Annotated in this window: 51 protein-coding genes and 1 tRNA gene (2 of these 52 only partly in view); 31 read left to right on the forward strand and 21 right to left on the reverse strand. The window is 73.5% G+C overall.

The features are described from left to right. The 4 genes in view from nth to C8E97_RS03050 are tightly spaced (at most 35 nt apart) and all read left to right on the forward strand, a layout consistent with a single transcriptional unit that may run on beyond the window. Window positions 1–472: the 3' portion of an endonuclease III gene (gene nth / locus C8E97_RS03035; protein ID WP_121001426.1), read on the forward strand. The gene continues 299 nt to the left of window position 1, outside the view; 472 of the gene's 771 nt are visible here — the last part of the coding sequence; the start codon falls outside the window, past its left edge; the stop codon is at window positions 470–472. Beyond that, a complete protein-coding gene (locus C8E97_RS03040) occupies window positions 469–1,074 on the forward strand; it encodes a TlpA family protein disulfide reductase (RefSeq protein WP_121001428.1) in 606 nt (201 codons plus the stop codon). Before nth ends, C8E97_RS03040 begins: the two co-directional genes overlap by 4 nt. A 35-nt stretch (window positions 1,075–1,109) precedes the next feature. Then, window positions 1,110–1,733 (forward strand): NUDIX hydrolase, encoded by a 624-nt coding sequence (locus C8E97_RS03045; RefSeq protein WP_121010664.1) that lies wholly within the window; start codon window positions 1,110–1,112, stop codon window positions 1,731–1,733. A gap of 16 nt (window positions 1,734–1,749) precedes the next feature. Then, window positions 1,750–2,937, forward strand: coding sequence for a MarP family serine protease (locus C8E97_RS03050; protein WP_121001430.1), 1,188 nt, complete (start codon window positions 1,750–1,752; stop codon window positions 2,935–2,937). A gap of 69 nt (window positions 2,938–3,006) precedes the next feature. On the opposite strand, the gene C8E97_RS03055 is transcribed toward C8E97_RS03050, so the two are convergent. From C8E97_RS03055 to C8E97_RS03075, 5 genes are all read right to left on the reverse strand, one after another. Further along, on the reverse strand, window positions 3,007–3,951 hold the full coding sequence (locus C8E97_RS03055) for an alpha/beta fold hydrolase (protein WP_121001432.1): 945 nt from the start codon (window positions 3,949–3,951) through the stop codon (window positions 3,007–3,009). A gap of 8 nt (window positions 3,952–3,959) precedes the next feature. Continuing rightward, window positions 3,960–4,430 (reverse strand): phage holin family protein, encoded by a 471-nt coding sequence (locus C8E97_RS03060; RefSeq protein WP_121001434.1) that lies wholly within the window; start codon window positions 4,428–4,430, stop codon window positions 3,960–3,962. A gap of 103 nt (window positions 4,431–4,533) precedes the next feature. Then, on the reverse strand, window positions 4,534–5,730 hold the full coding sequence (nhaA, locus tag C8E97_RS03065) for a Na+/H+ antiporter NhaA (protein WP_281275308.1): 1,197 nt from the start codon (window positions 5,728–5,730) through the stop codon (window positions 4,534–4,536). A 123-nt stretch (window positions 5,731–5,853) separates the two neighbouring features. After that, window positions 5,854–7,839 carry an acetate--CoA ligase gene (acs, locus tag C8E97_RS03070; RefSeq protein ID WP_121001438.1) on the reverse strand — a complete coding sequence of 662 codons (1,986 nt, stop codon included), beginning with the start codon at window positions 7,837–7,839 and terminating at the stop codon, window positions 5,854–5,856. Window positions 7,840–8,042: 203 nt separating this feature from the next. Beyond that, window positions 8,043–8,612 (reverse strand): GNAT family N-acetyltransferase, encoded by a 570-nt coding sequence (locus tag C8E97_RS03075; RefSeq protein WP_121001440.1) that lies wholly within the window; start codon window positions 8,610–8,612, stop codon window positions 8,043–8,045. Between the two features lie 92 nt (window positions 8,613–8,704). Between C8E97_RS03075 and C8E97_RS03080 the strand changes: the two genes are divergently transcribed. After that, window positions 8,705–9,430 carry a Fic family protein gene (locus C8E97_RS03080; RefSeq protein WP_121010667.1) on the forward strand — a complete coding sequence of 242 codons (726 nt, stop codon included), beginning with the start codon at window positions 8,705–8,707 and terminating at the stop codon, window positions 9,428–9,430. On the opposite strand, the gene kynU is transcribed toward C8E97_RS03080, so the two are convergent. Both kynU and C8E97_RS03090 read right to left on the reverse strand, forming a co-directional pair. Continuing rightward, window positions 9,427–10,554 (reverse strand): kynureninase, encoded by a 1,128-nt coding sequence (kynU, locus tag C8E97_RS03085; protein WP_121001442.1) that lies wholly within the window; start codon window positions 10,552–10,554, stop codon window positions 9,427–9,429. The two genes, C8E97_RS03080 and kynU, sit on opposite strands and share 4 nt — an antisense overlap. Beyond that, the gene (locus C8E97_RS03090; RefSeq protein WP_121001444.1) at window positions 10,551–11,366 is read right to left on the reverse strand and encodes a tryptophan 2,3-dioxygenase; all 816 of its coding nucleotides are present in this window, start codon (window positions 11,364–11,366) and stop codon (window positions 10,551–10,553) included. Before C8E97_RS03090 ends, kynU begins: the two co-directional genes overlap by 4 nt. Before the next feature lie 106 nt (window positions 11,367–11,472). Between C8E97_RS03090 and C8E97_RS03095 the strand changes: the two genes are divergently transcribed. After that, window positions 11,473–11,922, forward strand: a complete 450-nt coding sequence (locus C8E97_RS03095) for an Lrp/AsnC family transcriptional regulator (protein WP_211346898.1) — start codon at window positions 11,473–11,475, stop codon at window positions 11,920–11,922. Here C8E97_RS03095 and C8E97_RS03100 read toward each other — a convergent pair. From C8E97_RS03100 to C8E97_RS03125, 6 genes are all read right to left on the reverse strand, one after another. After that, window positions 11,891–12,823: an N-acetylmuramic acid 6-phosphate etherase gene (locus C8E97_RS03100; RefSeq protein WP_121001446.1), complete on the reverse strand. Its 933-nt coding sequence runs from the start codon at window positions 12,821–12,823 to the stop codon at window positions 11,891–11,893. The genes C8E97_RS03095 and C8E97_RS03100 overlap by 32 nt on opposite strands. Continuing rightward, window positions 12,820–13,734: a MurR/RpiR family transcriptional regulator gene (locus C8E97_RS03105; protein WP_121001448.1), complete on the reverse strand. Its 915-nt coding sequence runs from the start codon at window positions 13,732–13,734 to the stop codon at window positions 12,820–12,822. The genes C8E97_RS03100 and C8E97_RS03105 overlap by 4 nt, the downstream gene beginning before the upstream one ends. Before the next feature lie 110 nt (window positions 13,735–13,844). After that, a complete protein-coding gene (locus C8E97_RS03110; RefSeq protein ID WP_246018642.1) occupies window positions 13,845–15,860 on the reverse strand; it encodes a serine hydrolase domain-containing protein in 2,016 nt (671 codons plus the stop codon). A gap of 10 nt (window positions 15,861–15,870) precedes the next feature. Beyond that, on the reverse strand, window positions 15,871–17,148 hold the full coding sequence (locus C8E97_RS03115; protein WP_425470458.1) for an exo-beta-N-acetylmuramidase NamZ family protein: 1,278 nt from the start codon (window positions 17,146–17,148) through the stop codon (window positions 15,871–15,873). Continuing rightward, complete coding sequence (locus C8E97_RS03120) at window positions 17,145–18,878, reverse strand: glycoside hydrolase family 3 protein (protein ID WP_121001453.1); 1,734 nt, start codon at window positions 18,876–18,878, stop codon at window positions 17,145–17,147. Before C8E97_RS03120 ends, C8E97_RS03115 begins: the two co-directional genes overlap by 4 nt. Window positions 18,879–19,453: 575 nt before the next feature. Then, window positions 19,454–20,266: an HAD family hydrolase gene (locus C8E97_RS03125; RefSeq protein ID WP_121001456.1), complete on the reverse strand. Its 813-nt coding sequence runs from the start codon at window positions 20,264–20,266 to the stop codon at window positions 19,454–19,456. Window positions 20,267–20,741: 475 nt separating this feature from the next. Between C8E97_RS03125 and ssd the strand changes: the two genes are divergently transcribed. The 8 genes from ssd to C8E97_RS03165 all read left to right on the forward strand — a co-directional run bounded on the left by ssd (window position 20,742) and on the right by C8E97_RS03165 (window position 26,550). Further along, window positions 20,742–21,845, forward strand: a complete 1,104-nt coding sequence (ssd, locus tag C8E97_RS03130; RefSeq protein WP_121001458.1) for a septum site-determining protein Ssd — start codon at window positions 20,742–20,744, stop codon at window positions 21,843–21,845. Window positions 21,846–22,031: 186 nt separating this feature from the next. Next, on the forward strand, window positions 22,032–23,174 hold the full coding sequence (locus C8E97_RS03135) for a TadA family conjugal transfer-associated ATPase (protein WP_121001460.1): 1,143 nt from the start codon (window positions 22,032–22,034) through the stop codon (window positions 23,172–23,174). Then, a complete protein-coding gene (locus C8E97_RS03140) occupies window positions 23,171–23,932 on the forward strand; it encodes a type II secretion system F family protein (RefSeq protein WP_121001462.1) in 762 nt (253 codons plus the stop codon). Before C8E97_RS03135 ends, C8E97_RS03140 begins: the two co-directional genes overlap by 4 nt. Then, window positions 23,932–24,486 carry a type II secretion system F family protein gene (locus tag C8E97_RS03145; protein ID WP_121001464.1) on the forward strand — a complete coding sequence of 185 codons (555 nt, stop codon included), beginning with the start codon at window positions 23,932–23,934 and terminating at the stop codon, window positions 24,484–24,486. The genes C8E97_RS03140 and C8E97_RS03145 overlap by 1 nt, the downstream gene beginning before the upstream one ends. Window positions 24,487–24,531: 45 nt before the next feature. Next, window positions 24,532–24,684 carry a DUF4244 domain-containing protein gene (locus C8E97_RS03150; RefSeq protein ID WP_121001466.1) on the forward strand — a complete coding sequence of 51 codons (153 nt, stop codon included), beginning with the start codon at window positions 24,532–24,534 and terminating at the stop codon, window positions 24,682–24,684. A gap of 107 nt (window positions 24,685–24,791) precedes the next feature. Continuing rightward, entirely contained in the window at window positions 24,792–25,226 is a 435-nt protein-coding gene (locus C8E97_RS03155) for a TadE family type IV pilus minor pilin (RefSeq protein ID WP_342776176.1), read from the forward strand. 118 nt (window positions 25,227–25,344) lie between these two features. Continuing rightward, entirely contained in the window at window positions 25,345–25,662 is a 318-nt protein-coding gene (locus C8E97_RS03160) for an Rv3654c family TadE-like protein (RefSeq protein ID WP_246018643.1), read from the forward strand. A gap of 273 nt (window positions 25,663–25,935) precedes the next feature. After that, complete coding sequence (locus tag C8E97_RS03165; protein WP_121001470.1) at window positions 25,936–26,550, forward strand: bifunctional DNA primase/polymerase; 615 nt, start codon at window positions 25,936–25,938, stop codon at window positions 26,548–26,550. 370 nt (window positions 26,551–26,920) lie between these two features. Here C8E97_RS03165 and C8E97_RS03170 read toward each other — a convergent pair whose 3' ends face one another. Then, window positions 26,921–29,401: a DEAD/DEAH box helicase gene (locus tag C8E97_RS03170; RefSeq protein ID WP_121010676.1), complete on the reverse strand. Its 2,481-nt coding sequence runs from the start codon at window positions 29,399–29,401 to the stop codon at window positions 26,921–26,923. Window positions 29,402–29,637: 236 nt separating this feature from the next. Here C8E97_RS03170 and C8E97_RS03175 point away from each other — a divergent pair, with 236 nt between their 5' ends. The 8 genes from C8E97_RS03175 to C8E97_RS03215 all read left to right on the forward strand — a co-directional run bounded on the left by C8E97_RS03175 (window position 29,638) and on the right by C8E97_RS03215 (window position 41,278). Continuing rightward, window positions 29,638–31,938: a sodium-translocating pyrophosphatase gene (locus C8E97_RS03175; protein WP_121001472.1), complete on the forward strand. Its 2,301-nt coding sequence runs from the start codon at window positions 29,638–29,640 to the stop codon at window positions 31,936–31,938. 116 nt (window positions 31,939–32,054) lie between these two features. Next, entirely contained in the window at window positions 32,055–32,624 is a 570-nt protein-coding gene (locus tag C8E97_RS03180; protein ID WP_121001474.1) for a hypothetical protein, read from the forward strand. A 44-nt stretch (window positions 32,625–32,668) separates the two neighbouring features. Next, the gene (locus tag C8E97_RS03185; RefSeq protein WP_147454984.1) at window positions 32,669–33,286 is read left to right on the forward strand and encodes a hypothetical protein; all 618 of its coding nucleotides are present in this window, start codon (window positions 32,669–32,671) and stop codon (window positions 33,284–33,286) included. Between the two features lie 190 nt (window positions 33,287–33,476). Continuing rightward, window positions 33,477–34,409, forward strand: coding sequence for a hypothetical protein (locus C8E97_RS35145; RefSeq protein ID WP_211346899.1), 933 nt, complete (start codon window positions 33,477–33,479; stop codon window positions 34,407–34,409). Window positions 34,410–34,535: 126 nt separating this feature from the next. Continuing rightward, on the forward strand, window positions 34,536–37,286 hold the full coding sequence (gene topA, locus C8E97_RS03200) for a type I DNA topoisomerase (RefSeq protein WP_121001478.1): 2,751 nt from the start codon (window positions 34,536–34,538) through the stop codon (window positions 37,284–37,286). Window positions 37,287–37,301: 15 nt separating this feature from the next. Then, window positions 37,302–37,964 carry a hypothetical protein gene (locus tag C8E97_RS03205; protein WP_147454985.1) on the forward strand — a complete coding sequence of 221 codons (663 nt, stop codon included), beginning with the start codon at window positions 37,302–37,304 and terminating at the stop codon, window positions 37,962–37,964. Between the two features lie 79 nt (window positions 37,965–38,043). Continuing rightward, window positions 38,044–40,053, forward strand: coding sequence for a bifunctional MFS transporter/dTMP kinase (locus C8E97_RS03210; protein ID WP_246018644.1), 2,010 nt, complete (start codon window positions 38,044–38,046; stop codon window positions 40,051–40,053). A gap of 22 nt (window positions 40,054–40,075) precedes the next feature. Next, window positions 40,076–41,278 carry a DNA polymerase III subunit delta' gene (locus C8E97_RS03215; RefSeq protein ID WP_425470460.1) on the forward strand — a complete coding sequence of 401 codons (1,203 nt, stop codon included), beginning with the start codon at window positions 40,076–40,078 and terminating at the stop codon, window positions 41,276–41,278. A 4-nt stretch (window positions 41,279–41,282) separates the two neighbouring features. Here C8E97_RS03215 and C8E97_RS03220 read toward each other — a convergent pair whose 3' ends face one another. Further along, on the reverse strand, window positions 41,283–42,866 hold the full coding sequence (locus C8E97_RS03220) for a hypothetical protein (RefSeq protein ID WP_121001486.1): 1,584 nt from the start codon (window positions 42,864–42,866) through the stop codon (window positions 41,283–41,285). Between the two features lie 114 nt (window positions 42,867–42,980). Between C8E97_RS03220 and C8E97_RS03225 the strand changes: the two genes are divergently transcribed. Next, window positions 42,981–43,054, forward strand: a tRNA-Thr gene (locus C8E97_RS03225). 281 nt (window positions 43,055–43,335) lie between these two features. Here C8E97_RS03225 and C8E97_RS03230 read toward each other — a convergent pair. Continuing rightward, complete coding sequence (locus tag C8E97_RS03230; RefSeq protein WP_121001488.1) at window positions 43,336–43,758, reverse strand: NUDIX hydrolase; 423 nt, start codon at window positions 43,756–43,758, stop codon at window positions 43,336–43,338. A gap of 160 nt (window positions 43,759–43,918) precedes the next feature. Here C8E97_RS03230 and C8E97_RS03235 point away from each other — a divergent pair, with 160 nt between their 5' ends. Then, a complete protein-coding gene (locus C8E97_RS03235) occupies window positions 43,919–44,245 on the forward strand; it encodes a hypothetical protein (RefSeq protein ID WP_121001491.1) in 327 nt (108 codons plus the stop codon). A gap of 589 nt (window positions 44,246–44,834) precedes the next feature. On the opposite strand, the gene C8E97_RS03240 is transcribed toward C8E97_RS03235, so the two are convergent. The 3 genes from C8E97_RS03240 to C8E97_RS03250 all read right to left on the reverse strand — a co-directional run bounded on the left by C8E97_RS03240 (window position 44,835) and on the right by C8E97_RS03250 (window position 47,042). Continuing rightward, the gene (locus tag C8E97_RS03240) at window positions 44,835–45,770 is read right to left on the reverse strand and encodes a TIGR03617 family F420-dependent LLM class oxidoreductase (protein WP_121001492.1); all 936 of its coding nucleotides are present in this window, start codon (window positions 45,768–45,770) and stop codon (window positions 44,835–44,837) included. Window positions 45,771–45,781: 11 nt separating this feature from the next. Next, window positions 45,782–46,501 (reverse strand): excalibur calcium-binding domain-containing protein, encoded by a 720-nt coding sequence (locus C8E97_RS03245; protein WP_121001495.1) that lies wholly within the window; start codon window positions 46,499–46,501, stop codon window positions 45,782–45,784. Window positions 46,502–46,586: 85 nt separating this feature from the next. After that, on the reverse strand, window positions 46,587–47,042 hold the full coding sequence (locus tag C8E97_RS03250) for a DUF4442 domain-containing protein (protein ID WP_121010679.1): 456 nt from the start codon (window positions 47,040–47,042) through the stop codon (window positions 46,587–46,589). A 128-nt stretch (window positions 47,043–47,170) separates the two neighbouring features. On the opposite strand from C8E97_RS03250, the gene C8E97_RS03255 reads away from it, so the two are divergent. Both C8E97_RS03255 and C8E97_RS03260 read left to right on the forward strand, forming a co-directional pair. After that, the gene (locus tag C8E97_RS03255; protein ID WP_121001497.1) at window positions 47,171–47,686 is read left to right on the forward strand and encodes a MarR family winged helix-turn-helix transcriptional regulator; all 516 of its coding nucleotides are present in this window, start codon (window positions 47,171–47,173) and stop codon (window positions 47,684–47,686) included. After that, complete coding sequence (locus C8E97_RS03260; protein ID WP_121010682.1) at window positions 47,686–49,353, forward strand: MDR family MFS transporter; 1,668 nt, start codon at window positions 47,686–47,688, stop codon at window positions 49,351–49,353. The genes C8E97_RS03255 and C8E97_RS03260 overlap by 1 nt, the downstream gene beginning before the upstream one ends. A 69-nt stretch (window positions 49,354–49,422) precedes the next feature. Here the strand turns inward: C8E97_RS03260 and C8E97_RS03265 are convergent, their stop codons facing one another. Continuing rightward, a complete protein-coding gene (locus C8E97_RS03265; protein ID WP_121001499.1) occupies window positions 49,423–49,926 on the reverse strand; it encodes an inorganic diphosphatase in 504 nt (167 codons plus the stop codon). Window positions 49,927–50,288: 362 nt separating this feature from the next. Between C8E97_RS03265 and dacB the strand changes: the two genes are divergently transcribed. From dacB to hpt, 4 genes are all read left to right on the forward strand, one after another. After that, a complete protein-coding gene (gene dacB / locus C8E97_RS03270) occupies window positions 50,289–52,253 on the forward strand; it encodes a D-alanyl-D-alanine carboxypeptidase/D-alanyl-D-alanine endopeptidase (protein ID WP_147454986.1) in 1,965 nt (654 codons plus the stop codon). A gap of 62 nt (window positions 52,254–52,315) precedes the next feature. Beyond that, entirely contained in the window at window positions 52,316–53,344 is a 1,029-nt protein-coding gene (locus C8E97_RS03275) for a zinc-dependent metalloprotease (RefSeq protein ID WP_121001503.1), read from the forward strand. Further along, on the forward strand, window positions 53,341–54,255 hold the full coding sequence (gene tilS / locus C8E97_RS03280) for a tRNA lysidine(34) synthetase TilS (protein WP_121001505.1): 915 nt from the start codon (window positions 53,341–53,343) through the stop codon (window positions 54,253–54,255). The genes C8E97_RS03275 and tilS overlap by 4 nt, the downstream gene beginning before the upstream one ends. A 16-nt stretch (window positions 54,256–54,271) precedes the next feature. Continuing rightward, window positions 54,272–54,823 carry a hypoxanthine phosphoribosyltransferase gene (gene hpt, locus C8E97_RS03285; RefSeq protein ID WP_121001507.1) on the forward strand — a complete coding sequence of 184 codons (552 nt, stop codon included), beginning with the start codon at window positions 54,272–54,274 and terminating at the stop codon, window positions 54,821–54,823. A gap of 595 nt (window positions 54,824–55,418) precedes the next feature. Here the strand turns inward: hpt and C8E97_RS03290 are convergent. After that, window positions 55,419–57,119 (reverse strand): substrate-binding and VWA domain-containing protein, encoded by a 1,701-nt coding sequence (locus C8E97_RS03290; protein ID WP_121001510.1) that lies wholly within the window; start codon window positions 57,117–57,119, stop codon window positions 55,419–55,421. Window positions 57,120–57,541: 422 nt separating this feature from the next. On the opposite strand from C8E97_RS03290, the gene ftsH reads away from it, so the two are divergent. Next, a protein-coding gene (gene ftsH, locus C8E97_RS03295) for an ATP-dependent zinc metalloprotease FtsH (protein ID WP_121001512.1) crosses the window boundary here: on the forward strand, window positions 57,542–57,671 show its 5' end (the start). 2,072 nt of this gene lie beyond the right edge of the window; the window shows 130 of its 2,202 coding nt (coding positions 1–130); it begins with the start codon at window positions 57,542–57,544; its stop codon lies off the right edge, out of view.

The following is a 57,671-nucleotide window of genomic DNA, read 5'->3' on the forward strand; positions in this document are numbered from 1 at the left end:
CGCGTCGTTGATCGGGCTGGGCGCGGCGCTGGTCGAGCGGTTCGGCGGCGAGGTGCCGGGGCGGCTCGAAGACCTGGTCACGCTGCCCGGCGTCGGCCGGAAGACGGCGAACGTGGTGCTGGGCGACGCGTTCGGTGTGCCGGGCATCACGGTGGACACCCACTTCGGCCGCCTGGTGCGCCGCTGGGGCTGGACCGAGGAGGAGGACCCGGTCAAGGTCGAGCACGCGGTCGGCGCGCTGGTCGAGCGCAAGGACTGGACGCTCCTCTCGCACCGCACGATCTTCCACGGCAGGCGCGTCTGCCACGCCCGCACGCCTGCCTGCGGCGCGTGCCTGCTGGCGCCGCAGTGCCCGTCCTACGGCATCGGGCAGGTGGACCCCGCGAAGGCCGAGAAGCTGGTCAAGGGCGAGGAGGCGCCGCACCTGATCGCGCTGGCCGAGCGCGTCCGGGCGGGGGAGAAGCTGGCGTGAGCCGGGGACTGCGGTGGGCGGCCGTCGTGGTGGTGCTGGCCGTCGCCGGGGTGGTGGCGCTCTGGCCGCGCACGCCGGACACCGCGCCAGGCACCGCGCCGGACGGCGCGTCGAGCACCCGGACGGCCCCGGCCAGGGACCTGGCGGCGCTGCGCGAGCAGGCGGCGCTGCGGCCGTGCCCGCAGGGCGAGGGCGGGCCGCCGCCCCTGCGCGGCGTGGCCGTGACGTGCCTGGGTGACGGTGGTTCGCTGGACATGGGCTCGGCGCTGCCGGGCCGGGCCCTGGTGAACTTCTGGGCCACCTGGTGCCTCCCCTGCCAGGACGAGCTGCGGGTGCTGGACGCCTACTCCCGGGAGCCGGGCGCGGTGCCGGTCGTGACGGTGCTGGTGCAGAGCAAGGAGGCGGACGGGCTGGAACTGCTGGCGAAGCTCGGTGTGCGCCTGCCGTCCGCGTTCAGCGAGCCGGACGCGGTGCGGAAGGCGGTGGGCACCCCGCCCCGCCTGCCGTTGAGCTACGTGGTGGGCGCGGACGGCTCGCTCGCGGAGGTCGTCGACCCCATCGTGCTGACCAGCGTGGAGCAGGTGCGCGAGGTGGTCGGGTGAGCGCGCTGGTGAGCGCCGACGACGTCCCCGAGTGGATGAGCGGGCTGGTCAAGGCGACCGCCGAGATCGACGCCCGCGCGTTCACCGGGGTGCGCCCGCCCCGGGACGGCTCCGGTCGGCCGGCGGCGGTGCTGATGCTGTTCGGCGAGGGCGTGGACGGGCCGGACGTGCTGCTGCTGAGGCGCTCGGACACCCTCGGGTCGCACCCCGGGCAGGTCGCGTTCCCCGGCGGGGCCGCCGACCCCGGCGACGACGGCCCGGTGGACACGGCGCTGCGCGAGGCGTTCGAGGAGACCGGCGTGCTGCGGTCCGGCGTCCGCCCGGTGGCGACCCTGCCCGAGCTGTACGTCCCGGTGTCCGGGTTCCTCGTCACGCCCGTGCTCGCGCACTGGGCGGAGCCGTCGCCGGTCGCGCCGGTCGACCCGGCGGAGACCGCCGCCGTGGCGCGGGTGCCGATCGCGCACCTCGCGGACCCGGCGAACCGGTTCCGGGTCGCCCACTCGTCGGGATACGTCGGCCCGGCGTTCGCCGCGCCTGGCATGTTGGTGTGGGGCTTCACCGCGGGCCTGCTCGCCGGGTTGCTCAGGCTGGGCGGCTGGGAACGCCCGTGGGATGCCACCGATGTGCGTGATCTTGAGCTAGCGTTGCGCGCTACGTGACGGGGGGTGGGGCGGCGTGAACTGGGTCGACCTGCTGGTGCTGGCGCTGGCCGCCTTCGCCGCGGTCTCGGGCGCCCGGCAGGGCATGGTCATCGCGCTGCCCGCGTTCGTCGGGGTGCTGATCGGGCTGGTGCTGGGCACGCAGCTCGCGCCGCTGGTGGTCGCCCGGTTCGAGAACGTCGTGACCAAGGTCGTGTTCGCGGTCGGGATCGTCGTCCTGCTGGTGGCCCTCGGCGAGACGCTCGGCGTGTACGTCGGCCGGATCGTCAAGGCCCGCGTGAACTCCAGCCCGCTGCGCGGCGCGGACAACGTGCTCGGCGCGATCGTGCAGGGCGCGGTGGTGTTCGTGGTGGCGTGGATGATCGCGCTGCCGCTGACCGCGGTGGCGGGGCTGCCGTCGCTGGCGAAGGCGCTCAACCAGTCGTTGATCCTGTCGACGGTCGACGACACCATGCCGCAGGCCGCGCGGACGCTGTCGCAGGACCTCCAGGACCTGTTCGACGTGTCGGGGTTCCCGGCGGCGATCGACCCGTTCGACCGGACGCCGCTGAAGGAGGTCGGGCCGCCGGACCCGGCGCTGTCGGCGAACCCGGTGGTGCAGGAGCTGCGGCCCAGCGTGCTGAAGGTGCGCGGGCGCGCGCCGTCGTGCTCGCGCGCGCTGGAGGGGACCGGGTTCGTCGTGTCACCGGAACGGGTGATGACGAACGCGCACGTGGTCGCCGGCACCACCGACGTGACGGTCGAGGTCGGGCGCGGGCAGTTCGACGCGACCGTGGTGTACTACGACGCGCAGACCGACATCGCGATCCTGGCCGTGCCGGACCTGCGGGCGACCCCGCTGGAGTTCCGCACGGACGTGGTCGAGCAGGGCGAGGACGGCATCGTGCTCGGGTACCCGCTGGACGGGCCGTACACGGCGTCCGAGGCGCGGGTGCGGGAGCGCATCCCGGTGTTGCGCGGGCCGGACATCTACGACGCGGCGACCGTGACGCGGGACGTCTACACGGTGCGGGCGAAGGTGCGCAGCGGCAACTCCGGTGGTCCGCTGGTCGACACGCAGGGACGGGTGATGGGCGTCGTGTTCGGCGCGGCGGTGGACGACCAGGAGACGGGTTTCGTGCTGACCGCGCGGGAGGTGGCGGACGAGGTGGCCAAGGCGCCCTCGCTCGTGCGGCGGATCTCCACGCAGACCTGCGCGTCCTGACGGGCGGGCGCTCCCGGCGGTGGGGGCGCGGCGTGGCCGCCGGGCGCTCGGGTCGGGGGAGAACGCCGATCAGCGCGCCGAGGGGCCGCCCACGCCCGCCAGGAACCCGGTGATGATGCGGCTCGTGGTGTGCGGCGCTTCCTGGTGCGGGAAGTGGCCCACCTCGGGCAGGCAGTGGTAGTGGGAGTCCGCGCCGACCCAGCGGCCCGAGTCGGCCGCGGTGGCTTCCAGCATCACCGGGTCGAGCGCGCCGTGCACCTGGAGCACCGGCACGCCGAGGCGGCGGTCGACGGCTTCGGCGAACCGGCGGCCGTCGCCGCGCAGCTGCGAGCGCACCGCCCAGCGGTAGTACTCCAGCGCCGAGTGCGCGACGCCCGGCACGAGCATCGCCTCGCGGTTGCGCCGCACCACCTCGTCGAACTCCGGCGCGACGCTCCACTTCGGACCGGACCACGTGCCGAGCAGGCGGCCCACCGCCGCGCCGCCGTCGGCGGTCAGCCACCGCTCGGGGTACACCGGCAGCTGGAAGCGGAACAGGTGCCCGCTGGCCCGGCCCTGGCCGCGCGGGTGCCGCCGGATGGCCCGGCGCAGCGCCAGCGGGTGCGGCGCGGCGACCGCGGTGAGCGAGTCGACCAGCCGGGGGTGCATGGCGGCGACCGTCCACGCGAGCAGCCCGCCCCAGGCGTGGCCGACGACGTGGGCGCGGGCCGCGCCGAGGGCCTTGACCAGGCCGGCGACATCACCCGCCAGCGTGAAGCCGTCGTAGCCGCGCGGTGGCTTGTCCGAGTCGCCGTAGCCGCGCAGGTCGACCGCCACCGCCCGGTAGCCCGCCTCCGCCAGCGCGACGAGCTGGTGCCGCCACGACCACCAGAACTCCGGGAAGCCGTGCAGCAGCAGGACGAGCGGGCCGTCGCCCAGCTCGGCCACGTGCAGGCGGATACCGTTCGCGGACACGTCCCGGTGGGCCCAGGGTCCGGTGACCCTGGCGGTGGACGGGTCCGGCGGCAACCGCACGGTCCGGCTCAGGACCCGTCGCCGCGGTGCCGGAGGGCCGCGACGGTGTCCTTGGCCGAGTCGATGGTCCGCTGGGGCGCGCGGAGCTTCTTCACCTTGCGGTAGCCGAGGAACGCGAACCCGACGGCGGTCAGCAGCATCAGGCCGAAGACGATGAGGAACGCCGCCCAGCGCGGCAGCCACACGTCCAGCAGCTCGGCGCCGAAGAAGAAAAAGAAGAACGAGCTGAACAGCAGCACGGTCAGCGCCACGATGAAGTAGACGCTGCCCTTGACGCCCTTCTTCACCTCGCCCGCGAGCTCCGACTTGGCGAGTTCGACCTCTGCCCTGACCAGCGTGGACAGGTGGGCGGTCGCGTCGCGCACCAAGCCGCCGATGGACGTCTCCTCCGCGATCTTGGCCGCGCTCTCCGCGGTCAACGGGATCGACGGAACAGGAGGCAGCCCGCTGCCGTTGGTGTTCTCCCGAGCGGTGGTCACGCCGTCATCGTGCCATGCGACGGCCGCGTCGGTGGGTCGAGGCTCGCGGCGTGGCGGCCACGCCTTCCCCCGGACGTGGTCCGCCCGCGGGCCGCGCGGTGGGTCAGTCGTCGTCGTCCGCCCGCTGGTGCACGCGGCTCCGCCTGATCAACAGCACCGCCGCGAGCAGCGACGCCGTCATCGACGCCAGCAGCACGGCCGCCTTCGCCTGCTCGGCGGCCTGCCCCTCCAGGGCGAGGTCGGAGATCAGCAGGCTGACGGTGAACCCGACGCCGCCCAGCATCGCGACGGCCACGATGTCCCGCGGCCCCGCGCCGCTCGGCCACACCGCCGCCTTGAGCAGCACGGCCAGCGCCGACGCGCCGACGATGCCGACCAGCTTGCCCACCACCAGCCCGAGGATGATCCCGAGCGCGATCCGGTCCCGGAACAGCGACCCGAGCGCTTCCCCGCTGACCGGGACACCGGCCGCGAACAGCGCGAACACCGGCACCGCCACACCGGCCGACCAGGGCTGCAAGCGGTGCTCCAGGCGCAGCGCGGGCGCTTCCCGCTCGTAGTGGTCCTTGCGCACGCGGGTCAGCAGGGCCAGCGCGACGCCCGCGATGGTGGCGTGGATGCCCGCCGCGTGCACGGCGACCCACGTGCCCACCGCGATCGGCACGTAAAGCCACGGCGTGGTGACGCGCTTGCGCTGGAGGAACGCGTACAGGGCGAGCAGGGCGACGGCCGCGAGCGCCGCGAGCGCGTTGAACTGCGCCGTGAACAGCACCGCGATGACGATGATCGCGCCCAGGTCGTCCACCACGGCCAGGCTCAGCAGGAACACCCGGAGGCTGCTCGGCAGCCCGGACGCCGTGATCGCCAGGACGCCGAGGGCGAACGCGATGTCGGTCGCCACCGGGATGGCCCAGGCCCGCTCGATGCCCGGTTCGCCCCAGCCGACGCCCAGCGCGATCAGCGCGGGCACGACCATCCCACCGATCGCCGCCACCACGGGCAGGGTCGCCGCCTTGACGTTGTTCAGCTCGCCGATGACCAGTTCGCGCTTGAGCTCCAGCCCCGCGACGAAGAAGAAGATCGCGAGCAGGCCGTCCTTGGCCCAGTCGCCGACGCTCAGGCTCAGGTGCAGCGACTCCGGGCCGAGGTGGAAGTCCCGCACCGCCGCGTACACCCCGCCCAGCGGCGAGTTCGCCCAGATCAGGGCGATGGCGGTGGCGCCGAGGAGGATCATGCCGCCGACGGTCTCGGCGCGCAGGTAGCGGGCGAACTCCGCGACGGCCTCGCGTTTGCGGCTCAAGGTGTGGCTCCCGGTGGGTCGGCTACAGGACATCCTCGTGCCGACCAGACTTCCCGGCTCACCGTGGAGCACTCTAACGGATGACGGTGCCGCCCCATGGGGGCGGCACCGGCCGCGACCTGCTCAGTCCTCCGCGGAACCCGACTTCAGACCGCTGGAGATGAGGTCCATGACGGACGAGTCGGCGAGCGTCGTGACGTCGCCGACCTGGCGGTTCTCCGCCACGTCGCGCAGCAGCCGCCGCATGATCTTCCCCGAGCGGGTCTTCGGCAGCTCCGGCACGACCATGATCTGCCGCGGCTTGGCGATCGGCCCGATCTCCCTGGCCACGTGCTCGCGCAGCGCCTTGATCGCCTCCGCGCCGGACGCCTCGTCGGCCACCCCGCCGCGCAGGATGACGAACGCGACGATGCCCTGGCCGGTGGTCGGGTCGGACGCGCCGACGACGGCCGCCTCCGCCACGGTCGGGTGCGAGACCAGCGCCGACTCGACCTCGGTGGTGGAGATGCGGTGGCCGGACACGTTCATCACGTCGTCGACCCGGCCGAGCAGCCAGATGTCGCCGTCGTCGTCGTACTTCGCGCCGTCGCCCGCGAAGTAGAAGCCCTGCTCGCCGAACCGCGACCAGTAGGTGTCGCGGTAGCGGGCCTCGTCGCCCCAGATGCCGCGCAGCATCGAGGGCCACGGCTCGTCCAGCACCAGGTAACCGCCACCGCCGTGGGGCACCTCGACGCCCTGGTCGTCCACGACCTTCGCGCCGATGCCGGGCAGCGGGCGCTGCGCCGAGCCGGGCTTGGTGGCCGTCGCGCCGGGCAGCGGCGAGATCATGATCGCGCCGGTCTCGGTCTGCCACCACGTGTCCACGATGGGCGCCCGGCCGCCGCCGACGTGCTCGCGGTACCAGATCCACGCCTCGGGGTTGATCGGCTCGCCGACGCTGCCGAGGACGCGCAGGCTGGACAGGTCGTACCGGGCCGGGATGTCCGCGCCCCACTTCATGAACGTGCGGATCAGCGTCGGCGCGGTGTAGTAGATCGACACGCCGTACTTCTGCACGATCTCCCAGTGCCGCCCCTCGTGCGGGGTGTTCGGCGTGCCCTCGTAGACGACCTGCGTGACGCGGTTGGACAGCGGCCCGTACACGATGTAGCTGTGGCCGGTGACCCAGCCGATGTCGGCGGTGCACCAGTACACGTCGGTGTCCGGCTTGAGGTCGAACACGTTGTGGTGCGTGTACGACGCCTGGGTCAGGTAGCCGCCGGACGTGTGCAGGATGCCCTTGGGGTTGCCGGTCGTGCCGGACGTGTACAGGATGAACAGCGGGTGCTCGGAGTCGAACGCCTCCGGCGTGTGCTGGTCGGACTGCCGGTCGACCAGGTCGTGCCACCAGATGTCGCGGCCCTCGGTCCACTCGACGTCGGTGGCGGTGCGCCGCACGACCAGGACGTGCTCGACGCTCGGGGTCTTGGCGACGGCCTCGTCCACGGCGGGCTTCAGGGCGGCCGGGTTGCCGCGCCGGTACTGGCCGTCGGTGGTGATCACCAGCTTGGCCTCGGAGTCCTCGATGCGGGTGCGCAGCGCCTCGGCGGAGAAGCCGCCGAACACGACGCTGTGCAGCGCGCCGAGCCGGGCGCAGGCGAGCATGGCGAAGATCGCCTCGGGCACCATCGGCATGTAGATGGCGACCCGGTCCTCGGCGCCGACACCCAGTTCGACCAGCGCGTTGGCCGTCTTGGACACCTCGCGCTTGAGGTCGGCGTAGGTGATGGCGCGGCTGTCGCCGGGCTCGCCCTCCCAGTGGATGGCGACCTGGTCGCCGTGACCGGACTCGACGTGCCGGTCGACGCAGTTGTAGGCGACGTTGAGTTTGCCGCCGACGAACCACTTGGCGAAGGGCGCGTCCGACCAGTCCAGGACCCGCGTCCACCTGGTGTCCCACGACAGCCGCTCGGCCTGCTTCGCCCAGAACGCCTCGCGGTCGGCACTCGCCTCCTCGTACAGCGCGGCGGTCGCGTTGGCCTGGGCGGCGAACTCCGGGCTGGGCGGGAACGTCCGGTTCTCGGTGAGCAGGTTGTCCAGAGCCGGTCCCTGGGCTTGCGGCTGGGTCATGGTGGGCGGACCTCCTGAATCCGTGGGGATGCGCACTGACGGTAGTGCGATTCAGTTCACTGCGCACCCAAAAGGTTCAGACCAATTTCACGCGGATGCGAAACGTGCGGGTAACTGTGTAACCCGCCGCCCGGCCCGCTGACCATGCCGATCCCGCTGGATGACACGAGCCGTGCGACCAACGGCGCGGTTCGTGACCAGGGTCACGCCTTGAGGGCGGCTTTCGCGGCCGGCCACTCGTCGGCGGTCATGGAGTAGACGACCGTGTCGCGCAGCGAGCCGTCCGGTCGGACGCGGTGCACGCGCAGCAGTCCCTCGCGGGTCGCGCCCAACCGTTCGATCGCGCGCTGTGACCGCTCGTTGCGGCCGTCGGTGTGCCAGCCGACGCGGTGCGCGCCCAGGTCCTCGAACGCCCTGGTGAGCAGGAGCAGCTTGGCGTTGCTGTTCAGGGCGGTGCGCTGCCAGCGCGTGCCGATCCACGTGTAGCCGATGTAGAGGCCCCGGTTGACCGGGTCGATCTCGTAGTACGAGGTGGTGCCCGCGACCTCGCCGGTGCGCGGGTCGATCTGGGCCCAGGCGCGGCGGTCCGGGTCGGCGAGGATGCGCTCGACCATCGTGCGCGCCTCGGCGACGGTGCGGGGTTGGCGGACGCTCAGCCACGTCCAGACGTCCGGGTCCTTGCCCGCTTCCAGGAGGCCCTCGGCGTGGTCGAGGGTCAGCGGTTCGAGGCGGACGTGCTCGCCGACGAGGGTGGGACGGTCGTACCAGCTCATGCATCGGACGGTAATACGTCGAGTGGACTTGTGGAATGGCCAGTTTCAACTGGTGCGAAGTGGCCACTTACCGACGCGTAGTGTGCTGCGGCGTGACCGATCCGCTCGCCCCGCTGCTGGACCTGCCCGGTGTGGCCGACGCCGTCCGGTCCGCCCGTGACGCCGTGTTCCAGGTGCACCGGCACCGGGTGAACCTGCGCGGCTGGGCCACGACGGCCGCCGAGGCGTCGGTGCGCGCGGCTCGTGCGTCGGCGGCGCTGGACGGCGGGCCGACCGACATCCCCGACGACGGCGCCGTGACCGACCCCGTGCTGGCGGGTGCGCTGCGGGTCGCCGAGGGGCTGGGCGTGGTGCTCCCGACCTGGCAGCGCGCGCCGTTGCAGGCGTTGGCGCGGCTGCACGTGCTCGCCGGCGCGGACCTGGGCGCGGAACCGGGGCGACCGCGGCTGTCGCCGGGCATCTCCGAGCGGCTGGACCTGCTGGCCGGGTTGGTGACCGGCGGGACGTCCGTGCCCGGACCGCTGCTGGTGGCCGTGGTGCACGGCGAACTCATGTCGCTGGCCCCGTTCCCCACCGCGAACGGCGTGGTGGCACGGGCGGCGTCCCGGCTCGCGTCCATCGCGACCGGCCTCGACCCCAAGTCGCTCGGCGTGCCCGAGGTGTGGTGCCTGCGGCGGCGGGACGACTACGCCGCCGCGCTGCACGGCTTCTCCACCGGCGAGCCCGACGGCGTGGCGAGGTGGGTCGTGTTCTGGTGCCAGGCGCTGGAGGCGGGCGCCCGCGAGGCGCGCGGCATCGCGGACGCCGCGTCCGCCTAGAGCAGCCCCTCCAGGGCCGCCGCCGCGCGCTCCGCGTCCTCGAACGTGTTGTAGAGCGGCGCGAAGCCGAACCGGAGCACGTCCGGTGGCCGGTGGTCGCCGATGACCCGGCGCTCGGCGAGCCGGTCCATCAGCGCCTTCGCGTCCGGGTGGCGCAGCGAGACCTGGTGGCCGCGCCGCTCGTCGGCCGGGGTGATCACCTCGATGCCCGGCAGGCCCTCGACCAGGCCGCGGAAGTGGGCGGTCAGGGCCAGGCCCTTGGCCCGGACGTCGGCGAGGTCGACCTGGTCCCAGACGTCCAGCGCCGCGTCCAGGGCCAGCATCGAGATGATGTCCGGCGTGCCGACGCGGGCGCGCGACACGCCGTCGTCGGGCGTGTAGTCGGTGCTCATCGCGAACGGCTCCCGGTGGCCCGTCCAACCGGTCAGCGGCTGGTGGAAGTCGGCTTGGGCGTCCTTCGGGACGTAGAGGAACGCGGGGGAGCCGGGGCCGCCGTTGAGGAACTTGTACGTGCAGCCCACCGCCAGGTCCACGCCCAGGCGGTCGAGTTCGATCGGCAGCACGCCCACGCTGTGGCAGAGGTCCCAGACGACCTTCGCGCCCACCGCGTGCACCCGCTCGGTCGCCTCGGCCATGTCCAGCAGGCGGCCCGTCCGGTAGTCGACGTGGTTGAGCAGCACCACCGCCGTCGCGTCGGTCGGGTCCAGGTGCTCCGGGTCGACCGGGCGCAGCGCCAGGCCGCTCAGCTCGGCCACCGAGCGGGCGACGTAGCCGTCGGTGGGGAACGTGCCCGCGTCCACGACGATCTCGGCGCGGTCGGTGCCGCGCACCGCCGCCATCAGGGCCTTGAACAGGTTCACGCTGGTCGAGTCGGCCACCACCACCTGGCCGGGCGCGGCGCCGACGAGCCGGCCGACGCGGTCGCCGACCCGTTCCGGGGCGGTCCACCAGCCCTCCGACCAGCCGCGGATCAGCCGCCTGCCCCACTGGTTCGCGATGACGTCCTGGACGCGTTCCGCCACGTTCCTCGGCGGCGCGCCGAGCGAGTTGCCGTCCAGGTAGACGACCTCGTCGTCCAGGTCGAACAGGTCGCGGACGTGCGCCAACGGGTCCGTGTGGCTCACACGTGGCTCCTCGCGGTCCACAGTTCCGGGAAGATCGACCGCTGCGTGCGCTTCTCCAGCCACGCGACGCCCGCCGAGCCGCCCGTGCCCACCTTGGCGCCCATCGAGCGGCGGGTCGCCAGCAGGTGGTCGTAGCGCCAGCGGGCGAACTCCTCCGCGATGTCGGTCAACGCCTCGCCGAGGTCGAGCAGGTCCCGGGGGCCGTCGCGGTAGACGCCCACCCACGCCCGCTCGACGTCGGCGTTCGGCTCGTACGGCGTGCTGACGTCCCGGTCCAGCACGTCGGCCGGGATCGGCAGGCCACGGCGGTGCAGCGCGGCGAGCACGTCGTCGTAGAGGCTCGGCTCGTGCAGCAGCGCCTCCAGCGCGTCGTGCTGCGCGGGCACGGCGCGGTGCGGCACCAGCATGGAGCGCGACTTCTCGCCGAGCAGGAACTCCACCTCGCGGTAGCGGCCGGACTGGAAGCCGGAGCCCTCGCCGAGCGCGTCGCGGAACGAGTTGAACTCGCCCGGGGTCATCCGGGCGATCGGCCGCCAGGCCGCGTTCAGGGCCTGCATGTGCAGCTCGCTCCGGTTGAGCGTGCGGACGGCGGCGGGCAGGTCGTCGGCGCGGAGTTCCCGCTTGGCCTGCCGCCACTCGAAGCACAGCAGGCCGAAGTACAGCTCCATCACCTGGGTGATCACCAGGAACGACATCTCGCGCGGGTCCTGCGACCACTGCTGCTGCAAGGAGTGCAGCACGGAGGCGTGCACGTAGTCCTCGTAGGGTGTCGTGCCACTGAAGTCGATCTTGGGTGCGACCGGGCAGTCCATGCCTTCATCATGTCGGCGATTCCACGCGGGCTGAATGGCCGTTGGGGCAGGATTCGCGGGGGAGTTCTTGTGGTCGTGAACCGGGAGGCGGGTTAGCTTTCGGTTCATGAGCGTGGAGCTGGACCGGGTGGACTGGGCGCTGCTTGAGGCGCTACAGGAGGACGCGCGGCTGTCCTACAACGAGCTGGCGCGGCGCGTGCACGTGTCGCCGCCGACCGTGGCGCAGCGGGTGCGGCGGCTGGAGAATACCGGCGTGATCACCGGCTACCGGGCGACCGTCGACCCGACGGCGGTGGGGCGGTCGGTGATCGCCCTCGTGCGGATGAAGTGCTACGGGCCGCGCTGCATCACCGTCCACCCGGAGCTGCTCGACGACTGCCCGGAGGTGGTGGAGGTGGTGCGGCTGACCGGGGACATCTGCTCGGTGGTCAAGGTCGTGACCACTTCCGTCCGCGAGCTGGAGCGGCTGCTGGTGCGGTTGGGCGGCTACGGCGAGACGTCGTCGGCGATGGTGCTGTCGACGCCTATCCCGTGGCGCCCGGTGCCAGCAGGGTGAGGGCCTGCCGGACGTGGCCGCGGGCGGCGTCCAGCGCCTCGGCGGCCCGCGCGGGCGGCACGTCGGCCAGCAGGTGCACCAGCGCCACCTTCAGGTCGCCGCCCGCGTCGGCCAGGGCGGTCGTGCACTCGGCCTCGGCGAGCCCGGTCGCCTCGCGCAGGATGCGGACCGTGCGCCCGCGCAGCTTGGCGTTGGTGGCGCGCATGGAGACCATGAGGTTCGAGTACGTGCGGCCCAGGCGCACCATCACGGCCGTGGAGAAGGACGTGAGCACGAGCTTCTGGGACGTGCCCGCCTTCATCCGGGTCGAGCCGGCGATCGCCTCGGGGCCGGTGTCGACGGCGATCAGCACGTCCACCTCGACCGGGGGCGCGAGCGGGTTGTTCGAGACCAGGACCGTGCGCGCGCCCAGCGCGCGGGCGGCTTCGAGCGCGGCGACCACGAACGGCGTGCGGCCCGAGGCGGTGACGCCGAGCACGACGTCGCCCGCGACCGCGTGCTCGCGGATGCGGGCGGCGCCGCCGGACGCCTCGTCCTCGACGTCCTCCACGGCCTTGACCAGGGCTTCCGCCCCACCGGCGTGGTGGGCGAGGAACCAGTCCGGCGGCGCGTTGAAGGTCGGCACCAGCTCGGCGGCGTCCAGCGTGGCCAGCCGGCCGGACGTGCCGGCGCCCACGTAGTGGATCCGGTTGCCCGCGCGCAGCGCGCCCACCGCGAGGTCGGCCGCCCGCGCCAGCTCCGGCAGCACGGCCGCGACGGCGTCGGGGACCCGCTGGTCCTCGTCGTTGATCAGCCGCAGCACGTCCAGCGTGGACAGCCGGTCGATGTCCTCGGTGCGGGGGTTGCGGGACTCCGTCGGCGACTCCACCCGGACCGCCACATCGGGCCGGCGCGGCGTCATTTACCGGTCTCCCGCCGCCGCCTGCCGTCCGGTCGGGCGCCGAGGCGGTGCCCGGACACCGCGTCGTAGGTCGCCTCCAGCGCGGTCTTGGCGCTCTCGACGTGGCGCTGGGCGACGCCGATGAACAGGCAGTCGATCACGGTGAGCTGCGCGATCCGGCTCGCCATCGCGCCCGAGCGGAACGTCGTCTCGCGGGCGGCGGTGGTCAGCACGTGGTCGGCGACCTCGCTGATCGGCGAGCGCGGGAAGTTGGTCAGCGCCACGGTGGTCGCGCCGTGGCCCTTGGCGACCCGCAGCGCCTCCACCGTCTCGGCGGTGGAGCCGGTGTGCGAGATGCCCACGGCGACGTCGGCGTCGGTGAGCACGGCGGCCGAGGTGAGCGCGATGTGGGTGTCGTTCCAGGCGAAGCAGGTTCGCCCGATGCGGTGAAGTTTCTGCTGGAGGTCGAAGGCGACGAACGCGCTCGCGCCGAAGCCGTAGACGTCCACGCGGCGGGCGCCCGCGACGGCCTCCACGACCTGCTGGAGCGCTTCGACGTCCAGTTGCTCGGCGGTCTCCTCGACGGCGCGGGCGTCGGCGAAGGCGACCTTGCCGACGACCTGGCGCAGGTCGTCGGCCGGGCCGATGTCGCCGCCGAGGTCGCGGTCGGTGCGGGCGGCCGTGCGTGCGGTGTCGGCGGCCAGCGCGATGCGCAGCTCCGGGTACCCGCCGACGCCGATGGCCTTGCAGAACCGGGTCACGGTGGTCTCGCTGGTGCCGGCGGCCTCGGCGACCTCGGTGATGCTGCGGTGGGCGACGGTCGCCGGGTTGTCGAGCACGACCTTCGCCACGCGCTGCTCCGCACGGGCGAGGCCGGGCAGGAGGGAGCGGATCTTGACGAGCGGGCTGGAGTCGGTGCTGTGGTCGGGCACGTGGGAAACTTACTAACCGCCCAATGCAAAATCAACGCACCGCGTGGTGAACCCACCCCGACCGTGACGAAGTCCCTGCTCGTGGCGGCACGGGTTCCGCCGAAAGCCCACTAACGGGTGGCCGAACGCCACCCGTTCGCGTGCAGCGCCGACGGGTCGTGCTCGGCGTCGACCAGCACGCCCCGCGCGTCCGAGACCCGCACGGCGTCGACGTAGGCGCCCCGGCCGCCGTACCCGTCGCCCCGCACGAACAGCCAGCGGTACCGCGCCGCCGACGCCGTGACGAGGTCGACGCGCCGCCACCTCCGGTCGCCGTGCCCCGTCACGGTCTCCACGTCGCGCCAGGCGACACCGTCGTCACTCGCCTGCACCACCACCCGGTCGCCCGCGTCGAGGTCGGCGAAGACGCTGAACTCCAGGCGCTGGCGCGCCGACCGCCCGCGCAGGTGCCCGGTCGTCAGGGTGCCGCCGTCCGCGGTCGGCGTCCAGGCCGTCGGACCGCGCCTCGGCCGCACACCCAGCGCGTGGGCCAAGCCGTTCGCGACGGCCCGCCGCGCGGGGTTGATCGAGCCCCGGTCCCGGTTCGGGTGCACCCGGTTGGTCAGCAGGACGGCGATCGAGCCGGACAGCGGGTCGAGCACCAGGGCGGTGCCCGTGAACCCGGTGTGGCCCGCGGTCCTGGGCGAGGACAGCGCGCCCATGTACCAGCGCTGGTCGAGTTCGAACCCGAGGCCGTGGGCGTTGCCGGGGAAGTCCTGGTTGAAGTCGGTCAGCATCGCCTCGACGGTCTCCGGCCGCAGGACGCGCCGGTGGCCGTGCGCGCCGCCGTTGAGGATGGCCTGGCCGAGCGTGGCGAGGTCGCGGGCGGTGGAGAAGACGCCGGCGTGGCCCGCGACCCCGCCCAGCGACCAGGCGTTCTCGTCATGGACCTCGCCCCGGACCAGGCCGCGGGCGGCCTGGAACTCGGTGGCCGCGATCCGGTCGAGCTTGGACCTCGGCGGGCGGTAGCCGGTGTCGGTCAGGCCGAGCGGTTCGGTGATGCCCTCCCGGACCAGGACGTCCAGCGGCTTGCCGGTGATCCGCTCGACGAGGACGCCGAGCGTGATCAGGTTCAGGTCGGAGTAGGCGTAGGCGGTGCCGGGCGAGGTCTTCGGCGCGACGTCCATGACGGCCTTGATCCGCGCCGGGACGTCCGGGTGGTCCGACCACAGCGGCAGCCACGGTTCGAGGCCGGAGGTGTGGGTGAGGAGCTGCTCGACGGTGATCGCGGCCTTGCCGTTGACGCCGAACTCCGGCAGGTACCGGGCGACGCGTGCGTCGAGGTCGAGCCGGCCGCGCTCCTGCTCGCGCATGACGACGATGGACGTGAACAGCTTCGAGATCGAGGCCAGGTCGAAGATCGTGTCCGGGGTCATCGCGACGCGCCGGTCCCCGGGCAGCTCGGTGCCGGCGGCGTCGGCGTAGCGGACCGCCCAGCCGGCCGCGGTGTGGTGCGTGATCACGCCGTCGTGGGCCAGCAGCGCCACCGCGCCGGCGTACAGCGGGTGGCCGGTCTCGCCCGGCTCGGTGTGGCGCCGCACCTGCTCCAGCGCGGCGTCGACCGGTCCGGGGTCCAGTCCCACGCTCCCCGGTGTACCCGTCCGCAGCACGTCGTTCGACCAGCCTCGGCGCGGCACGTCGAACCGCCCGCGCTCGTCGCGGTCGGCCGCGCCCGGTGCTTCGGGTGGGGTGTGCCCGTCGGTCGCGTCCCGCGCGTCGGAGGGGGTTCGTTCGTCCACTGTGTCCTGCTGGTCCGTCGCGGTTCGTTCGTCGAGTGGGACTTGCTCTTCGGGCGGCGCTTGCGCGGACGAGTCACCCCGCTCGTGCGGTGCGGCCGGACCTGCCGGGGCGGTGGGTGCCGGGTCGGTGAGCGTGCCGGCGCCGCCCGGCCGGGCGGCGCCGGGTGTCGCGGCCGACGCGGCGCCCGGCGGGGCGAGCGTCGTGCCGGCGACCAGGGCGGCGACGAGCAGGGCCGTCGTGAGCACGCGCGTCGCGGGCAGGCGCGTGGCGAACCGGGCGGTGGCGGGTGCGCGCGAGGCGAGCGGTGCGGTGGCGGGCGGGCGCGTGGTGGCCGGTGGGGTGCGCACGGTCGCTCCTTCAGCGGTACCGCAGGTAGGGGCGGCGGAGGCGCTCGAAATCGGCGAGTTCCCCGCGCCACGCGCCGACCACCTCGGCCACGCCCGCACCCGCGTCGACCATGCGGCGCAGCCGGTCCGAGCCGCTGAGCTTGTCGATCCAGGAGTCCGGCCGCCACCCGAACACCCGCGGGTAGCGGTCGCGGGCCGTCACCATCATCGTCACCGCCGCCGTGATCGCGTCGAATTCACCGGGACGGGTGACATGCAGGGCCACCCCGCCGCAGGTCTGGCCGGTGAACTTGCCGAACGTCGGCGTGAAGTGCGCCTCCCGGAACCGCACGCCCGGCAGGCCCGCGGCGTTCAGGTCCTCCGCCCAGCGCCAGTCGACACCGGGCGCGCCCACCGTCTCGAACGGCCGGGTGGTGCCCCGCCCCTCGGAGAGCACCGTCCCCTCGAACAGGCCCGTGCCGGGGTACACCAGCGCGGTGTCCCGCGTCGGCATGTTCGGGCTCGGCGGCACCCACGGCAGCCCGGTGTCCAGGTCGTCCCGCCGCCAGCCCCGCGCCCACACCACCCGCAGCGCGACCCGCCCGCCGTCGTCCGGCAGGAACTCGCCGTCGAACAGCGCGGCCAACTCGCCGACCGTCATGCCGTGCTGCTGCACGATCGGCTTGCGCCCGACACCGGTCGCGTAAGCCGGGTCGAGCTGCGGGCCCCGCGCGCTCCCGCCGACCGGGTTCGGCCGGTCCAGCACCACGAACTCCGCACCGGTCGCGGCGGCGGCCCGCATCGCCGTGTACATCGTCCAGATGTAGGTGTAGAACCGCGCTCCCACGTCGGCGATGTCGAACACCACGGTGTCCACGCCCGCCTTGGCGAACAGGGCCGCGAGCTTCCCGGCGTCCGCGCCGTACGCGTCGTAGACGGGGACGCCCGTGCGCGGGTCCGCGTAGTCGCCCTCCGAACCACCCGCCTGGGCCGTGCCCCGGAACCCGTGCTCGGGACCGAACGCGGCCCTCGGCACGCGCCCGGCCGCCACCATCGAGTCGACGACGTGCGTCTGGTCGCGCAACACCCCGGTCGGGTTCGTGACCACGGCGACCCGCCGACCGTCGAGCAGCCGCCAGCCGTCGGCGGCGGCGATCTCCGCCCCGGTGGCGACTCCCCGGTCGGCCCCGGCCGGCGGCGCGGCGAGGGCGGGCGCGACGAGGGCGGGTCCGGTGAGGCCAGGCGCGGCGAGGGCGCCCCCGGCGAGCGCGCCGCCGACGAGGAGGCGCCTGCGCCGCAGGCCGCTCACCAGCTCACCCCGTGGCCGAGCGGGTACGGCGTCGGGCCGGGCACCGCGACCGGCAGCGTGCCGCGCGGCCGCACCTCACCGGTGATCACCTTGGCCACCGACTCCATCGAGCCCGCCCCGTAGGAGTAGCTGGCCAGCCAGTTCGGCGCGGCGGTGTGCGCCACGTCGTAGGGGTTCTGCACCGCCACCGCCACCACCGGTCTGCCGGTCTCCAGCAGCCTGGTCAGCAACGCCTGCTGCGCCGGCTGCTTCGACAGCCCGTTGGTCAGCACGACCACCAGGTCGGCGGCCCCCGCGGCCCGGACGGCCTCCGCGATCCGCGCCTCGTCCGGCGCGCTGCCGGTGGGCAGGGCGGTACCGCCGAGCAGGCCCGCGAGCGTCCGCGTCGTCGTCTCACCCCACCCGGTGACCAGCGCCGCGCTCGGCCTGGTCCGCAGCGGCAGCGCCTCGTTCCGCACCGCGGTGACCGTGCGGTCGGTGATCGCCCTGGCGGCGGCCAGGTGCTCCGGCGTGCCGACGCGGGAGTCGACCGCGCCCTCGTCCACGTACCGGTCGGTCAGCATGCCGCGCAGGGCCTTCATCCGCAGCACGCGGAGCACGCTCTGGTCGATGCGCTGCTCGGTCAGCTCGCCGCCGCGCACCGCGGCCACCACGCTGTCGATCGCCAGCCGCAGGTCGACCGGCATCAGCAGCTGGTCGACGCCCGCCTTCAGCGCCAGCACGGGGATCTCGGCGTCCGGGTGCAGCTTGCGGACGCCGTCCATCGCCAGCGAGTCGGTGATCACCACGCCGTCGTGGCCCAGCTCCCGGCGGAGCAGGTCGATCACCGGCTTCGACAGCGTGGCCGGCTCACCGGACGGGTCGATCCTCGGCATCCGGATGTGCGCCGTCATGACGGAGTCGACGCCCGCCGCGACGGCGGCCCGGAACGGCGGCGCGTCGAGTTCGCGCCACTGCTCCACCGTGCGGTCGACGAGCGGCAGGGTGCTGTGGCTGTCCTCGTCGGTGTCGCCGTGGCCGGGGAAGTGCTTGGCGGCCGCCGAGACGGCGGTGCGCGACAGGGGGTGCTGCTGGTAGCCGCGCACCTGGGCGGCGGCCAGCTCCGCGGCCAGGCGCGGGTCGCTGGAGTAGGAGCGGACGCCGATCACCGGGTTCGCCGGGTTGGAGTTGACGTCGGCGTCCGGCGCGAAGTTCTGGTTGACGCCCAGGGCGCGCAGCTCGCGCGCGGTGATCGCCGCCGCCCGCTCGGCGTCGCGGGTGCTGCGGCCCGCGCCGAGCGCCATGTTGCCGGGGAACTGCGTGACGGGCGCGCCGATGCGGGTCACCAGGCCCATCTCCTGGTCGGTGGAGATGGCCAGCGGGATGCGGCTCGCGCGCTGGAGGCCGTTGGAGAGGCGGGCGACCTGGCGCGGGGTGTCGATGTTGTCGTGGCTGGGGTTGTTGAAGTATACGACGCCACCGGGCTGGTACTCGGCGACCACCTCGGCCGGGGTGCCGACGCCGAAGTCGCGCACGTTGTCGGGGTGTACCTCGTCGGGGGCCTGGCCGTTCACGAAGGTGACGAACAGCTGGCCCACCTTCTGCTCCAGGGAGAGGCCGCGGAGCAGCGCCGCGGCGGTCTGCCGGGCGTGCGCCACCGCGGCCTCGGGCGCGGGTGCCGCGGGCGCGACCGCGCCCGGCACGGCGAAGGACGCCGCGACCACGGCTGCGGCGACGAGCGGACGGAGCACGGTGTCCTCCCTGCTTGGCAATCTCCCACCACAAGGTGGCCCATTCGGCAAGTTACCCACGTCACAGGGACGGGTCAACGGGTTGCGTCGTGGGGAGATTCTGCGGAGGGGCACCGACAATCCGGGGTTCCGGCGGGTCACCCGATCGGGCGGTTCTGCGGGAGGCTGCCGCCGGGCAGGCACAAAAACAGGCCGTGCCCCCAGCGAGTGGGGGCACGGCCAGCAGCGCGGGCTTTCGAGTTACCAAGCGTGCAACTCGTGTCGTACCAACCTGGACTCGGCGTCCGGCGTCCCGGTACGCAGTCCCTAGACGACAAGCCTCCCGCGGCGTGCTGCGCGTGGGTGCTCGAAGTCCGCGCACGGAGCTCTGTCGGGGTGAACGGTGCTTCTCTTCCGCTCCGTCCCTGGCCAACCCGAGGTCCGCAACTTCCTTTGTAGTGCGGTTTCGGCCGTACGGCAAGGGCTCGATGGTGTGCACCGGTCAAGCGACCGTCAGTAGCGGAAGTCCTTGTGTGACAGCGTTTTCCCGCTGACCGCCGGTCCGGTACCGCTGTCCGGGCCCCGCGCCGGGTGAATCAGCTCCGGCGTCGGCGGCGCAGCCCGTACCAAGCGACACCGGCCGCTGTCGCGGCGCCCAACCCGATCGCGGTGACCGCCACCGCCGTGCCCGACGGGCGGGGGATACGGGCGCGCAGCGACACGGGGTCCGAGAACGTCAGCACCGGCCAACCGCGCTGGGTGGCGACCTTGCGCAGCGCGCGGTCCGGGTTGACGGCCGTGGGGTGCCCGACGGCCTCCAGCAGCGGCAGGTCGGTGATGGAGTCGGAGTAGGCGTAGCAGCGCGCGAGGTCGTACTCGTGCTCCTCCGCGAGCTGTTTGACCGCGACGGCCTTGTTCTCGCCCGCGCAGTAGAAGTCCACGTCGCCCGAATAGCGACCGTCGGAGACGACCATCCGGGTGCCCACGCTGTGCGTCGCGCCGACCATGTCGGAGATGGGCGCGACCAGTTCCTCGCCCGAGGCGGACACGACGACCACGTCGTGGCCCTCGGTCTTGTGGTCGGTGATGAGCTGCGTGGCTTCCTTGTAGACCAAGGGATCGACGATGTCGTGCAGGGTCTCGTCGACGATCGAGCGCACCTGCTCGACGTCCCAGCCCTCGCAAAGGGCGGTGATGTGCGAGCGCATCCGGTCCATCTGGTCGGCGTCCGCGCCGGCCAGCATGAAGACGAACTGCGCGTAGGCGCTCTTGAGCACCGCACGCCGGTTGATCAGGCCCTCCTGGAAGAAGGGCCGGCTGAACGCCAGCGTGCTCGACTTGGCGATGACCGTCTTGTCCAGGTCGAAGAACGCGGCGACTCTGCTGCCTTCGATGGCGTGCTCGGTCACTGCTCCAGCTTAAGGGCGGGTCGGACGGGCCGTGGGGCAGCCGTCTTTCGGCGTTTTACGAACTGCCAGTGATGCGGTCTACCGAATTTTCCGTGTCCCTCTAACGGAAGACACGCATGACCCTGTCCCGTGGGGATACAGTAGACGGGTCCGGCTCGACCGGACGGGTTCAGTCCGACCCCCCGGGACTGAACCAATGACGACCCCCGTCCCTCCCCCCTGGCGGGGGTCGTCCCATGTCCGGGGTCGGTCGCGGAAACCTCCGGCGATACCCTTCCCCGCCTCCGAGCCCCCGCGCGGCCTTCTCCGGTGCCCTTCGACGCGGGCCCTCGGCCGGGCGCTCGCCACCGGCGAAACCGCCGATTCGCGGTTCCAAGTTGTCCACAGCCCTCAAGTTGTCCACAACTTGATCAAGCTCGGTTGTGGCGTTCCTCACCACTCGGGAATGTGGCCTCACCCGATGTGAGGAGGACCGGTGAACCGACTGCTGGCCATGCTGACCGAGGCCCGGCTGCTGGACGAGGTGCTGTGCGCCGCGGCCGTGGCCGGCTGCGAAGTGGAGCGCGTGCCCGACGTGCCCGCCCTGCGCGCACGCTGGCAGGCGGCGCCTGCCGTGGTGCTGGACGCCGAGGCGGCGGCGTCGTGCGTCCGTGCCGCCCTGCCCCGCCGGCCGGGCGTGCTCCTGGTCGCCGGCGGCCCGCCGGGGCCGGGCACCTGGTCGTCGGCGGTGGAGCTGGGCGTCGAGCAGGTGGTCGAGGTGCCCGCCGAGCCGGCCCGGCTCCAGGAGGTGCTGTCCGACCTGGTCGAGTCCCCGTCGGGGGACGGGCGGGTGCTGTCGGTGGTGGGCGGCTGCGGCGGCGCGGGAGCGTCCGTGCTCGCGGCGGCCGTGGGCCAGGCGGTCCTGAGCGCCGGCGGGCGCGGCCTGCTGGTCGACTGCGATCCGCTGGGCGGCGGCCTGGACCTGGCGCTGGGCGCGGAGCACGTGGAGGGCAAGCGGTGGCCGGACCTGCGCCTGACGGGTGGTCGGGTGCCGGTCGCGGAACTGCGGGCGGCCCTGCCGTCCCGCGCTCGCGGCCGGGGCCGCCTCTCCTTCCTGTCGTGCGCGCGGGACGGGCCGGACCCGACGCCGCAGGCCGTGGGCGCGGTGGTGGACGCCGGTCGGCGCGCGGGCGACACCGTGATCTGCGACGTACCGCGCCAGCTGTCGCCCGCCGCCGGCGCGGCCCTGGACCGCACCGACCTGGCGGTCCTGGTCGTGCCCGCGCGGCTGCGGGCGTGCGCGGCCGCCCGGCGCGTCGCCGACCAGGTGGCGGGGCGGGGCGTCGCGGTGCAGGCCGTGGTGCGCGGTCCGTCCCCGAGCGGCCTCCGCGCCCGGCAGGTGGCCAGGGCGGTCGGCGTGCCCCTGCTCACCACCATGCGCCCGGAGCGCCACCTGGAGGCCGCCCTGGACCGGGGCCGCTTCCCGAACCACCGCCAGGGGCCGCTGGCCACCGCCGCGCGGGACGTGCTGGCCGCCCTCCGCTCGCACCAGCGCTCGTCCGCGGAGGAGCCCCGGCTCGTGGAGGCCGGTCGTGGGTGAGGTGGTCCGCACCGGCCCTGCGGGGATGAACGGCCGGGCGATGTGCGTGTGGTTGCCCCGGTGGTCCTGGGTTCCCGCGGCTCGCGCGGCCGGTGCGGGTTTCGACGCGCCCACGGCCCCCGGAGCCGCCACGGGCTCGGCGGCGTTCGCGGCACGAGGTGGTCCGGGGTCGGGAGGTGCGCCGTGATGGAGTTCGCGGACCGCGTGCGGCAGCGCTTGGCCGACGGGAGCGTCGCCCTCACCTCGGCGTCCATCGCGGCCGTGGTGCGGAGCGAGGCGGGCGGGGTGGTCGGCCAGGAGGACCTCCAGCGGACGTTGGTGCTCATGCAGCAGGAGTTCGGGGGCGCCGGCCTGCTCGAACCCCTGCTGCGCGACGAGGCCAACACCGATGTCCTGGTCACCGGCCCGGACCAGGTCTGGGTCGACGGCGTCGGCGGTCTGCGGCGCACGGAGGTCGTGTTCCCCGGCGAGCAGGCCGTCCGCCGGCTGGCCCAACGCCTCGCCGTCGAGGCGGGCAGGCGGCTGGACGACGCGGTGCCGTACGTCGACGGCTGGCTGCCGGGCTCGGTGCGGCTGCACGCCGTCCTGCCGCCGATCACCCCGTCGACCTGCCTGTCCCTGCGCATCCTCCGGCCCACCGTCCACGACCTGGCGGCGTTGGAGGGGAGCGGGACCTTCGACCGGGCGACCGCCGGGCTGCTGCGCGCCCTGGTGCGGGCGAGGCTCGCGTTCCTGGTGGTCGGCGGCACGGGGTCGGGCAAGACGACGCTGCTCGCGGCCCTGCTCGGCTGCGTGCCGCACGACCAGCGGGTCGTGTGCGTGGAAGACGCCGGCGAACTCCAGCCCGACCACCCGCAGTTCGTCCGCCTGCTGGCGCGGGGCGCGAACGTCGAGGGAGCGGGCCGGGTCACGGTCCGCGACCTGGTGCGGCAGGCGCTCCGGATGCGGCCGGACCGGATCGTCGTCGGCGAGGTGCGCGGTGCGGAGGTGGTCGACCTGCTCACGGCGTTCAACACCGGCCACGACGGCGGCGCGGGCACGCTGCACGCCAATTCGCCTGCCGAGGTCCCGGCCCGGCTGGAGGCGTTGGCGGCCTTGGGCGGGCTCGACCGGCGTGCGCTGCACAGCCAGTTGGCCGCGGCGGTCAAGGTGGTGCTGCACATGCGTCGCACGGCGAGCGGGGCTCGTCAGCTCGCCGAGATCGGGGTGTTCGAACGGCGGCACGACACCCTGGTGGTTCGGCCGGCGTGGCGGCGCGACGGCGGCTGGCAGCCGGCGGGCGCGGCTCTGCGCGGCCTGATCGAGGCGGTGTCGGCGGGTGCGTCGTGAGCCTGTTGTTGCTGGCGGCTGCCCTGCTCGTCCTGCCGCCCTCGGCGGGTAGGCGGCTGACGGCGTTGCGGGGCAGGCGGCAGCGCCGGTGGCGGCTGCCCCGTCCGAACCTCCCGATCGTGCTCGGGCTGGGCGCGGTGCCGGGTCTGGTGCTGGGTGTCGGCGGCTCGGTCGCGGGCGCACTCGTCGCGCTGACGGTGTGGCGTGCCCGCGCGGACCGGAAGGAGGAGCGGGAACGCCTTGCCGCCACGGCGTCGATCGCCGAGGGGTTGGCCGCGTTCGTCGCCGAGCTGCGGTCCGGCGCCCACCCGGCGCGGGCGGCGGCCGGTGCGGCCGAGGACGCCTCGCCGCCGGCGGTGGACGTGTTCCGGACCATCGCGTCGACGGCGGCGCGCGGTGGCAACGTCGAGGCGGCGTTGGCCCATCCCGACGCGCGTCGGCTCGCGCGGGCCTGGCGGTTGTCCAGCGAGCACGGCGTGCCGTTGGCCGACGTGCTGGAGGCGGTGCGCCAGGACCTCAGGCAGCGCATCGGGTTCGCCCACCGGTTCCACGCCCGCATGGCCGGTCCGCGAGCCAGTGCGGCCGTGCTGGCGGCGTTGCCGGTATTCGGCGTGCTGTTGGGCGAGGTGACGGGCTCGGGGCCGTTGGACGTGTTGACCTCCACCACGGCAGGCCAGGTGCTGCTGGTGGCGGGGGCGGGGCTGATCTGCGCGGGCCTGCGGTGGAGCGCCCACCTGACCAGGCGGGTGGTCGCGTGATGCTGTTCCTGCTCGCGGCGGCGCTCCTGGTCTACCCGCCACGCCGCCCGGTGCTGGCGAGGCTCGATGTGCCCGTCAAGCGGCCCCCCAGGACCAAGCCACCTCCGCCGGACCCGTTCGCGCTGCCGGCGGCGTGGGACCTGCTGGCCGCCACGCTGCGGGCCGGCTTGCCGGTGGCGACGGCGGTCCAGGCGGTGCTGGGCGGTGTTCCCCCTGGGCCTGCGGAGCACCTGCGCAGGGTGGGCGAGCTGTTGGCGTGGGGCGCTGACCCGTCCACCGCGTGGCGGGCCGCTCTGCGTCACCCCGACACCGCTCCGCTGGCACGGGCGGCGCGGCGCAGTGCCCGGTCCGGCGCGGCGTTGGCCGGCGCGGTGGCGGACCTGGCGGCGGACCTCCGGGCGCGTGCGGCCGACCAGGCGGAGAGCCGCGCGCAACGGGCGGCCGTGTTGGTGGCGGGGCCGTTGGCCCTGTGCTTCCTGCCCGCGTTCCTGTGCCTCGGCGTCCTGCCGGTCGTGCTCGGGTTGGCCGGACAGGTGAGTGTGAACTGGCAATGACCAACTGGCAACGACAATCCACAATGGACAGTAGGGAGAAATGTAGTGGACGACAAGGGGATGACGACGGCGGAGTACGCCATCGGCACGTTGGCGGCGGCGGGGCTCGCGACGGTGCTGCTGGTGTTGCTCGGTGGCGACTGGGTGCGGGACCTGCTGCGCGGGCTGCTCCAACAAGCCTTGACGACGGGCACGTGACCACGGGAGATCCGCCGGGTTCCGGACCGGCCAAGGGAAACGCGTGCCGGCCGTCGCCCGGCGGGGCAAGCCGGCGTGGGCCGTCGCGGGGCGGGGATCGTGGCGCGGTGACGGTCGAGGCCGCCTTGGCCCTGTGCGGGGTGTTGGTGTTCGTGGCGCTCGGGGCCGAGGTGGTGATGACGGTAGTCGGGCAGCTCCGGTGCACCGACGCCGCCAGGGAGGCCGCTCGGCTGGTCGCTCGTGGCGACTCGGCGCGGGTGTCGTCGGCGGTGGCGGCCATCGCGCCGGCGGGCGCCGAGGTGGTCGTCCGTCGGGAGGGTGACACGGCGTGGGCGGAGGTCACCTCCCGCCGTGGCCTGGTCGACGTGCGGGCGCGGGCGTATGCGGTGCTGGAGTTCGGCGTCACCGACGAGGGGCGGCCCTCTCCCGTGCCCGGCGGGGAGCGGTGGTCGGGGAAGGGTTCCGAGGAGGAGTCGTCGGGGGCGGACCGCGCTGTCCCTGGCGGGGAGCCGCCTCCGGAGGTGGTGGCCGATGGCGGATGACCGGCGATCGCGGCGCGGCCATCGGTGCTCGGGCTGTTCGCCCTTGGGGCTTCCGCCCTTCGGGCACCGGCGTTCCGGTCGAGGAGGCCGGCCGCGCGTTCCCGGTGACGACCGGGGAGTGGCGACGGTCGTGGCGGTCGCGGTGGTGGGTGTGCTGTGTTCGCTGGTGGTGTTCGGGGTGTGGCTCGGGGAGGTGGTGATCGCTCGGCACCGGGCCGCTGCCGCGGCTGATCTCGCCGCGGTCGCGGCGGCCGGGTGGTTGGTGGACGGGAGTTCGTCCGCTTGCGGGAAGGCCGCGTGGGTGGCTGAGCGGATGGAGTCGGAGTTGGTGGCTTGTGACGTCTCCGGGTGGGAGGTGGTGGTCGAGGTGAGAGGTCCCGGTTCGGTGGTGGGCGCGCCCAGCGCGCGGGCGCGGGCCGGCGCGGGTGAAGGCTGATGCCGTCGTCCGCCCGCTCCGCCGCGACGAACGGTCGCCTTCCGGCGGTGAGTGGATTCACACGCCGCTGGGTGCGGGTTCCGCGCCGGTCAACGGGAACCGGGGCGTTCTGTCGGCCGTCCGCCGCACCGGCGTTCGCCGTTCCGTACCTACCAGTTGTCGACTGGTGGTTACCAGAAGTCCCTTTCATGTCGTTAGTTCGAGTGGAGGCACCGTCGCGGTGTCGAAGAACACCCGACACGGTGTCGTGGTTCTCGAGGAGGCGAACGAAAGATGGAGTGGTCGGATAGCTGGCGCGGGGCCTTCCGCATCGAGCTGCGCGCAGAGGCGGTCAACCTCGCGTGGCACGGGTGGCCTGTGCTGCCGGGAACCTATCCGGCGGGTGCGCGGTGGGCCGGTCGCGAGGGTGCCGAGCACGACGGTCCGGTGCCGGTGCACCACGACTGGCGTGAGCGCGTCGGCACGAGAGCCGAGCAGGTCGCCACCTGGTGGGCGGGGCACTCCTACAGCATCCTGCTGGCCACCGGGCACGGTGTGGACGCCATCGAGGTCGAGGCGGACCTCGGGCGGCGGGCCGCCGTGGCGTTGCGGGCGACCGGCGTGCCGGTGCCGATCGCGGCGACGCCGTCCGGCCGGTGGATGTTCCTGGTCGCCACCGGGCAGGCGTTGGGCGCCGACTGGGTCGCCGACCACGACGTCCGGCACTACGGCGAGGGCGCGTACGTCCCGCTGCCGCCGACGCCGTTCCAGCACGGCGTCGTGCACTGGCGGGTCAAGCCGCAGATCTGCGCGTGGCAGTTGCCGCAGCCCGGTGTCGTGCTGGACGCGCTGACCGAGGCCGTGCACGCGCCCGCCGACTACGGCCTGGTCGCGGCCGACCGGTCCTGACCGCCGACCGGTTCTGACCGCCGGTCGGCCCTGACCGCCGAGGGGGCCTGGCCGCCGGCCCGGCCTGGCCGCCGGCGGGGCTTGGCCGCCGCAGTCAGGGCCGGCCGTGGGGCAGCCCCGACTGCTGGGCGGGCCTCGCCGCCGGGTGGCCCGATCGGCACGCGGTCCTGATCGGCACGCGGTCCCGATCGGCACGCGGTCTCGATCGGCGCGTGGCCTTGATCGGCGGCCGTCGGATTGCCGACCGTCGGGGCCGTTCGGTCGTCGGCTGTCGGGTTGGGCGGTCGGGTTGGGGCTGCGGACCGGGAGCTGTCGGGTGGCGGACGCCTGCCGCCGGGTCGGTGGTCGGCGGTCCGCCGGCCGTGGGCGGTCAGGCGCTCGCTGTGTCGTCGGCTGCTGTGTCGTCCTCTGTGTCGTCGTCCTCTGCGCCACCTGCGCCCGTGCTGGCTGCTCCGGTGCCGTCGGTCGTCGGGTGGTCGGTCGTGGTCAGGCCGGCGGCACCACCGAGTCGGCCGTGCCGGGCGTCGTGGGAGTTCTCCCCGACAACCCCGAGCACGACGTCCAGCACGGCCACCCCGCCCGCCTTGTCCAGCGGCTCGTTGCCGTTGCCGCACTTCGGTGACTGCACGCAGGACGGGCACCCGGCCGGGCACGCGCAGGAAGCGATGGCCTCCCTCGTCGCGGCCAGCCACGGGACCACCGCGGCGAACCCGCGGTCGGCGAAACCGGCGCCACCAGGGTGACCGTCGTGCACGAACACCGTCGCCTCGCCGGTGTCCTGGTGCAGCGCGGTCGAGACGCCGCCGATGTCCCACCGGTCGCACGTCGCGAACAGGGGTAGCAGGCCGATCGCCGCGTGCTCGGCGGCGTGCAGCGCGCCGGGGACGCGCGCCGGGGTCAGGCCGGCGCCCCCCGGCGCGCTGCCCAGCAGGTCCGCGTCGACCGTGTACCAGACCGCCCTGGTGCGCAGGGTCTGCGCGGGCAGGTCGAGCGGCACCGAGTCGACCACCTGGCCGGACGGCAGCTTCCGCAGGTAGCCGACCACCTGCGAGGTCACCTCGACCTCGCCCAGGCACACCGTCACGCCGTCGTACCGACGTTCCTCCACCGTCCGCACGACGACGATGTCCTTGGTGTCGCGGGCCGTGGTCGACCAGTCCGGCTTCTCCGCGTGCACCAGCGCGATGCCGCTCTCCAAGTCCAGCCGGTCGACCACGTACGACTCGCCCTGGTGCAGGTACACGGCCCCGTCGTGCACCGTCCAGCACGCCGCGCCCGGATCGACCGTGCCGAGCATCCGGCCCGAGTCGCCCTCGACGACCACGACCTGCTCGCCGCCGGAGCCGCGGATGTCCACCTCGGCGTGCGGCCGGTCGTGGGACGTCCAGTACCAGCCGTTCGGCCTGCGTCGCAGCACCTTCCGCGCCACCATGTCCGCCAGCACCGCCCGCGCCGCGTCGCCGCCGAACTCGTCCAGCCCGTCCGCGGTCAACGGCAGCTCGGCCGCCGCGCACGCCAGGTGCGGTTCCAGGACGTACGGGTTGGTCGGGTCGAGGACCGTCGCCTCCACCGGCTTGTCCAGCACCGCCGCCGGGTTGTGCACCAGGTACGTGTCCAACGGGTCGTCGCGCGCCACGAACACCACCAGCGCGTCGGAGTCGCCGGTCCGGCCCGCCCGCCCCGCCTGCTGCCAGAACGACGCCAGCGTGCCCGGAAAACCCGCCACGACCACGGCGTCCAGGCCGGCGATGTCGACGCCCAGCTCCAGCGCGTTGGTCGTCGCCACCCCCAGCAGGTCACCACCGGACAGGGCGCGCTCCAGCGCACGCCGCTCCTCCGGCAGGTACCCGCCCCGGTACGCCGCGACCCGCGCCGACAGCTCCGGGTCGACCTCCGCCAGCACGCGCCGCGCGCCCAGCGCCGTCAGCTCCGCGCCGACCCGCGACCGCACGAACGCCAGCGTCCGCGCGCCCTCCACGACGAGGTCCGCCAGGATGCGCGCCGTCTCCGCGCCCGCCGACCGCCGCACGGGCGCCCCGTTCTCGCCTTCCAACTCGTCCAGCAGCGGCGGCTCCCACAGCGCCACCGTCCGCCCCGCGTGGGGCGAGCCGTCCTCCGTCACCGCCTCGCACGGCACGCCCGAGAGACGGGAAGCCGAAGTCGCCGGGTCGGCCACCGTCGCCGACGCGAGCACGAAGACCGGGTCCGCCCCGTACCGCCGCGCCACCCTCCGGAGCCTGCGCATCAGCAGCGCCACGTGCGAGCCGAACACGCCCCGGTACGCGTGGCACTCGTCGATCACCACGTACGACAGCCGCCGGAAGAACCTGATCCACCGCGCGTGGTTCGGCAGGACGCCCCGGTGCAGCATGTCCGGGTTGGTGAACACCCAGTTCGCGTGCGCCCTCACCCAATCGCGTTCAGCCATCGGTGTGTCACCGTCGAACGACGCCGCGCGCACCCCCGGCACGCCGAGGGCCTCCACCGACCGCAATTGGTCCGCGCCCAGCGCCTTGGTGGGGGACAGGTACAGCGCGGTAGCCCTCGGATCACCGTGAATGGCGCTGAGCACCGGCAATTGGTATGCCAGCGACTTGCCCGAGGCGGTGCCCGTCGCGACCACCACGTGCCGCCCCGCCCACGCGTGCTCCGCCGCCTCGGCCTGGTGCCGCCACAGCTCCGGGACACCCCGTTCCACCAGCGCCGACACCACCTCCGCCGCCGCCCAGGACGGCCACGGCGCGGTGCGCGCCGACCGGGGCGGCAGATCGGTGCTGTGCGTCAACGGTGATTCGCCCACCGGTGTGCCGGCGAGGACCCGGTCCAGCAATCGACGTCCCTGGTTCGCCACGCAGCGCAGCTTCGCACACCGCGCCAACGTCACGGTTGCTTCCTGCGCGTATAACGGTGTGTGCACGTATCGGGACGCACTGTCGCGCCCTTGCGTCCTATGAATAGACTCCGCCGCTATCGCATCCAATGAGGGCTGCGTCACGTTGTGTCGGGGTTGACCGTCGTGGGTGAGGCCGGTCCCGGCGTAGCGCGGTGCCGCCCCCGTTGGGACTGGATAACTCACCAGGAGGACGGATGTCCCGGCATTTCCTCGCGGAGGGCCTTGAGCTCTCCGGAGGTGACCAGGGCCTCGTGGCCGTGGTCGCCGTGGTCGCCCTGGCTGCCCTCGTCGTCGGATATGTGCTGCTCAGGGAGGTCCTGGCCGCCGGTCAGGGCACCTCCAAGATGCAGGACATCGCCAAGGCGGTCCAAGAGGGCGCAGCGGCCTACCTCAACCGGCAGTTCCGCACGCTCGGCATTTTCGTCGTCATCGTGTTCGTGCTCCTGTTCGCGCTCCCCGCGGACGACATAGCGGAACGCATCGGCAGGTCGCTGTTCTTCATCGTCGGCGCGGGGTTCTCCGCGGCCATCGGCTACCTGGGCATGTGGCTGTCCACCCGCGCGAACGTGCGCGTGGCCGCCGCCGCGCGGGACGCGCACGGGCGCGAGAAGGCCATGCGCGTCGCCTTCCGCACCGGCGGCGTGGTGGGCATGTTCACGGTCGGCCTCGGCCTGTTCGGCGCCGCCGTGGTCGTGCTGGTGTACACCGGTCAAGCCCCGAAGGTGCTGGAGGGCTTCGGGTTCGGCGCCGCGCTGCTCGCGATGTTCATGCGGGTCGGCGGCGGCATCTTCACCAAGGCCGCCGACGTCGGCGCGGACCTCGTCGGCAAGGTCGAGCAGAACATCCCCGAGGACGACCCGCGCAACGCGGCGACCATCGCGGACAACGTCGGCGACAACGTCGGCGACTGCGCGGGCATGGCGGCCGACCTGTTCGAGTCCTACGCGGTGACGCTCGTGGCGTCGCTGATCCTCGGCACGGCCGCGTTCGGCGCGAAGGGCCTGCTGTTCCCGCTGATCGTCCCGGCGATCGGCGTCCTCACGGCGGTCATCGGCGTGTACATCACCAGCGCCCGCACCGGCGAGAACGGCCTGACGGCGATCAACCGCTCGTTCTACATCTCGGCCGTCATCTCGGCCGTGCTGTGCACCGTGGCGGCGTTCGTCTTCCTGCCCAGCTCGTTCGGCGAGCTGAAGGGCGTGTCCGAGGACATCGGCGCGACGCCGGGCAACCCGGCCCTGATCGCGGCCGTCGCGGTGATCATCGGCATCGTGCTGGCGGGCGTCATCCTCTGGCTGACCGGCTACTTCACCGGCACCGAGCACAAGCCGGTCAACGAGGTCGGCAGGACGTCGCTGACCGGCGCGGCGACCGTGATCCTCGCCGGCATCTCGGTCGGCTTCGAGTCGGCGGTGTACACGGCGCTGGTCATCGGCGGCGCGGTGTACGGCGCGTTCCTGCTGTCCGGCTCGGTCGTCGTGGCGCTGTTCGCGGTGGCGCTCGCGGGCTGCGGCCTGCTGACCACCGTCGGCGTCATCGTCGCGATGGACACCTTCGGCCCGGTCTCGGACAACGCGCAGGGCATCGCCGAGATGTCCGGCGACGTGGACGGCGACGGCGCGCAGATCCTCACCGAGCTGGACGCGGTCGGCAACACCACCAAGGCCATCACCAAGGGCATCGCGATCGCGACCGCCGTGCTGGCGGCCACCGCCCTGTTCGGCTCCTACAAGGACGCCATCGAGAAGGCGCTGGGCAAGGTCGGCGGCGTGTTCCAGGACGCCGACTTCGTCTCCTTCACGCCGAACGTGCTGGTCGGGCTCGTGATCGGCGCGGCCGTGGTGTTCATGTTCTCCGGCCTGGCCGTGAACGCCGTGACGCGCGCCGCCGGCGCGATCGTGTTCGAGGTGCGCCGCCAGTTCCGCGACAACCCCGGCATCATGGACGGTTCCGTGAAGCCGGAGTACGGCAAGGTCGTGGACATCTGCACCAAGGACTCGCTGCGCGAGCTGGCCACGCCCGGCCTGCTCGCGGTGATGGCGCCGATCGCGGTCGGGTTCGGCCTCGGCGTCGGCCCGCTGGCGGGCTACCTGGCGGGCGCCATCGCGACCGGCACCCTGATGGCGGTGTTCCTGGCCAACTCGGGTGGCGCGTGGGACAACGCGAAGAAGCTGGTGGAGGACGGCAACCACGGCGGCAAGGGCTCCGACGCCCACGCGGCCACGGTCATCGGCGACACCGTCGGCGACCCGTTCAAGGACACGGCGGGCCCGGCGATCAACCCGCTGATCAAGGTGATGAACCTGGTGTCGGTGCTGATCGCGCCCGCGATCATCACCTACTCGGTGGGTTCGTCCGCCTCGGCCGGCGTGCGGTACACCATCGCGCTGGTCGCGGCGGCGGTCATCGTCGCCGCGGTGGTCGTGTCCAAGCGGCGCGGCACCGCGATCGCGGACTCGCCGGCGGAGACCACGGTGGCCAACGGGGCCGCGTGACCGGCTGACCGCACGGCGAGCGGGCGTCCTCCTCCGGGAGGGCGCCCGCTCCGACATGTGGGGCGGGGCCGGTGTGGGCACACTGTGGGTCCGACGTTTCGTGAGGAGAGTCCGTGATGAGGTTCCGCCTTGCCGTCGTGGCCGCCGCCGGTGCGCTGGCCGCCGGGTGCGGGTCGGGCGGCGACGAGCCCGCCCCGTCGTCGGCGTCGGCCGGGGACCCCGTCGCCTACATGGACAAGGTGTGCGCGGCGGCCTCGTCCTTCGCGTCCGCGCCGAAGACGCCGCCGAGGCTGGACGCGAACGACCCGGCGAAGCTCAAGGCCGACATGAGCACCTACATGGGCCAGATGGCGGACGCGTTCAACCAGAGCGCCACCCGGTTGCGGGAGGTCGGCCCGTCGCCGGTCGCGGGCGGCGACGAGCAGGTGTCGCGGATGGCGGGGACGTTCTCCGACATCGCCAAGTCGTTCGGCGACGCCAAGGTGGCCGTCGACTCGGCGGACGCCAACGACCCCGTGGGCGGCCTCCAGGCCGCCGGGGAGGCCATCTCGCGGCTGGACCAGTTCGCGGAGCCGCTGAAGCAGTTGGAGGCCACCCCGGAGCTGCGGGACGCCGCCGAGAAGGCCAGGTCCTGCCAGTCGCTGCGCACGCTGCGCCCGACGGACACCACCGCCCCGAGCTCGTAGTAGGTTCGACGGTCCGTCGATCCGGACAACGTGTGGGGGACTTCGTGAAGCAACGCATCGCTCTGGCCGGGGTGTTCGCGGCCGTGCTCGTGACCGGGGCGTGCTCCGGATCGTCGGGGCCGGCCGGTTCCTCCACGGCGACGTCGGGGGCGACGACGACCACGACGACGAGCGCGGCGGCCTCCGCCGACCCGGTGAAGTGGACGGGGACGTTCTGCACCGGCATCGCGCCGAGCATCGAGGGCGTGGTGAAGCTGCTGCAGACCCTGCTGGGCGGCGGCGCCACGGACCCGGCCGCGCAGAAGGCGGCGCTGCTGGAGTACGCCACCACGTCGGGCCGGTCGATGGCGGACGCCGGCGCGAAGCTGGCGGAGGTGGGCGCGCCCTCGCCGAACGCGCAGGCGCTGCACGACGAACTGGTGAAGTTCTTCACCGAATCGGGTAAAACGTGGACCGCCGCGAGCGAAGGGCTCGCCAAGCTCGACCCGAACGACCCGGAGTTCGCCACCAAGCTGGAGCAGCTCGGCGGTGACGAGGCCGACCCGACCGAGCTCCAGGCGCAGATCAAGAAGCTCCAGGACGACCCGGTGCTGGGCGCCGCCTTCAAGGAGGCCCCCGAGTGCGCCGCGATGAGCGAGAAGCTCAAGGGTCTGGGCGGCTGAGCACCGCGTGACCCCGTCGCCGGCCGGTGACCCGCGTGGCCCGGCCGGTGACGCGTGTGCCGGAGGCCGGTGACGCGTGTGCCCCGCCCCGGCTCGCGTGACGACGGCGCGTGACCGGATCACCGGCCGGTGCGGTTTCGCCCGGTCGGAGACTGGCCGTGCTCGAACGTGTGTTCTACGCTGCCGGGTCGTGGGGCAACTGTCCTTCTTTTCGGCCGAGGCGCGCCCGCCCTGTGTCGCGGACCTGGCCGGGCTGCTGTGCGGGCCCGGTCGGGCGGCGGGCTTCGCGCGCGGTCGGGCGGCCCGGATCTCCGTGCGCCTGGAGGAGCGGTGGCGCGGGGTCGCCCTGGTCGCGGCCCTGGCCGAACGGGGCGTGCAGGCCCGGCTCGCGGTGGTCGAACACCCGGAGCCGGCCGACGACCCCGCCGACGACCGCGCCGAGCACCCCGCTGTCGAGGACCGCGCTGTCGAGGACCGCGCCGCCGAGCACCCGGCCACCGCTGCGGACCGCGTGCCGGCCGGGTCCGCCGCTGAAGGATTCCCCGCTGAAGGGTTCCCCGCCGAAAAGTTCCCCGCTGAAGAGTTCACCACCGATGAGTTCCCCGCCGACGGGTCCACCGATGACGTCCCCCCGGACGGGTTCCCCGACGACGAGGTCGTGCCCGAGGTGGCCGAGCCCGAAGGGGTGGTCTTCGGCCGGCCCGGATCGGGCGCGGCCCACCGGGACGCCGAACCGCGGGCGGCCCTGACCGCGGTCGGCGGCGTGCTGGAGGTCGCCACGGCCTTCCGCACCGACCTGGCCGGGCTCGCCTCCCAGTGGCTCGTCGACGACGCCAAGGTGGTGCCGCCCGACTTCGCCCTGCACGGCGGCCTGCTGCGGCTGTGGGCGCTCGCGTCCGGCCGGTGGGCCGAGTCCGGGTACGTGCTGGGGCTGGACCCGGCCGCGCCCGCCACGCACGAGCCGCTGCAAAAGGCGTTGGCCGCGTCCGGGCTACCGGCGACACTGCTCAAGACCGGCGGACCGGCGCTCCGCGTGGTGGGCAGGCGGCGGCTGGCCCGGCTGGCGGAGCTGGTCGGACGTGCTCCGCGCGGGGTCGTCGAGCGCACCTGGCCGGCCGCGTAGCGGTCCTCCTGACGGTCGATCGGGCACAGTTGTGTCACCCTGTCCCGACCAGGGCTGCCCATGCGGCGACAACGGACAGTGCACACTGGCGGGTCGGGACACAGTGTTCGGAGAGAGCGGGACGGCGTGGCTGGATCGACACGGGCGAAGAAGAACAACGGGGGCTCGACGGGCGGAAACCGGCGGTTGGTGATCGTCGAGTCGCCCGCGAAGGCGCGCAAGATCGCGTCCTACCTCGGGACCGACTTCGTCGTGGAGTCCTCCAAGGGGCACATCCGCGACCTGCCCAGGGGCGCGGCCGACGTGCCCGCCAAGTACAAGGGCCAGTCGTGGGCCCGGCTGGGCGTGGACGTCGACCACGACTTCGAACCCCTCTACGTCGTCACGCCGGACAAGAAGGCGACCGTCGCGGAGCTGAAGGAGCTGCTCAAGGGCGTCGACGAGCTGTACCTCGCGACGGACGGCGACCGGGAGGGCGAGGCCATCGCCTGGCACCTCCTGGACACCCTCAAGCCCAAGGTCCCGGTCCGCCGGATGGTGTTCCACGAGATCACCGAGCCGGCGATCCTCGCCGCCGCCGCGAACCCGCGCGACCTGGACCAGGACCTGGTCGACGCGCAGGAGACCCGCCGCATCCTGGACCGCCTCTACGGCTACGAGGTCAGCCCCGTGCTGTGGAAGAAGGTCATGCCGAAGCTCTCGGCGGGCCGCGTGCAGTCGGTGGCGACCCGGATCGTGGTCGAGCGCGAGCGCGAGCGGATGAAGTTCGTCTCCGCCTCGTACTGGGACGTCTCGGCGGTCGTGGACGCGGGCGCGGACGCCTCGCCGCGCACGTTCGGCGCGCGGCTGGTCGCGGTCGACGGCGTGCGGCTCGCCGGCGGGCGCGACTTCGAGTCGACCGGCCGGCTGAAGGAGGGCTCGGAGGTCCGGGTCCTGGACGAGGCGCAGGCCCGCGCGATCGCCGCCGGCCTGGTCGACGCGACCATGACGGTCTCGTCGGTGGAGGAGAAGCCGTACACGCGCAAGCCGTACGCGCCGTTCATGACGTCGACCCTCCAGCAGGAGGCGGGCCGCAAGCTGCGGTTCTCGGCCGACCGGACGATGCGGACCGCGCAGAAGCTGTACGAGAACGGCTACATCACCTACATGCGCACCGACAGCACGACGCTGTCGGCGACGGCCATCAGCGCGGCCCGTGCGCAGGCCACGGAGCTGTACGGCGCGCAGTACGTGTCCAAGGAGCCCCGCCAGTACAACCGGAAGGTCAAGAACGCCCAGGAGGCGCACGAGGCCATCCGCCCGGCCGGCGAGGTGTTCCGCACCCCCGGCCAGGTGGCGCGGGAGCTGGAGTCCGACGAGTTCAAGCTGTACGAGCTGATCTGGCAGCGCACCATCGCGTCGCAGATGGCCGACGCGCGCGGCAACACGACCAGCGTCCGCATCTCCGGCACGACGACCGCGGCGGCCGGTGGCGAGGCCGTCACGTTCGCCGCGTCCGGCCGCACGATCACGTTCGCGGGCTTCCTCAAGGCGTACGTCGAGACGGTCGACTCGGAGGCGGGCGGCGAGTCCGACGACGCCGAGTCGCGGCTGCCGCAGCTCGTGAAGGGCCAGTCGGTGACGGCGGCCGAGCTGTCGGCGGACGGGCACTCGACGTCGCCGCCGCCGCGCTTCACCGAGGCGAGCCTGATCAAGACGATGGAGGAGCTGGGCATCGGCCGCCCGTCCACCTACGCGTCCATCATCAGCACCGTCCAGGACCGCGGCTACGTGTGGAAGAAGGGCTCCGCGCTGGTCCCGTCCTGGGTGGCGTTCGCGGTGGTGGGGCTGCTGGAGCGGCACTTCGGCCGGCTGGTGGACTACGACTTCACCGCCGCGCTGGAGGACGAGCTGGACGGCATCGCCGCCGGCCGCCAGGAGCGCACCACGTGGCTGTCCGGGTTCTACTTCGGCGGCAACGTCGGGCCGGAGTCGTCGGTGGGCCGGTCGGGCGGGCTGAAGAAGCTCGTCGGGTCGAGCGTCGAGCAGATCGACGCCCGCGAGGTGAACTCGATCCCGCTGTTCGTGGACCTGGAGGGCCGCACGGTCGTCGTGCGGGTCGGCCGGTACGGGCCGTACCTGGAGCGCGAGGTCGAGGGCCCGGACGGCGAGCTGACGTCGCAGCGCGCGAACCTGCCCGACGACCTGCCGCCGGACGAGCTGAACCGGGAGGTCGCGGAGAAGCTGTTCGCGACGCCGCAGGAGGGCCGCTCGCTGGGCACGGACCCGGTCACCGGCCACGAGATCGTGGCCAAGGAGGGCCGGTTCGGGCCCTACGTGACGGAGATCCTGCCGGAGCCGCCGGACGGCAAGAAGGCGCCGAAGCCGCGCACCGGGTCGCTGTTCAAGTCGATGTCGCTGGAGACGGTGACGCTGGACGACGCCCTGCGGCTGCTGTCGCTGCCGCGCGTGGTGGGCAAGGACCCGGAGACGGGCGCGGAGATCACCGCGCAGAACGGCCGGTACGGGCCCTACCTGAAGAAGGGCACCGACTCGCGGTCGCTGACCAGCGAGGACCAGCTTTTCACGGTGACCCTCGACGAGGCGCTGAAGATCTACGCCGAGCCGAAGAAGCGCGGTCGGGCCGCCGCCGCGCCGCCGCTGAAGGAGCTGGGCGCCGACCCGGTGTCCGGCAAGCCGATGGTGGTGAAGGAGGGCCGGTTCGGGCCTTACGTCACCGACGGCGAGACCAACGCCTCGCTGCGCAAGTCGGACAGCGTCGAGGGGCTCTCGGACGAGCGCGCCGCGGAGCTGCTGGCGGAGAAGCGGGCCAAGGGGCCGGTGACGAAGAAGAAGGCGCCCGCCCGTCGCAAAGCACCGGCCAAGTCGAAGGGCTAGCGGGATGATGGGGTGGTGGACGACTTCGGTCAGGACGGCACGCAGGACCCACCGCCTCCCCGCCTGTTCGAGGACCCGCTCGCGGGGCTGGTGACGGGGGACGCCGCGCCGCCCCGGCCGTTCCCGGACGCGCTCGCGGGCGTCGCCGACACCGGGCCGCTCCCGGTGGACGACGTCGGCGGGTCGCTCCCGCCGGGTGGTGCCGGCGGGTCGTCCCCGGTGGGTGCTCCGGCCGACGGCGCCTTACCGGCGGCCCCGCCACCGCGCTCCGGGCGCGGTGCCGTCACGCCGCGACGCGCGTCCGCCGCGGGCAAGCCACCCCGACGCGCGGCGACCCCGCCCCGACCGGCGGCCCCGCCCGGACCGGTCACCCCAACCCGACCGGTCACCGCGCCCGAACTGGTCACCCCGGTCCGACCGGCCTCCCCGGTCCGACCGCCGACCCCGCTCCCACCGGCGCGGACGCCGGCACCGTACCCGCGGCCCGCCCCGACCCGGCCGTGGGACGGGAAGGCGCCGCTGCTGGTCCGGATGCCGCCCGTCGTCCAGCCGACGGTCGAGCCGAAGAAGGCCGGCGGCGGCCTGATCGGGTGCCTCCTGGCGCTGGCGGTGGTCAGCGGGCTGTTGTTCAACGTGCTCCGTGAGATCATCGAAGCGGTGGCGGAGCTCTTCTCCTGAGTGTGACCACCCGAATGGCGGATGCGGTCACTCGGGCCACTCTCCCCGGCTACCCTGATTGCCTGCACGAACGGCGGGGGTGAGCACCATCCAAGAAGGCGGCACAGCGGCCTCGACCAGCCACCGGATTCGCAGTGTGTTGGCGATCCGGCCGTTTCGCAGGCTTTGGGGTGTCACCTATCTGTGCAGCGTCGGTGACTGGTTGTCACTGCTGGCCCTCACCGGACTGGTCACCAACCTCACCCAGAGCTACCAGTGGCAGAGCTTCTCGCTCAGCCTGGTCGTGCTGACCCAGCTCTTGCCCGGCATCCTGTTCGCCCCGCTGGGCGGTGTCCTCGCCGACCGGTTCGACCGGCGCAAGATCATGGTCGCCTGCGACCTGCTGCGCGGCGGCCTGTTCATCTCCATCGCCCTGGTCGGCACGGCGTGGTGGCTGTTCATCGCGAACTTCCTGGTCGGCTGCTGCGCGATGCTGTGGATCCCGGCCAAGGACTCGGCCGTGCCGAACCTGCTGCGCCGCCCCGACCAGGTGGAGACGGCCAACCAGCTCGGCCTGGTGATGACCTACGGCATCTCCGTCATCAGCGGCGCGGGCCTGTACTCGCTGATCTCCGGCATCCCCGGCTACCTGCACCTTCAGAACACCGACATCGAGTTCCGCATCGCCACCATCGCCGTGATGGTCAACGGCGCGCTCTACGTCACGTCGGCCATCCTGGTCGCCACCCGCATACCGGAGCTGTCCGGCCGGATCGCGATCGTCAAGCGCGACCACGCCGCCGGCGGCGCGCCCGGCTTCTTCGCGATGCTGCGCGACGGCCTGAAGTACGCGGGCCGCACCCCGCTGGTGCGCGGCCTGGTGATCGGCATGATCGGCGCGTTCGCCGCCGCCGGCGCGGTCATCGGCACGGCGCCGCTGTACGCGTTGTCGCTGCTCGGCGGCAAGCCCGCGTTCGGCCTGCTGTTCGTGGCGGTGTTCGTGGGCCTGGCGATCGGCATGGCCACCGCGCCCCGGATGGCCCGCCGGCTGCCCTACGACCGGCTGTTCGGCGTCACGATCGTGCTGGCCGGGCTGAGCCTGATGATCGTGGCCCTCGCGCCGCACCTGTGGGTGGCGCTGGTGGCCGTGGCGCTGGTCGGCGGCTGCGCCGGCATGGCGTTCCTGACCGGCCTCACCATCGTCGGCTCGCAGGTCGAGGACGAGATGCGCGGCCGGACCGTCGCGCTGCTGCAGTCGCTGCTGAAGGTCGTGCTCGGCGTGTCGACGGCCGCCGCGCCGCTGCTGGTCAGCCTCATCCAGCGGCGGACGGTCACGGTGTTCGGCCACTCCATGCACGTGGACGGCACCCGCCCGGTGCTGTTCGGTGCCGCGCTGGTGGCGACGGTGCTCGGGCTGATCGCCTACCGGCAGATGGACAACCGCCGGGCCGAGCCGATCCTGTCGGAGCTGCTGAACGCGCTGCGCGGCCGGGGCAGGCAGGGCAGCGGCGTGTTGATCGCGGTCGAGGGCGAGAGCCGCGTGGACACGGCGGCCCAGGCGCGGCTGCTGGCCTCCGCGCTGCGCTCCGCCGGGCACCAGGTGCTGCTGGCGTCCGATCCCGACCTGGACGAGCAGCGCCTGCGCAACCTGCTCAGCACGGCCGACCTGTCGGGCGTGCGGGCGCACGCGCTGGTGGCGGCGGCGGTGCGGGCCGACGTGGTGGAGCGCGAGGTGCGGCCGGCGCTGGACGGCGGGGCGCTGGTGGTGATGGAGCGGTACGTGGACAGCCCGCTGGCGCACTTCAGCGCCGCGGGCAGCGTGGAGCCCCGCGAGATGGAGGGCCTGGTCGACTGGGCCACCGGGCGGCTGCGGCCGGACGTGACGGTGCTGCTGGACCGCACGCCCGCCAGGGGCGCCGGCCCGCTGGACGCGGTGGAGCACCACTGGCGGGTGCAGCGGCTGCTGACCGAGATGGCGGCGGCCGACCCCGAGCGGTACGTCGTGGTGGACGCCGAGGGCTCGCCGGACGAGGTGGCCGAGCGCGTGCGGGTCGCCGTGCTGCCGCTGGTGTCGCGGTCGCCGGTGCGGCCGGTCGTCGAGAGCGCGTGACCGCTCGGTAGGTTTGACGACCGTGGCGATCAGGGGTGTCTGGAGCGAGGTCGTCGGCCAGCCCGACGCGGTCGCGGTGCTCGCCGCCGCCGCCGAGGCCGCCGCCGCCATCGTGGCGGGCGGGTCGCCGCCGCCGGGTGCGATGACGCACGCCTGGCTGTTCACCGGGCCGCCCGGCTCGGGCCGGTCCGGCGCGGCGCGGGCGTTCGCGGCGGCCCTGCAGTGCGTCGCCACCGACGACCGGCCGGGCTGCGGCGCGTGCGCCGGGTGCCACACCGCGCTGGCGGGCACGCACGCCGACGTGCGGGTGGTCGCCCCGGAGGGCCTGTCGATCCCGGTCGCCGAGATGCGGGCGCTGGTGCAGGTGTCCGCGCGGCGGCCGACGTCCGGGCGGTGGCAGGTGGTGATCATCGCCGACGCCGACCGGTTGACCGAGGGCGCGGCGAACGCCCTGCTCAAGGCGGTGGAGGAACCGCCGGAGCGGACCGTGTTCCTGCTCTGCGCGCCGTCCGACCACCCCGACGACGTCTCGGTGACCATCCGCTCGCGGTGCCGGGTAGTGCCGCTGGGCACGCCCCGGCCGTTCGCCATCGCGGCGGCGCTGGCCGACGAGGGCGTCGCGCCGGACCGCGCCGAGTGGGCGGCGTCGGTGTGCGGTGGCCACGTGGGGCGCGCGCGCCGGTTGGCGACCGACGAGTCCGCGCGGGCCCGGCGGGAGGCCGTGCTGCGCATCCCGCTGGCGCTGCGCCGCCCGGCGGACATCTTCACCTGCGCCGACAGCCTGGTGCAGGCGGCCGAGGGCGACGCGCTGGCCGCGAACGAGTCGCGGGACGAGGCCGAGCGGCAGGCGCTGGAGACGGCGATGGGCGCGGGCGGCACCGGCAAGGGCACCGCCGCGGCCACCCGCGGCGCGAAGGGCGCGCTGAAGGACCTGGAGAAGCGGCAGAAGTCGCGGGCCACCCGGACCCAGCGCGACTCGCTGGACCAGGCGCTGGTGGACCTCGCGGCGTTCTACCGGGACGTGCTGGTGACGGCGTCCGGCGCGCCGGCCGTGCTGAACCACCCGGACCGGGCGGAGGACGCGCGGACCGCCGCCGGGTCGTGGACGCCGGAGTCGACGCTGAAGCGGCTGGAGGCGGTGCTGGCGTGCCGCGAGGCGCTGGAGCTGAACGTGAAGCCGCGCATCGCCGTCGAGGCGATGCTGACCGCGCTCCAGCGCGGCTGAACCGCTACGCCTCCGACGGGGGCGGGGTGACCGGCTTCCGGGGCCGCCGCGCGGGCAGCGCCGCCACCAGCACGACACCGGTCATCAGCAGCGCGGCCCCCGTCCAGAAGATCGGCACGGTCCGGTACGCGGCGCTCGTGTGCGCCAGCGGCGGGGTGCCCTCCGGCGGGGCGGCCTGCCCGCCGCCGCCCGGTGGTGTCCGGGCCGGCGCGCACACCACCCCGCCGGTCGGCGCCGCCGCGCGGACGACCTGCTCACCCAGGGACACCTGCGCCAGTGCCGACGGCAGGTTCGGCAGACCGAGGGCGTCGGTCGGCAGCAGCTGGAGGTCGAGCAGGCGCGCGGTCGCGCCGAGCATGAACCCCTTGATCACGGGGCCGTCCTGCTGGAGCGGTCCGTCGAGGACCGCGGACTTCTCGGTCAGTTGCGCGATCTGGAGGCGCAGCACGCCGATGTCGAGCTTGCGCTCCCCCGACGCGCCGACCACGGGCAGCTTCAGGTCGCCGAGGACCGGGAGGCCGATCGGCACGTCGAGCTTCGGGTTGGCGGCGTCGAGCGTGCCGAGTTCCCGGCCGCCCTGGCTCACCTTGAGGACGGGCGCGGTGTAGGTGACGCGCGAGGTGCTCGCCTCGCCCGTGGCGAGCGCGGTGAGCGTGGGCTGGGAGACGACGTCGATCCGGATCTCCACCGGCGTGCCGGCGAGCAGCCGGACGCTCGCCGCCTGGAGCGTCGACGTCGACTTCACCGCCTTGTTGGGGCTGCCGGGCAGGTCGACTAGTTCGACCGCGGAGCGCGCGTGGAGGGTGTCCGGGAGGCTCAGCAGCGAGCCCTGCGCGCCGGTGTCGGGTGTGCCGGACAGCAGGCCGCCGAGTCGGCTGAGGGGACCGGAGAGGCCCTTGAGGCCGTCGATCAGCGACTGCTCGGTGGCCTCGTCGAGCTTGGGCGTCCCGCCGGTGAGCATCCCGGTCAGGTCGGTGGTGCCGGGCAGCGTCGGGATGGCGTTGAGCACGGACAGGCTCGCGACGGACGTCCTGGCGTCGGCGAGGGGCTGCACGCAGGGGCCCAGCTCGTCGTCCCAGCGCGCGTGCGCGCTGCCCTCCAGCAGGCCGACGTCGATCAGCGAGTCCAACGGCGTCGACGGCGGCGTGAGGGCGCCCGTGAGCGGGGCCGCGTTGTCCGGCGAGGCGGTCTGGGCGAGCGTGCCGGGCGTCTGCGGCGCGCGACCCCGTACCGCGAACCCCAGCGGCGCGGCCTGCGCGACGGCCCGCTCGTAGGACAGGAACGCCTCGGTGTTGACCTGCGCGCCGGCGAGGCCGACGCCGATCTCGGCGGCGGACTGCTCGGGCAGCCGCTCGCCGAACCCCGGCAGGATCGTGTTCGTCGGCGCGGAGCCCGGTGCGAGCCGGACGACGGCCAGCCCGGTGCCGGCGTCGCCGATCGCGTGGGTGACCAGCTCGGGCCCGGTGTGGGCGGGCGGCTGGCCAGGGTCGTGCGGTCCCGGCACCGGCGTGGTCGTCGGCTGGGCCAGGGCGGGCGTCGCGCACAGGGCGACCAGCGCGGCGGCGACGGGCAGGGCCGGCAGGCGCATCCGATACCTCCCACGGTCGGGTGCGCCGCGCACGTGAGCGGCGTCACTGCCGAGCTAACGAGCCGACCCCCGTCCGGGTGACGGTCGACCGTTGGGCTATAGTTGTCGCGTCTCGCCGCCTTAGCTCAGTCGGCCAGAGCGGCTCACTCGTAATGAGCAGGTCGTCGGTTCGATTCCGACAGGCGGCTCGCGGGATAGGGACCAGGTCAGCGCGTCTGACCTGGTCCTTTTTCATTCCCGAGGTTGGTGACCCGGCGGTGGAGGGCAGGATCGTCGCCAGGTCGCGGGTCCTCAGCGCTGCCGCCGCCTCGGGGGCCGACCACAGCCACACTGCCGGTGTCAGCGTGCGGACGGGCACGGTCGGCGGTGCGTGACGTGCGCTCGCGTGGCACGTCGGGCAGATCGGCTCGACGGCGAGCCTGTTCAGCCCGGCCCCGCACGCCCCGCACCGCCCGCCGGTCATGAGCGGCTACCGGGCCGGTTCCCGGTCGGTCTCACGCAGGTGTGCGAACCACGTTGCGATCGAGCGCTGGTACCCGTCCGGCATGTTCAGCCCGTGCACTTCGGACTCTGTGAACAGGCCGATCTCTTTGTGCTCGTGGGACAGCACGGGTTCGGCGTCGCCGTCCGGGTGGCAGCCGTAGGTCACGATGAACACGTTCTTCTCCGCCACGCTGATGTAGTACATCCACGTGTCGAGGATCGGGCCGGTGGTCACCTTCCACTGTGTTTCCTCGGTGATCTCCCGCGCCACGCACTCCTCGGGCGTCTCGCCGGGCTCGATCCGACCGCCGGGAAGTTCCCACTCCTCGCGCTCGTTCTTCAGCAGCAACACCTGGTCGTCGCGCACCACCACGCCCTTGATCGAGACGGGGTAGACGAACTGGCTCATCGGCGTTGACCTCCGGGAGTGCGCACGGTGCCCACGCTGCAACGCAACACCGGGCGCCGCCCCCAGAACCAACGCAGTGTTGACAGGTTGTCACTCGACGTGTCCGAGCGAATCGCGTTCCCATGGCCACGCGAAACGAGCGTTTCGGGAGGTAGAGACGATGAACGATCCGTTCGAGGGCGATTGGATCGCGGCCGACAACGCATCGGCCGTGGTGGACGCGCTGACGCGGCACGGCCTGGCGCTGGTGGAAGGGCTCGCCGACTCGGCGGACCTGCTGCGTCTCGCTCACTCCGTCGCCACCGTCGTCCCGCACAGGGACAGCGCGTCGGACGGCGTGACCACGCTGGTTGACCACGGCTCAACCGAGGGCGGCGCGTTCGCCGGGTTCAGCTCGTGCGCGCTCGCACCGCACACGGACCGCTCGGGTGGGGTTGGTCGCCATCAGGGACGCGGGATGGCGGTTCGTGCACCGGGGCTTGGATGACGGCGTCCCCACCCAGGTCGACGGCTTCCGGCTGTGGCCGGACGGCTGGCACGACGCCATCCGGGTGCGCAGCAGCACCGACGCGATGGCGTTGCGCACGGACGGCGACGAGCCGCCCGGCACTGTGTGGGAGCGCACCGGGTCGCTGGCCCACGTGGTCGAGGGCCTGCCGAGCCGATCGACTTCCGGGGCATCCCGATCTGGTTCGCCGTCTGCGGCGCGGCATCGGTGCCGGTCACCGGCTCAGTGTCAGCGCGCGACGTGTGCCCGGTGTGTGCCCGAACGCTTGATCACCAGGCGGCAGAGGCCATTTCAGAACGGCAGCCGCCCCGGTCCGACCTGCATGGATCAGACCGGGGCGGTACTACCTGCCAGCGCTCGGCACGGTTACTGGAGAACTCGTGATGAGCAGGTCGTCGGTTCGATTCCGACAGGCGGCTCGCGGGATGGAGGGGCCGGGTCAGCACCGCTGGCCCGGCCCCTTCGCCGTGCCCGGCGCCCCGTCCGGGCGGCTCGTCCGGGCGGCTCGTCCGCCGTGGGTGGCGTGCGTCGGGTGAGCGGGGTGGTGCGCCGGTGTCCCGGCACCGGCTCACGCGGTCCTGAGGATTCTCGTGGCGACGTCGCCGTACCGGCGGTCGAGTTCGGCCGCCACCTCGGCCGGTGTGCCGACCACCGCGAACGCGTGCAGCACCTCGTCGTCGACGGCGGCGGCCATCTCGTCCCACCGCCCGCGCCGGGACAGCCGGTGCAGCTCGTCGTGCAGGTCGCCCCACCCGTGCAGGTCCAGCACCTTCCGGTAGGCCGGGGTGGAGCCGTAGAACGCGATCTGCCGCTTCACCTCCGCCACCCCGCGGTCGTCGTGCGCGACCAGCGACGGCCCGCTGATGCCCAGTCCTGTCAGCGACCGACCGGTCTTCGCCCGGCCCCTCGCCAGCGCGGGCAGCGTCACCTCCCGCAGGTACTTCGCGGTGGTGAAGCTGTGGCACAGGAACCCGTCCGCGACCTCGCCCGCGACCTCGGTCATCAGCTCGCCGACGCCCGCGAGCCACACCTCGGGCCGGCCGTGCGGGTTCGGCCCCGGGTCGAAGAACGGCGTCATCAGCGTGTGCCGGTAGAACTCGCCGCGGAAGCGGAGGCGCTCGCCGGTGGCCCACGCGTCCCAGATGGCGTGGAGCGCGAGGACGAACTCGCGCATCCGGGCGGCGGGCCGGGACCAGGGCATCCCGAACCGCTTGGTGATGTGCGGCTCGACCTGCGAGCCCAGGCCGAGGTGGAACCGCCCCTCCGACAGCAGGTGCAGGTCGTTGGCCTGTACGGCGGTGCTCATGGGGTTGCGGGCGAACGCGACGGCGATGGCGGTGCCCAGTTCGAGGCCGGTGTGGCCCGCGACGCGGGCGAGGCCGACGAACGGGTCGTGCCGCGTCTCGGCCAGCCAGAACCCCGCGCAACCGTCGTCCTCGGCGCGGCGTGCGCTGTCGACGACGGTGCGCGGGTCGTAGGAGACGTCCAGGCGGTCGACCTTCACAGCCGCCGAATCTACGTCTCGCAGGCCACGCCGTCGCCGTCGCGGTCGAGGGCGGGGCGGTAGCCGGGTTCGCCGATCCGCAGCGGCGCGGCGCCGGCGGCTCTCGCGGCGGCGCAGTTGGCGTAGTACGCGCTCGGCGGCGGTGGTGGCGCGACCGGTTGCGCCGGCGGCGTGTAGGTCTCCTTGGGCGGGGGAGGTGGCGTGTGGGGCGGCGGGGGAGGCGGTGCGACGGTGTCCGCGCCCGCGCACGGAGCACCCCACAGGCCGCGGCCCGCCGCCTGCGCGACGGCCTGGGCGGCGGTGAAGGAGGCGGCCGCGGCCTGCCCGGCGCGGGCCATGCCCTGTTCGAGCGCGAGGACGGCCAGGTCGACGCCGTCGGGCAGCAGGACGGCGTCGCCGACCACGCGGACCTGCTTGCCGGTCACCGCGGCGCGGAGGAAGTCGGTGGCGGCGGACGACCAGCACGCGCCCGGTTCGGCCAGCCCCGCCAGCACGACCCGGCGACCGCCGGCCACCGTGACGGTGCGGCCGTCGACCACTTCGGCCACCTCCACTGTGGGCGGTGCGGTGGTCGTCGCGGTCGTGGTGGTGCTCGCGGAAGTCGTTGTGGTGACGGCACTCGACGAGGGCGCGGAGCGCACTGTGGACGACGGCGCGCCGCACGCCGTCAGGGCGAGGGCGGCGAACACCAGCAGGGGCAGGGATCTTCGGGTCACTTCTGCGGCGGTCATGTGCGTCTCATCGCCACCCACCTGGTCGAGTGTTACGCGTATCACACGAGGGCGCTGGCGGGAGCGCCCCCGCGTGATACGCGGGTCAGGCGCGGTGGGGGCGCAGGGTCCAGACGACGACCATCTCGGCGGTGGTGACGCCCTCCGCGTTGGCCACGGTCACCGTGACCGGGAACTCGGGCCGGCTGCCCGCCTCCAGTTCGGCCACCACCTCGCCGGCGGGCCTGCCGAGCACGGCTTCCGCGCGCAGCGGGCCCAGCGCCAGCTTGCGGTAGGTGATCTCCGAGCGCGCGACCAGCGGTGTGGCCTTGGCCATGTGCGGGGCGAACGCGGCCATCACGACCGCGCCCGAGGCCGTCTCGCCGAGCCCGAAGATCATGGCGGCGTGCGGGCCGGCCACGTGGTTGTGGGTGGCCGGGTCGTCCGGCAGCCCGGCGACCACGCGGTCGCCGGTGACCTCGACGAACTCGACGCCGCTGGTCCCGACCCACGGCACGGCCTGCTTCATCGCCTCGGCGACGAACGAGTGGTCTGCGCTCATGGCGCGCATGTTACCGGCCGGTAGCAATGAGACGGGGCTCACCGGTTATTTCGTTTGCCAAGTCTCTTGGAAAGAGCCATGCTTGTACGCAGCAACTAGTTGGTTGATGCAAGCAATCGGAGAGTCCCATGTCGACTCCGCAGGGTGACGAGGTGCACGAGGCACAGCTGGCCCGTGCCGACCGGATCGGCATGGGGCTGGTGCGGCTGAACAAGATGCACGCGTGCGTCGCCGCGCACATGAGCAAAGCCGGTCTCGACAAGGCTTCGTTCGTGCTGCTGGCGAACCTGAACCACCTGGGGCCCTCCCGGTCGAGCGCGCTGGCGGAGGCGGTCTTCTCGGACCCGTCGACCGTCAGCCGCCAGGTCGCGACGCTCGTCAAGGCGGGGTGGGTCGAGCGCCGGGCCGACCCCGCCGACGGGCGGGCCAGCGTGCTGGCCGTGACGGAGGCGGGCGAACGCTTGCTGGCCGAGCGGCGGCGGCTGCGCAACCAGTCCATCGCGCGGATGCTCGCCGACTGGTCCGAGGAGGACCTGACGGCGTTCGTCGACCACTTCGAGCGCTTCGTCGGCGACTACGAGCGGGCGCTACCGGATTTCATCGCTGAGGGCGGACTGGGGCCGCGCTCAGAAGGGGAGAAGTGATGTCGGAGACGACAACCCGAGCGGACGCGCCGCCACCCGGCGCCGCGCTGCTCACCCATCGGCAGATCCTCACCATCCTGTCGGGTCTGCTGCTGGGGCTGTTCCTGGCCGCGCTGGACCAGATGATCGTGGCCACGGCCATGAAGACCATCGCGGACGAGCTGAACGGCCAGACCCTGCAGGCGTGGGCCACCACCGCCTACCTGATCACCGCCACCATCTCGACCCCGCTGTACGGCAAGCTGTCCGACATCTACGGCCGCAAGCCGATGTACCTCACCGCGATCTCGCTGTTCCTGGTGGGCTCCCTGCTGTGCGGCATCGCGAACTCGATGTACGAGCTGGCCGCGTTCCGCGCGGTGCAGGGCCTGGGCGCGGGCGGCCTGATGTCGCTGGCGATGGCGATCCTGGCCGACATCACCTCGCCGCGCGAGCGCAGCCGCTACACCGGCTACTTCATGGCCGTGTTCGGCATCTCCAGCGTCGCGGGACCCGTCGTCGGCGGCCTGTTCGCCGGCCTGGAGACCTTCCTCGGCACCGCGGGCTGGCGCTGGGTGTTCCTGGTCAACGTGCCGATCGCGCTGATCGCGCTGGTCGTCGTGGGCAAGGTGCTCAACGTCCCGCACAAGCGGGTCGACCACCGCATCGACTTCCAGGGCGCGGCGCTGCTCACCGTCGGCCTCGTGCCGCTGCTGATCGTGGCCGAGCAGGGCCGGGAGTGGGGCTGGGCCTCGGGCACGGCGATCGCCATGTACGCGGTCGGCGTCCTCGGCCTGGTCGGGTTCGTGCTCGCCGAGAGGCGGATGGGGGACGAGGCGCTGCTGCCGCTGCGGCTGTTCCGCCGGCAGACGTTCTCCCTCGGCAACACGGTCAACTTCCTGCTCGGCGTCGGCATGTTCGGCGGCATGGTGTCGCTGCCGCTGTACCTCCAGATCGTGAAGGGGTACTCGGCCACCGAGTCGGGCCTGATGATGCTGCCGCTGACGCTCGGGATCATGACCGCCTCCGGTTTCAGCGGCGGCTTCACCGCCCGGACCGGTCGCTACAAGGTGTTCCCGGTGGTCGGGTTCGCGCTGATGACGGCGATGCTGTTCCTGTTCAGCCGGATCGGCACGGACACCCCGATCTGGCAGCCGCTGGTGCTGATGTTCTTCCTGGGCGGCGGGCTCGGCCTGTGCATGCAGACCCTGCTGGTGGCCATCCAGAACGACGCGGAGCCCCGCGACATGGGCGTCGCGACCGCCTCGGCCACGTTCTTCCGGCAGATCGGCGGCACGGTCGGCACCGCGGTGTTCCTGTCGGTCCTGTTCAGCACGGTCGGCGACAAGATCGGCGACGCGCTGCGCTCGGTGGCGGGCACCCCGGAGTACCTGGCCGCGCTCGCCCGGCCGGAGAACCAGCAGTTCGCCGCGGCGCTCAAGGACGGCGGCACGGGGCTGAGCCTGGACAACACCGAGTTCCTGAAGACCCTGGACCCGGTGCTCGCGCGGCCGTTCCTGGACGGCTTCTCCGGCTCCATCGACCTGGTGTTCCTGGTCGGCGGGCTGGTGACGCTGGTCGGGTTCGCGGTCGTGTGGTTCCTGCGCGAGGTGCCGCTGTCCAGCCGGTCGGGCCTGGAGCGGGTGAACGACGAGTCCGAGGCGCAGGCCCCGGTCGCGATCCACTAGTTCACCCCATCGAATGAAAAAGCGGGCCACCTCGGGGGGTGGCCCGCTTTTTCGCGGCGTGCTGGGCGCTCAGTGGTCCTCGCCGCGCGCCACGGCGTCCTTCAGGCGCTGGTAGGACCGCACGATCTCGGCCTCGGCGTCGGCCCGGCCGACCCAGGTCGCGCCCTCGACGCTCTTGCCCGGCTCCAGGTCCTTGTAGACCTCGAAGAAGTGCTGGATCTCCAGCCGGTAGAACTCGCTGAGGTGGTGGATGTCCCGCAGGTGCTCCGACCGCGGGTCGTCGGCGGGCACGCAGAGCAGCTTGTCGTCGCCGCCCTTCTCGTCGGTCATGCGGAACATGCCGATCGCGCGGGACCGGATGAGGCAGCCGGGGAACGTCGGCTCCTGGACGAGGACCAGCGCGTCCAGCGGGTCGCCGTCCTCGCCGAGCGTGTCGTCGACGAAGCCGTAGTCCGCCGGGTACTGAGTGGCCGTGAACAGGGTGCGGTCCAGCCGGATGCGCCCCGTCTTGTGGTCCATCTCGTACTTGTTGCGGACCCCCTTGGGGATCTCGATGGTGACGTCGAACTCCACTGCGCGGTCCTCGCTCGTCTTTGACGTTCGTTACGCCACTAGTGTGGACCACGAGGTGTCGTCGCCCCTCACCCATGTGCCTGGTCATGGTGTGACATTGCCCGTAATGAAACGCGGAGGTCTGCGTGCCCGACGAGCCATCGTGGCCGACCGTCGACGGTGACGAGACGGCCCACGAGCCACCGACGGTCCAGGTCAGGCGTCCGCGACCGGCCGACCAGCCGACCACGCGCATGCCGACGCCGCCGTCCGGGGTGCCCCGGCCGGGTGGTGCCGGCCCCGTGCGGCGACCCGGCGGGGAGGGGTCGGCGGGCGCGGCTGAACCGATCACGGAACGTGAGACGCCCCCGGCTCGCGGTGAGGTGGCCCCGTCACCCGGACAGCGGCCGGAGGCCGGCGGCGCCCCGGCGAACGCCCCCGAGCCCGGTCGCGGCGGACCGCACGCCGGCGAGCCGGGTCGTGGTGGTGGTGCGGAACCGGGCCGCGGTGGTCCGGGCGGCGTCGAGCCCGGTCGCGGTGGCCGGCACGCCGGCGAGCCCGGTCGCGGCGGTCCGCAGGGGCCGGAGGCGGGTCGTGGCGGTCCGTACGGCTCGGAACCGGCTCGCGGCGGCGCGCAGGACCCGGAGCCGGGCCGTGGCGGTCATGGCGGTCCGCAGGGCCCGGAGGCGGGTCGCGGTGGCCCGCACACCGCGGGGACCGGTCACGGCACGCCGACCGCCGGCGATCCCGGTCGTGGCGGCGCGCACGGGGAGGAGCCTGCCCGCGGTCCGCACGGCGGGGAGGCCGGTCGAGGCGCTCCCCGCGGCGCGGACGTCGGCACGGACGTCGGCGCGGGCGCGCCCGGCGTCGAGGCGGCCGGCGGCGGCCCCGCCACCGGGGCGCACGCCGAGGAGCCGACCGTCGAGCCGACCGCCAAGCCCGAGCGGTTCCGGCCGGCGGACGAGATCGAGGAGCGCCCCCGCAAGCGCCGCCGCCTGCTGCTGGTCGGCGTGCTGGCCCTGGTGGTGGTGCTCGCGGGTGGCGCGGTGGTCACCTGGCAGGCCGGGTGGCTCGACACCGCGCCCGTGCCCACCACGGCCGCCCCGGCACCGCCCGCGCCCGTCTCACCGGCGCTGAAGGGCGTCGGCCCGGACGCGCCCGCGCCCACCGCCGCGGGCATCGCGGCGGCGTTGCGCGGACCGGCGGGCAACGGCGTCCTCGGCACGCTGACGGGCGTGGTGGTCGACCCGGCGACCGGCACGGCCCTGTGGAAGCAGGGCGAGACCACCCCGCTGACGCCCGCCTCCACGATCAAGAACCTGGTCGCGGCGGCGGCGCTGCTCAGCCTCGACCACACCGCCCAGCTGTCGACCAAGGTGGTGCAGGGCGACCAGCCGGGCACCGTCGTGTTGGTCGGCGGCGGCGACCCGACGCTGTCCTCGTTGCCGCCCGGCCGCCCCACCGTCTACCCCGGCGCGGCGACCCTGGACGACCTCGCGGCGCAGGTGGCCGCCCGCGGCCCGGTGACCAAGGTCCTGTTCGACGTGAGCCGGTACCGGGGCGACGGCCTGGCCCCCGGCTGGGCGCCCGAGGACGTGCCGGACGGGTACGTCTCGCCGATCGAGCCGCTGATGCTGGACGGCGGGCGCCAGGACCCCACGACGCTGGACAACCCCCGCACGCCGACGCCCGGCGCGACGGCCGCGAACGCGCTGGCCGCCCGGCTCGGGGCCGCGTCGGTCGCCGCCGGCACCGCGCCCGCCGGCGCGCAGGTGCTCGGCGAGGTCAAGTCCGCGCCGGTCGACCAGCTGGTCGAGAACATGATGCAGATCTCCGACAACGTGCTGGCCGAGACGATGGCCCGCGAGGTCGCCCTGGCCAAGGGCATGGAGCCCACGTTCGCCGGTGCCGTGCAGGCCGTGCGGGCGGTGCTCACCGAGCACGGGTTCGACCTGGCCGGCGCCGAGGTGTTCGACGCGTCCGGCCTGTCGGTGAACGACAAGCTGCCCGCGCGGCTGCTCGGCGACATCCTCTCGGCGGCGGCGAGGTTCGACGGCTCCGACCCGCGCACGGCCAAGCTGCGCCCGCTGCTGACCGCGCTGCCGGTCGCGGGCGGCAGCGGCACGCTCGCCGGGCGCTTCCAGGGCGCGGGCGCGGCGGGCAAGGGCTGGGTGCGGGCCAAGACCGGAACGCTGACCGGCGTGAACTCGCTGGCCGGCGTGGTGGTGGACGCCGACGGCAGGCTGCTGGTCTTCGCGTTCATGTCGCTCAGCACGTCGGAGGCGACTCCGGTGCGCGGCGCGCTGGACGAGTTGGCCGTCGCGCTCCGGGGTTGCGGCTGCGCCTGACCGGCGCGCGGACCCGTGCCGGGTGTGTTGCCGCCAGTGCCGCCGCAGGTAGCGTCAGGAGGGTGAGCGCCGCTACGCAGGACCACCGCGCGGGTGCGGGGAGCGACCCCGTCGACTGGGAGCTGGCCGCGGCCACCGCCGCCCGGCTCGTCCGGCCGGGACCGGTCGTGCCCAGGGCGGAGGCGGACCTCGCCGTCGGGCGGCTGCGCGAGCAGGCCATCGACGCGGAGGTGCACGTCCGGGAGCTGACCGGCCTCGGCCTCGGCCTGCCGCTGAGGGCGGGCGAGGTCGTGGACCGGCCCGGCTGGGCGCGGGCCGCCGTGCAGGGGCTCGCCGCGCTCACCGACGGCGCGCTGCCCAGGCAGTCGGGCGCGTGGGGCGGGGTGCTCGCCGGGACGGCGGGCGTGCAGGCGGGCGTGGTCGTGGCCTTCCTGAGCGGCCGGGTGCTCGGCCAGTACGACCCGTTCTCGCACGGCGGGCGGTTGCTGCTGGTCGCGCCCAACATCGTGGGCGCGCAGCGGGCGCTGGACGTGCCCGGCGTCGACTTCAGCATGTGGGTGTGCCTGCACGAGGGCACGCACCGGCTCCAGTTCACCGCCGTGCCGTGGCTCGGCGAGCACTTCGCGGGCCTGGTCGCCACGCTGCTCGGCTCGATGGACGACGGCGTCGCGCCGCGCCTGCGGGACCTGCCCCGGCGGCTCCGCGAGGCGGGCGGGTTCGTCGACCTGCTCCAGAGCCCCGTCCAGCGCGACGTGCTCGACCGGCTGATCGCCCTGTCGACGCTGCTGGAGGGGCACGCCGACCACGTCATGGACGCGGTCGGGCCGGACGTGGTGCCGTCCGTCGCGGTGATCCGCGAGCGGTTCACCGCCCGCCGCAAGGGCGGCGGGGTGCTCGACCGGATCCTGCGGACGCTGCTCGGCGTCGAGGCCAAGGTCCGGCAGTACGCCGAGGGCGCGGCGTTCACGCGGCACGTCGTCGGCCAGGCCGGGATGTCCGGGTTCAACGCCGTGTGGACCGGCCCGGAGACGCTGCCGACCAGGGCGGAGATCGCCGACCCCGCTGCCTGGCTGCGCCGCGTCGCGCCGTGAACGGACCGCTGTCCGAGGTCCGGACGGCCGTGAAGCGGTTCCTCGCCGAGCACCGGCCCGAGCACGTGACGGTCGCCGTGTCGGGCGGTGCGGACTCGCTCGCCCTGGCCGCCGTCACGGCGGGCCTCGCGCCGGGTGCGGACGCCGTCGTCGTCGACCACGGCCTCCAGGAGGGCTCGGCGGAGGTCGCCGCGACCGCCGCCGGCACGTGCCGTGCGCTCGGCCTGCGCGCGGAGGTCCGAAGGGTCGTCGTCGACGGCCCCGGCGGGCCCGAGGCGGCCGCGCGGCGCGCCCGGTACGCGGCGCTGCGGCCCGAGCGGGGCTTGGTGCTGCTCGGCCACACCCTCGACGACCAGGCGGAGACCGTGCTGCTGGGCCTCGGTCGCGGCTCGGGCCCGCGCAGCATCGCCGGTATGCGCCCCCACGACCCGCCGTGGGGACGGCCGCTGCTCGCCGTGCCCAGGTCCGCGACCAGCGCCGCGTGCGCCGAACTCGGCCTCGAACCGTGGGTGGACCCGCACAACTCCGACCCGGCCTACACCCGCGTGCGGCTGCGGCACGAGGTGCTGCCGCTGCTGGAGGACGTCCTCCAGCGGGGCGTGGCGGCCTCGCTGGCGCGGACCGCCGCCCAACTGCGCGAGGACTGCGACGCGCTGGACGCGCTCGCCGAGGGCTTCGCGGGCGACCGGCAGGCCGTCGGCGACCTCGGACGCCTGCCGTCGGCGCTGCGCAGGCGTGTCCTTCGTCTCTGGCTGCTCGACGCGGGCGTGCCCGAGTTGTCCGACTCCCACCTGCGCCGAGTCGACGCGCTGGTCGGGGACTACCACGGGCAGGGCGGAGTTTGGCTGCCCGGCGGCTTTGTGGCACGCCGCCTGCATGGCAGGCTGCGAGTGGAACCGGTTCAGTCATGACAAAAGGGGATCGTCCGTGTACGACGGCGACATCGCCTCCGTGCTCATCACCGAGCAGGAAATCAGCGACAAGGTCACGGAGCTGGCCAAGAAGGTCGCGGCCGACTACCCGGCCGACGGCGGGTCCGACCTCGTCTTGATCACCGTGCTCAAGGGCGCGGTGATGTTCATGACCGACCTGGCCAGGGCGCTGCCGGTACCCGTGCAGCTGGAGTTCATGGCGGTCAGCTCCTACGGCTCGTCCACCTCCTCGTCGGGGGTGGTGCGCATCCTGAAGGACCTGGACCGCGACATCGTGGACCGGAACGTGATCATCGTCGAGGACATCATCGACTCCGGCCTGACGCTGTCGTGGTTGTTGAAGAACCTGGCCTCGCGCAAGCCGCGCTCTCTGGAGGTCTGCTCACTGCTGCGCAAACCCGATGCCGTCAAGGTCGACGTGCCGGTCAAGTACGTGGGATTCGACATCCCCAACGAATTCGTGGTCGGCTACGGCCTGGACTACGCCGAGCGCTACCGCGACCTGCCGTACATCGGCTCCCTGGACCCGAAGGTCTACTCCAGCTGAGACAACCCGCCGGGCAACCGCCCGCCTCGGACACACCCCTGCCGGCTGCGTGTCATCCCCGTACGGCCTGCCCGCAGGGCAACCACGCTTGTCAGGCCAGGTCAAGCACGCCCTTCGCTTGACCTGGCCTGACAAGCGTGGTGGTCTTTGACAGGTCGTACGGGGATGACACGCAGCCAAAGCTTTTCAAGCTTCGAAGAAGCTTGAAAAGCTTGCAAAGCTTCGAAGAAGCTTTGCCCTCATCCTTGGTGGCCTGCCCAGCGGCGAGCGCCCTTCTTTAAGCTTTGACCCGCTAAAACCGAAGAACTTCCGCGCGGAAGGCGCCCGCACAAGCTTTAAAGAAGCGCTCGCCGCTGGGCAGACCTCCGGGGAGGAAAAGCTTTAAAGGCGTCGTGTTCTCCCCGCATGGCCTGTCAAAGACCACCACAGTCGGTCAGGGGGCGCAAGCGGTGAAGCGTGCTTGCGCCCCCTGACCGACTGTGGTTGCCCTGAGGGCAGGCCATACGGGGAGAACACGAGACCGCGGGTCTGTGCTGCGCGTGCAGGGGTCCGGGTCGGTGTCGGGGGTCGGAGGCAGTGGGTTCGGGTCGGGTTGTCAGCAGTTCGGGCGGCAGCGGCGTTGGGAGATGGCGTCCAGCAGCACGGTCTTGATGTCGTCGGGCTTGAGTGCCTGGTAGGACTTGCCGCCGGTGGCCGTGGCGATCCGCTGGAGGGTGTCCAGGTCGGCGTCCGGGCCCAGGCCGACCAGGAACAGGGGAACGGGTCGGGCCGGGTCGGCTTCCCTGCGCAGGGTGTCCACGAGTTGGGTCGTCCCGGTGCTGGAGCTGTCGTCGTTGCCGCCGTCGGTCAGGATGGTGACCGAGTTGACCTTCGCCGGGTTGAACGTCCGCTGTGCCTGGCGGAACGCCGCGAGCACGGTGTCGTTCAGCGACGTGCCGCCGCCGACCAGCGTGGGCACCGAGCCCGCGCCCCGCTCCAGCCGCGCCCGGCGCGGCGCGCCCGCGAGCGGTTCGCCCAGCGGTCCCGTGGGCACCAGCTCGACGTAACCCTCGGGCGTCCGGTTCGTGGAGAACGCCCAGAGGCCGATCTCGGACGTGTCGGGCAGCATGGCCAGCGCCGTCAGGGCTGCCTCCTTGGCCGCCGCCGCCCGCGTCAGCTCGCTGCCCTGCATCTTCTCGGCCATCGAGCCGGACACGTCCAGCACGGCCAGCAGGCGCGTGTCGAGGTTCACCGCGCCCCACGTGCCCAGCAGTTCCGTCACCTGGTCGGGCGTGGGCGTCGGCAGGAGGGTGACGTCGTCGCCCCGGACGCCGTCCCGTTCGGCGGTCCAGCCGCGCGGTGCCTTGCCGTCGGGCGTGCGGAAGCCGGCGTCGGCGAACCGCTGCGCGGTGCGGGGCGAGCGCAGGGCCTGCTCGAACTCCTCGGCGGCCCGCGCGGTGCCCGCCTGCTCGCCGCTCCGGCTGACCCGCACGACCGGGTAGTCGAACCCGAACGTGCCCCCCTCCGGGTGGGACGCCACGACGGGGCGTGCGCCGGCCAGCCGGTTGGCGGTCAGGACGGACTGCTCCGACGCGGTGAACACCGGGGCGTCGGCCGCGCCCTGGACGACCTTTCCGAGCGCGTCGCGCACGGACGGCTGCGCGCCGCGCCCGAGGCGCAGCAGCGCGGCGACGAGTTCCGGCTCGGGCCGGCCGCCGTGCCCGCCGAGCCGCGTGCGGACGGCGGCGAGCGTGGCCAGGCCCTCGGTGGACTCGGTCGGGTCGCTCAGGGTCGCGGGTACCTGCGGGTCGAGGACCTTCGCCCAGCTCACCGGCGTGGCGGGCCAGCCGAGGGCGGTCATCGACGCCTCCGATCCGGCGATCACCAGCGGCGAGGAGGCGAGGGAGCCCTTCAGCTCCAGCCGGGGCGCGTCGGAGCCCTGGTCGCCGGCCGGCCGGCTGCTCGCGGCCGCCCACATGGACGAGTCCGGCACCCACAGCGCGGGCGGGCTGATCCGCGCGGTCGGCAGCGCGCGCGACGTGTCGGCCGAGCCGCGCACCTCGACCTGGACCTGGACGCACTTGCCGTCGACCAGGGGTTGGCCGGCGTGGTAGTCGTCGGCGGCGCCGCGCACCACCTCCTCGGCCGCCGGGGCGACGGCGACCTTCAGGGGCAGGGTGCCCTCGCACTCGGGGCCGTTCGTGGCCCGGAGCGCGACGACGGTGACGCCGCCCGCGGCGAGGACGCCGACCAGCGCGCCGATCGGGAGGGCGAGCCGGCGGGCGCGGCGCGGCGGGCGCTCGGTGCGGGCTGACATACCGTGAGTACCCCTGGGTCTGTCTGTGTTCACTCTTTCGGGTGGGCGTGGACCACTCGGCAGCTATCCGAGGATGACACGGCTCTCGCGGCACCCTGGTTCACGTGGCCCAACTCACCCGCGCGGTCGTCACCTCCGCGCCACCTGGCGGCAACCGGCGATCCCACTGGCCGGCACGGCCGGACCGGTCGCGTTCCGGGCCGTCCCACCACCGGGTGAACCGGGCTGACCTGCGGTCCGTGTTCGCGGTCACCGCGGGAACACACGACCGGTCTCGCCCGTTGGGTCGGGCGAGACGTGTCAGCGCCGCACGCGGAGCACCCCGCCCGTGCCTCGGGCGGTAGGCTGGTCGGACGGGTCGTGCCCGTCCGCGCCCGTCACCAAGTCAGGGAGGGTCGAGGCCGCCCGCCGGCCGTAAGTGAATGGACCGCAAGCGCCTGCTTCGCAACCCGCTGCTGTGGATAGTGGCGGTGTTGCTGCTCTACTACGCCTTCACCGTGCTCTTCGACGACGCACGGGGGTACACCCCCGTCAAGACGTCCCAGGCACTGC

Source organism: Saccharothrix australiensis (assembly GCF_003634935.1).
Classification (GTDB): domain Bacteria; phylum Actinomycetota; class Actinomycetes; order Mycobacteriales; family Pseudonocardiaceae; genus Actinosynnema; species Actinosynnema australiense.

Coding starts and splice junctions, on each gene's coding strand:
- C8E97_RS03045 (WP_121010664.1), top strand. CDS start 1,110: ATGAGCGGGCTGGTCAAGGCGACCGCCGAGATCGACGCCCGCGCGTTC.
- acs (WP_121001438.1), bottom strand. CDS start 7,839: ATGACCCAGCCGCAAGCCCAGGGACCGGCTCTGGACAACCTGCTCACC.
- C8E97_RS03075 (WP_121001440.1), bottom strand. CDS start 8,612: ATGAGCTGGTACGACCGTCCCACCCTCGTCGGCGAGCACGTCCGCCTC.
- C8E97_RS03090 (WP_121001444.1), bottom strand. CDS start 11,366: ATGGACTGCCCGGTCGCACCCAAGATCGACTTCAGTGGCACGACACCC.
- C8E97_RS03095 (WP_211346898.1), top strand. CDS start 11,473: ATGAGCGTGGAGCTGGACCGGGTGGACTGGGCGCTGCTTGAGGCGCTA.
- C8E97_RS03100 (WP_121001446.1), bottom strand. CDS start 12,823: ATGACGCCGCGCCGGCCCGATGTGGCGGTCCGGGTGGAGTCGCCGACG.
- C8E97_RS03135 (WP_121001460.1), top strand. CDS start 22,032: ATGGAGTTCGCGGACCGCGTGCGGCAGCGCTTGGCCGACGGGAGCGTC.
- C8E97_RS03145 (WP_121001464.1), top strand. CDS start 23,932: ATGCTGTTCCTGCTCGCGGCGGCGCTCCTGGTCTACCCGCCACGCCGC.
- C8E97_RS03165 (WP_121001470.1), top strand. CDS start 25,936: ATGGAGTGGTCGGATAGCTGGCGCGGGGCCTTCCGCATCGAGCTGCGC.
- C8E97_RS03175 (WP_121001472.1), top strand. CDS start 29,638: ATGTCCCGGCATTTCCTCGCGGAGGGCCTTGAGCTCTCCGGAGGTGAC.
- C8E97_RS03180 (WP_121001474.1), top strand. CDS start 32,055: ATGAGGTTCCGCCTTGCCGTCGTGGCCGCCGCCGGTGCGCTGGCCGCC.
- C8E97_RS03220 (WP_121001486.1), bottom strand. CDS start 42,866: ATGCGCCTGCCGGCCCTGCCCGTCGCCGCCGCGCTGGTCGCCCTGTGC.
- C8E97_RS03230 (WP_121001488.1), bottom strand. CDS start 43,758: ATGAGCCAGTTCGTCTACCCCGTCTCGATCAAGGGCGTGGTGGTGCGC.
- C8E97_RS03235 (WP_121001491.1), top strand. CDS start 43,919: ATGAACGATCCGTTCGAGGGCGATTGGATCGCGGCCGACAACGCATCG.
- C8E97_RS03245 (WP_121001495.1), bottom strand. CDS start 46,501: ATGACCGCCGCAGAAGTGACCCGAAGATCCCTGCCCCTGCTGGTGTTC.
- C8E97_RS03250 (WP_121010679.1), bottom strand. CDS start 47,042: ATGAGCGCAGACCACTCGTTCGTCGCCGAGGCGATGAAGCAGGCCGTG.
- C8E97_RS03255 (WP_121001497.1), top strand. CDS start 47,171: ATGTCGACTCCGCAGGGTGACGAGGTGCACGAGGCACAGCTGGCCCGT.
- C8E97_RS03260 (WP_121010682.1), top strand. CDS start 47,686: ATGTCGGAGACGACAACCCGAGCGGACGCGCCGCCACCCGGCGCCGCG.
- C8E97_RS03290 (WP_121001510.1), bottom strand. CDS start 57,119: ATGTCAGCCCGCACCGAGCGCCCGCCGCGCCGCGCCCGCCGGCTCGCC.